The organism is Neoroseomonas soli (assembly GCF_018129065.1).
Lineage (GTDB): Bacteria > Pseudomonadota > Alphaproteobacteria > Acetobacterales > Acetobacteraceae > Neoroseomonas > Neoroseomonas soli.
The window spans coordinates 1-55,096 of the sequence record NZ_JAAEDM010000008.1 but is presented as its reverse complement, the minus strand read 5'-3'; the positions used below and the strand labels follow the sequence as shown (position 1 = coordinate 55,096).

General features: G+C 69.4%; 58 protein-coding genes (1 of these 58 cut by a window edge). 8 read left to right on the top strand and 50 right to left on the bottom strand.

What is annotated here, in order from left to right:
- The 16 genes from GXW76_RS05160 to GXW76_RS05085 form a co-directional block, all read right to left on the bottom strand.
- Positions 1–1,077 carry the start of a cytochrome c3 family protein gene (locus GXW76_RS05160; protein WP_211860921.1) on the bottom strand. The gene continues 1,257 nt to the left of window position 1, outside the view, so the window shows 1,077 of its 2,334 coding nt (coding positions 1–1,077); the start codon lies at positions 1,075–1,077; its stop codon lies beyond the left edge, outside the window.
- A 243-nt stretch (positions 1,078–1,320) separates the two neighbouring features.
- Positions 1,321–2,523: a hypothetical protein gene (locus GXW76_RS05155; RefSeq protein ID WP_211860920.1), complete on the bottom strand. Its 1,203-nt coding sequence runs from the start codon at positions 2,521–2,523 to the stop codon at positions 1,321–1,323.
- A gap of 311 nt (positions 2,524–2,834) precedes the next feature.
- Positions 2,835–5,279, bottom strand: coding sequence for an arylsulfatase (locus tag GXW76_RS05150; RefSeq protein ID WP_211860919.1), 2,445 nt, complete (start codon positions 5,277–5,279; stop codon positions 2,835–2,837).
- Positions 5,280–5,445: 166 nt separating this feature from the next.
- The gene (locus GXW76_RS05145) at positions 5,446–6,474 is read right to left on the bottom strand and encodes an AraC family transcriptional regulator (protein WP_211860918.1); all 1,029 of its coding nucleotides are present in this window, start codon (positions 6,472–6,474) and stop codon (positions 5,446–5,448) included.
- Between the two features lie 21 nt (positions 6,475–6,495).
- Entirely contained in the window at positions 6,496–7,929 is a 1,434-nt protein-coding gene (locus GXW76_RS05140) for a DUF2252 domain-containing protein (protein ID WP_246513933.1), read from the bottom strand.
- Between the two features lie 345 nt (positions 7,930–8,274).
- Positions 8,275–9,240 (bottom strand): hypothetical protein, encoded by a 966-nt coding sequence (locus GXW76_RS05135; protein WP_211860917.1) that lies wholly within the window; start codon positions 9,238–9,240, stop codon positions 8,275–8,277.
- Between the two features lie 41 nt (positions 9,241–9,281).
- Entirely contained in the window at positions 9,282–9,941 is a 660-nt protein-coding gene (locus tag GXW76_RS05130) for a type 2 periplasmic-binding domain-containing protein (protein WP_211860916.1), read from the bottom strand.
- Positions 9,941–10,516 (bottom strand): hypothetical protein, encoded by a 576-nt coding sequence (locus GXW76_RS05125; RefSeq protein ID WP_211860915.1) that lies wholly within the window; start codon positions 10,514–10,516, stop codon positions 9,941–9,943. Before GXW76_RS05125 ends, GXW76_RS05130 begins: the two co-directional genes overlap by 1 nt.
- A 560-nt stretch (positions 10,517–11,076) precedes the next feature.
- Positions 11,077–12,903 (bottom strand): glycosyl hydrolase family 28-related protein, encoded by a 1,827-nt coding sequence (locus tag GXW76_RS05120; protein WP_211860914.1) that lies wholly within the window; start codon positions 12,901–12,903, stop codon positions 11,077–11,079.
- Between the two features lie 11 nt (positions 12,904–12,914).
- Positions 12,915–14,921, bottom strand: a complete 2,007-nt coding sequence (locus GXW76_RS05115; RefSeq protein ID WP_211860913.1) for a phage tail protein — start codon at positions 14,919–14,921, stop codon at positions 12,915–12,917.
- 21 nt (positions 14,922–14,942) lie between these two features.
- Positions 14,943–15,296 carry a DUF6950 family protein gene (locus tag GXW76_RS05110; RefSeq protein ID WP_211860912.1) on the bottom strand — a complete coding sequence of 118 codons (354 nt, stop codon included), beginning with the start codon at positions 15,294–15,296 and terminating at the stop codon, positions 14,943–14,945.
- Entirely contained in the window at positions 15,296–15,874 is a 579-nt protein-coding gene (locus GXW76_RS05105; RefSeq protein ID WP_211860911.1) for a hypothetical protein, read from the bottom strand. The genes GXW76_RS05110 and GXW76_RS05105 overlap by 1 nt, the downstream gene beginning before the upstream one ends.
- Complete coding sequence (locus GXW76_RS05100; protein ID WP_211860910.1) at positions 15,871–16,560, bottom strand: hypothetical protein; 690 nt, start codon at positions 16,558–16,560, stop codon at positions 15,871–15,873. The genes GXW76_RS05105 and GXW76_RS05100 overlap by 4 nt, the downstream gene beginning before the upstream one ends.
- Before the next feature lie 19 nt (positions 16,561–16,579).
- Positions 16,580–18,754 (bottom strand): tape measure protein, encoded by a 2,175-nt coding sequence (locus tag GXW76_RS05095; protein WP_211860909.1) that lies wholly within the window; start codon positions 18,752–18,754, stop codon positions 16,580–16,582.
- Entirely contained in the window at positions 18,747–18,905 is a 159-nt protein-coding gene (locus GXW76_RS05090; RefSeq protein ID WP_211860908.1) for a hypothetical protein, read from the bottom strand. The genes GXW76_RS05095 and GXW76_RS05090 overlap by 8 nt, the downstream gene beginning before the upstream one ends.
- A 164-nt stretch (positions 18,906–19,069) precedes the next feature.
- A complete protein-coding gene (locus GXW76_RS05085) occupies positions 19,070–19,447 on the bottom strand; it encodes a hypothetical protein (protein WP_211860907.1) in 378 nt (125 codons plus the stop codon).
- A gap of 54 nt (positions 19,448–19,501) precedes the next feature.
- On the opposite strand from GXW76_RS05085, the gene GXW76_RS05080 reads away from it, so the two are divergent.
- Together GXW76_RS05080 and GXW76_RS05075 are read left to right on the top strand one after the other, a co-directional pair.
- On the top strand, positions 19,502–19,768 hold the full coding sequence (locus GXW76_RS05080; protein WP_198369754.1) for a type II toxin-antitoxin system Phd/YefM family antitoxin: 267 nt from the start codon (positions 19,502–19,504) through the stop codon (positions 19,766–19,768).
- Complete coding sequence (locus GXW76_RS05075; RefSeq protein WP_211860906.1) at positions 19,755–20,198, top strand: hypothetical protein; 444 nt, start codon at positions 19,755–19,757, stop codon at positions 20,196–20,198. The genes GXW76_RS05080 and GXW76_RS05075 overlap by 14 nt, the downstream gene beginning before the upstream one ends.
- Before the next feature lie 3 nt (positions 20,199–20,201).
- Here the strand turns inward: GXW76_RS05075 and GXW76_RS05070 are convergent, their stop codons facing one another.
- The 16 genes from GXW76_RS05070 to GXW76_RS04995 form a co-directional block, all read right to left on the bottom strand.
- On the bottom strand, positions 20,202–21,158 hold the full coding sequence (locus GXW76_RS05070; RefSeq protein WP_211860905.1) for a phage tail tube protein: 957 nt from the start codon (positions 21,156–21,158) through the stop codon (positions 20,202–20,204).
- Positions 21,159–21,192: 34 nt separating this feature from the next.
- The gene (locus tag GXW76_RS05065; RefSeq protein WP_211860904.1) at positions 21,193–21,639 is read right to left on the bottom strand and encodes a hypothetical protein; all 447 of its coding nucleotides are present in this window, start codon (positions 21,637–21,639) and stop codon (positions 21,193–21,195) included.
- Positions 21,636–22,364, bottom strand: coding sequence for a DUF6441 family protein (locus GXW76_RS05060; RefSeq protein WP_211860903.1), 729 nt, complete (start codon positions 22,362–22,364; stop codon positions 21,636–21,638). Before GXW76_RS05060 ends, GXW76_RS05065 begins: the two co-directional genes overlap by 4 nt.
- Positions 22,361–22,681: a phage holin family protein gene (locus tag GXW76_RS05055; RefSeq protein ID WP_211860902.1), complete on the bottom strand. Its 321-nt coding sequence runs from the start codon at positions 22,679–22,681 to the stop codon at positions 22,361–22,363. Before GXW76_RS05055 ends, GXW76_RS05060 begins: the two co-directional genes overlap by 4 nt.
- A gap of 12 nt (positions 22,682–22,693) precedes the next feature.
- Entirely contained in the window at positions 22,694–23,002 is a 309-nt protein-coding gene (locus GXW76_RS05050; protein WP_211860901.1) for a head-tail joining protein, read from the bottom strand.
- On the bottom strand, positions 22,999–23,190 hold the full coding sequence (locus tag GXW76_RS05045) for a hypothetical protein (RefSeq protein WP_211860965.1): 192 nt from the start codon (positions 23,188–23,190) through the stop codon (positions 22,999–23,001). Before GXW76_RS05045 ends, GXW76_RS05050 begins: the two co-directional genes overlap by 4 nt.
- Positions 23,153–23,386: a hypothetical protein gene (locus tag GXW76_RS05040; protein ID WP_211860900.1), complete on the bottom strand. Its 234-nt coding sequence runs from the start codon at positions 23,384–23,386 to the stop codon at positions 23,153–23,155. Before GXW76_RS05040 ends, GXW76_RS05045 begins: the two co-directional genes overlap by 38 nt.
- Positions 23,383–24,024, bottom strand: coding sequence for a structural protein (locus tag GXW76_RS05035; protein ID WP_211860899.1), 642 nt, complete (start codon positions 24,022–24,024; stop codon positions 23,383–23,385). The genes GXW76_RS05040 and GXW76_RS05035 overlap by 4 nt, the downstream gene beginning before the upstream one ends.
- Positions 24,021–24,371 carry a DUF2190 family protein gene (locus GXW76_RS05030; protein ID WP_211860898.1) on the bottom strand — a complete coding sequence of 117 codons (351 nt, stop codon included), beginning with the start codon at positions 24,369–24,371 and terminating at the stop codon, positions 24,021–24,023. Before GXW76_RS05030 ends, GXW76_RS05035 begins: the two co-directional genes overlap by 4 nt.
- 72 nt (positions 24,372–24,443) lie before the next feature.
- On the bottom strand, positions 24,444–26,531 hold the full coding sequence (locus tag GXW76_RS05025; RefSeq protein WP_211860897.1) for a prohead protease/major capsid protein fusion protein: 2,088 nt from the start codon (positions 26,529–26,531) through the stop codon (positions 24,444–24,446).
- A 49-nt stretch (positions 26,532–26,580) separates the two neighbouring features.
- Positions 26,581–28,065, bottom strand: a complete 1,485-nt coding sequence (locus GXW76_RS05020) for a phage portal protein (RefSeq protein WP_211860896.1) — start codon at positions 28,063–28,065, stop codon at positions 26,581–26,583.
- The gene (locus GXW76_RS05015) at positions 28,065–28,301 is read right to left on the bottom strand and encodes a phage head-tail joining protein (RefSeq protein WP_211860895.1); all 237 of its coding nucleotides are present in this window, start codon (positions 28,299–28,301) and stop codon (positions 28,065–28,067) included. Before GXW76_RS05015 ends, GXW76_RS05020 begins: the two co-directional genes overlap by 1 nt.
- Positions 28,301–28,912 carry a hypothetical protein gene (locus GXW76_RS05010; protein ID WP_211860894.1) on the bottom strand — a complete coding sequence of 204 codons (612 nt, stop codon included), beginning with the start codon at positions 28,910–28,912 and terminating at the stop codon, positions 28,301–28,303. The genes GXW76_RS05015 and GXW76_RS05010 overlap by 1 nt, the downstream gene beginning before the upstream one ends.
- On the bottom strand, positions 28,909–29,262 hold the full coding sequence (locus GXW76_RS05005; protein WP_211860893.1) for a hypothetical protein: 354 nt from the start codon (positions 29,260–29,262) through the stop codon (positions 28,909–28,911). Before GXW76_RS05005 ends, GXW76_RS05010 begins: the two co-directional genes overlap by 4 nt.
- A gap of 14 nt (positions 29,263–29,276) precedes the next feature.
- The gene (locus tag GXW76_RS05000; protein ID WP_211860892.1) at positions 29,277–31,211 is read right to left on the bottom strand and encodes a phage terminase large subunit family protein; all 1,935 of its coding nucleotides are present in this window, start codon (positions 31,209–31,211) and stop codon (positions 29,277–29,279) included.
- A gap of 25 nt (positions 31,212–31,236) precedes the next feature.
- On the bottom strand, positions 31,237–31,752 hold the full coding sequence (locus tag GXW76_RS04995; protein WP_211860891.1) for a hypothetical protein: 516 nt from the start codon (positions 31,750–31,752) through the stop codon (positions 31,237–31,239).
- Positions 31,753–31,929: 177 nt separating this feature from the next.
- Between GXW76_RS04995 and GXW76_RS04990 the strand changes: the two genes are divergently transcribed.
- Positions 31,930–32,196, top strand: coding sequence for a hypothetical protein (locus tag GXW76_RS04990; protein WP_211860890.1), 267 nt, complete (start codon positions 31,930–31,932; stop codon positions 32,194–32,196).
- A 17-nt stretch (positions 32,197–32,213) separates the two neighbouring features.
- Here the strand turns inward: GXW76_RS04990 and GXW76_RS25615 are convergent, their stop codons facing one another.
- From GXW76_RS25615 to GXW76_RS04970, 4 genes are all read right to left on the bottom strand, one after another.
- The gene (locus GXW76_RS25615; protein WP_246513932.1) at positions 32,214–33,074 is read right to left on the bottom strand and encodes a DUF3489 domain-containing protein; all 861 of its coding nucleotides are present in this window, start codon (positions 33,072–33,074) and stop codon (positions 32,214–32,216) included.
- Between the two features lie 95 nt (positions 33,075–33,169).
- Positions 33,170–33,406 (bottom strand): hypothetical protein, encoded by a 237-nt coding sequence (locus GXW76_RS04980; protein ID WP_211860889.1) that lies wholly within the window; start codon positions 33,404–33,406, stop codon positions 33,170–33,172.
- Positions 33,407–33,503: 97 nt separating this feature from the next.
- Complete coding sequence (locus GXW76_RS04975) at positions 33,504–34,772, bottom strand: site-specific DNA-methyltransferase (protein ID WP_211860888.1); 1,269 nt, start codon at positions 34,770–34,772, stop codon at positions 33,504–33,506.
- Positions 34,762–36,228, bottom strand: coding sequence for a site-specific DNA-methyltransferase (locus GXW76_RS04970; RefSeq protein ID WP_211860887.1), 1,467 nt, complete (start codon positions 36,226–36,228; stop codon positions 34,762–34,764). Before GXW76_RS04970 ends, GXW76_RS04975 begins: the two co-directional genes overlap by 11 nt.
- Positions 36,229–36,707: 479 nt before the next feature.
- Here GXW76_RS04970 and GXW76_RS04965 point away from each other — a divergent pair, with 479 nt between their 5' ends.
- A complete protein-coding gene (locus GXW76_RS04965) occupies positions 36,708–37,247 on the top strand; it encodes a hypothetical protein (RefSeq protein ID WP_211860886.1) in 540 nt (179 codons plus the stop codon).
- Between the two features lie 170 nt (positions 37,248–37,417).
- Here the strand turns inward: GXW76_RS04965 and GXW76_RS04960 are convergent, their stop codons facing one another.
- The 14 genes from GXW76_RS04960 to GXW76_RS04895 all read right to left on the bottom strand — a co-directional run bounded on the left by GXW76_RS04960 (position 37,418) and on the right by GXW76_RS04895 (position 49,525).
- A complete protein-coding gene (locus GXW76_RS04960; RefSeq protein ID WP_211860885.1) occupies positions 37,418–37,972 on the bottom strand; it encodes a hypothetical protein in 555 nt (184 codons plus the stop codon).
- A complete protein-coding gene (locus GXW76_RS04955; RefSeq protein WP_211860884.1) occupies positions 37,962–38,192 on the bottom strand; it encodes a hypothetical protein in 231 nt (76 codons plus the stop codon). Before GXW76_RS04955 ends, GXW76_RS04960 begins: the two co-directional genes overlap by 11 nt.
- The gene (locus tag GXW76_RS04950) at positions 38,189–38,737 is read right to left on the bottom strand and encodes a crossover junction endodeoxyribonuclease RuvC (RefSeq protein ID WP_211860883.1); all 549 of its coding nucleotides are present in this window, start codon (positions 38,735–38,737) and stop codon (positions 38,189–38,191) included. Before GXW76_RS04950 ends, GXW76_RS04955 begins: the two co-directional genes overlap by 4 nt.
- 308 nt (positions 38,738–39,045) lie before the next feature.
- A complete protein-coding gene (locus GXW76_RS04945; protein ID WP_211860882.1) occupies positions 39,046–41,418 on the bottom strand; it encodes an AAA family ATPase in 2,373 nt (790 codons plus the stop codon).
- Positions 41,415–42,182: a hypothetical protein gene (locus GXW76_RS04940; RefSeq protein WP_211860881.1), complete on the bottom strand. Its 768-nt coding sequence runs from the start codon at positions 42,180–42,182 to the stop codon at positions 41,415–41,417. The genes GXW76_RS04945 and GXW76_RS04940 overlap by 4 nt, the downstream gene beginning before the upstream one ends.
- A complete protein-coding gene (locus GXW76_RS25610; RefSeq protein ID WP_246513931.1) occupies positions 42,182–42,391 on the bottom strand; it encodes a DUF6511 domain-containing protein in 210 nt (69 codons plus the stop codon). Before GXW76_RS25610 ends, GXW76_RS04940 begins: the two co-directional genes overlap by 1 nt.
- Positions 42,392–42,556: 165 nt before the next feature.
- Positions 42,557–44,233: a DEAD/DEAH box helicase gene (locus tag GXW76_RS04930; RefSeq protein ID WP_211860879.1), complete on the bottom strand. Its 1,677-nt coding sequence runs from the start codon at positions 44,231–44,233 to the stop codon at positions 42,557–42,559.
- A gap of 17 nt (positions 44,234–44,250) precedes the next feature.
- Positions 44,251–44,883, bottom strand: coding sequence for a hypothetical protein (locus tag GXW76_RS04925; RefSeq protein ID WP_211860878.1), 633 nt, complete (start codon positions 44,881–44,883; stop codon positions 44,251–44,253).
- Positions 44,884–44,899: 16 nt separating this feature from the next.
- Positions 44,900–45,784, bottom strand: a complete 885-nt coding sequence (locus GXW76_RS04920; protein ID WP_211860877.1) for an ATP-binding protein — start codon at positions 45,782–45,784, stop codon at positions 44,900–44,902.
- Complete coding sequence (locus tag GXW76_RS04915) at positions 45,784–46,317, bottom strand: hypothetical protein (RefSeq protein WP_211860876.1); 534 nt, start codon at positions 46,315–46,317, stop codon at positions 45,784–45,786. Before GXW76_RS04915 ends, GXW76_RS04920 begins: the two co-directional genes overlap by 1 nt.
- Before the next feature lie 2 nt (positions 46,318–46,319).
- Positions 46,320–46,658: a hypothetical protein gene (locus GXW76_RS04910; protein ID WP_211860875.1), complete on the bottom strand. Its 339-nt coding sequence runs from the start codon at positions 46,656–46,658 to the stop codon at positions 46,320–46,322.
- 33 nt (positions 46,659–46,691) lie between these two features.
- Complete coding sequence (locus GXW76_RS04905; RefSeq protein ID WP_211860874.1) at positions 46,692–47,252, bottom strand: sigma-70 family RNA polymerase sigma factor; 561 nt, start codon at positions 47,250–47,252, stop codon at positions 46,692–46,694.
- A gap of 112 nt (positions 47,253–47,364) precedes the next feature.
- A complete protein-coding gene (locus GXW76_RS04900; protein WP_211860873.1) occupies positions 47,365–48,333 on the bottom strand; it encodes a winged helix-turn-helix domain-containing protein in 969 nt (322 codons plus the stop codon).
- Positions 48,293–49,525: a hypothetical protein gene (locus tag GXW76_RS04895; RefSeq protein WP_211860872.1), complete on the bottom strand. Its 1,233-nt coding sequence runs from the start codon at positions 49,523–49,525 to the stop codon at positions 48,293–48,295. Before GXW76_RS04895 ends, GXW76_RS04900 begins: the two co-directional genes overlap by 41 nt.
- A gap of 343 nt (positions 49,526–49,868) precedes the next feature.
- On the opposite strand from GXW76_RS04895, the gene GXW76_RS04890 reads away from it, so the two are divergent.
- The 4 genes from GXW76_RS04890 (at position 49,869) to GXW76_RS04875 (ending at position 55,008) form a co-directional block, all read left to right on the top strand.
- A complete protein-coding gene (locus GXW76_RS04890; protein WP_211860871.1) occupies positions 49,869–50,366 on the top strand; it encodes a DUF2924 domain-containing protein in 498 nt (165 codons plus the stop codon).
- The gene (locus GXW76_RS04885) at positions 50,363–51,715 is read left to right on the top strand and encodes a recombinase family protein (RefSeq protein WP_211860870.1); all 1,353 of its coding nucleotides are present in this window, start codon (positions 50,363–50,365) and stop codon (positions 51,713–51,715) included. The genes GXW76_RS04890 and GXW76_RS04885 overlap by 4 nt, the downstream gene beginning before the upstream one ends.
- Positions 51,712–52,101, top strand: coding sequence for a hypothetical protein (locus GXW76_RS04880; protein WP_211860869.1), 390 nt, complete (start codon positions 51,712–51,714; stop codon positions 52,099–52,101). The genes GXW76_RS04885 and GXW76_RS04880 overlap by 4 nt, the downstream gene beginning before the upstream one ends.
- A gap of 264 nt (positions 52,102–52,365) precedes the next feature.
- On the top strand, positions 52,366–55,008 hold the full coding sequence (locus tag GXW76_RS04875; RefSeq protein WP_211860868.1) for an N-6 DNA methylase: 2,643 nt from the start codon (positions 52,366–52,368) through the stop codon (positions 55,006–55,008).
- Positions 55,009–55,096 lie beyond the last annotated feature (88 nt).

The window sequence follows — 55,096 nt, the reverse complement described above, 5'->3', positions numbered from 1 at the left end:
GCAGACCGCGTTGCCTTCCGCGCGAAGCGTGCCGCGATGCGGGTCGTGGCAATCGGCGCAGACCACGCCCGCACGGCTCATGCGTGACTGCGCGAAGGATCCCCATTCGAAGACCTCACCCTGGATCTGGCCATCGGCGTGGTACTCGCCGCGCTCCAGCAGCAGCGGCGCGTGGGTGTCGAGGAAGCGCTGCCCGGGCGACGGGTCGGCGACCAGCGGGCGGGCGCGGGCATGGCAGGGCGCGCAGGTCTCGACCTGCGCGGCGCTCGATTGGCGCGGCGGGCCGTCCCAGCGCGCGATGCCGCGCGGGTCGTCGGCCGCGATGCGCCAGGCGCCGCCGGACCGGTCGCGGAGGTTCACGGTGAGGCCGCGATGCGGGTCCTCGCCGCGTGCGCCCGATTGCGCCCAGGCGACATGCGCGGCGCCGGGCCCGTGGCAGCTCTCGCAGCCGACGCTGATCTCGGTCCAGGTAGTGTCGTAGCGATCCGTCGCCGCGTCATAACCGCGCACCAGCCCCGTCGAGTGGCAGGAGGCGCACATGAAGTTCCAGGTCTGCTCGCGTTCGGTCCAATGCAGCGGGTCGGTCGCAGGCAGCGGGTCCTGCGCCATGAGGTGGAACCAGCGCTGCCCGCCCTCCTCGCGGGGCCGGCTGTCCCACGCCCAGGGCAAGGCCTGCCGGCGGCCATCGGGGAACAGGACCAGATACTGCTGCAGGGGATCGACGCCGAAGGTCTCGGTGATGGTGAAGTCTGCGACGGCGCCACCGGGCCCGTCGGTGCGGATCACGTAGCGATCGCCCTCGCGTCGGAAGGACGCGGTGTGTCGGCCATCGGTGGCGGTCACGCCGGAGAAATCACCAAGCACGTTGGCGGGTGTCGCCGCCGCCATGGCGCGCGCGTGGTCGCTATCGCGCCACGCGGCGGCTTCCGACGCGTGGCACGACGCGCAGGTGGTTGAGCCGACGAAGCCCTGGCGGGCGCGTTCCGCCGCGTGCGGCGCCGGGGGAGAGACCAGCAGGGCAGCAAGCACGAAAGGCAATGCAATCAGCGCAGCGAGCATGGTTGCGCGACGGAGCATCAGTGGCAGGTCAACCTTCATGGGCTACGGCACCGCAGGCGATCACGGGCCCGGATGTTTCCACGCGAAACCGTCCCGTGGCGAGCGCGGCGTCCATTCCGGACGGCGGGTCCGTGCGGATGGTGCCCGCATCGACGAACGAAGAGGCCGGGGCGCACGTGCCGCGGGGCGCACGGGCAGGCGATCCTCTCCCCCAGAATGACGGCGGCGATATTCCAACCGGCTCGAATGGACGCTGAACCGTCAGAACACGACCCCCAAGAGCCTGCGGATCAGTTCCTCCAGCGGCATCATGGTCAGAAGAAGCGGTGCGACCGGCGCGAGCGTCACGATCGCCAAGCGGACAACGTCATCCCGCGTGACAGGCACGATCCGCATGCCCTTCACGACTTCCAGGCTGTTGCCGAGGTCGGCAAGCGACTGGATGTCGCCGCTGCCGAGCAACTCTTCGCCCGGTGCGGCGCCGCCGCGCAGCCACTTGGTGTCGAACGCGCGCACGTAGCTCTCGGCCAGCGTGCCGTATTCGCGCGTTCCTACCCGCTTCGCCGCCGCGAGTTGCGGCGCGAACACCAGAAGCGGACCGAGCGCGAGGCACTGGACGAAGACGACCATCCCGCCGATCTCGAACATGAAATTCGTCAATGGCGCCCCGAGATGGAGGATGCGGTCCGCCAGGAAGGCGGACAGCAACGCGCCGAGCGCCGCGGCAAGCACGGTAAAGCCCTGGACTGCTAGCGACAGGAAGCCAAGGCCGCCGACCCTGTCCGGATGCGTCGGGATCAGCTTGAGTTGAATGCGCGACACCTGCCAGAGAAACCGCGCCCAGATGAAAATACGAAAATACCAACGGCAAATCAGAAACTGAAAGACCGGGAGGCTGAAATAGCCGAGCCAGATACCAGCAAGCGAAAGCTGCGTACCCTGGTCTGTCCGGGTGGAGTACCAGGTGGCGGCGTCCATCGCGACGTAATGCCGCCAGACCAACAGGACGCCGACGGCATAGACGGCGACGATGAGCAGCACCTCGGCGACAACGGAATTGCGCAAGCGATAGGCCGAAGCGACGGCGGCCTTGAAGCGCGGCATGTCGGCTTCGGGGATCAGATGCCTTTCGAGGAACATCCGCGGAACCGAGCCAATCCGATCCTGCACGAGCAACTCCGCGGCAATCAGCAGCGGTATCGCGACAAGGAACCGGACATGGACTTCCGCGTCGAAGAGAAACGGCACCGCGACCCCATGCAGCGCACGTCCTTCCAAGGTCGATAGCACGAGCAGCGGCAGCCAGGTGAACAAGGTGATTGCGATGACCCGCCTGCGCGCGAGTTGCAGTGCGTCATCGGTGAGGCGGGTCCGGCGCAATAGCTGGAACAGGGGGCCGCCGAGGAAAAGCGAGAAATCCTCCGCGTTCCTTTGCTGAAGACCGGCTTCTGCATCGGAGTTCATCGGGAGCCCTTTCGGAGCAGGCGAGCGGAACGAACAGCGAAAAGGGAAGGCTGCGGCGCAAGGCGGTAGGACCACCAACCCTTCGCTCGCCGGAAACGCATTCCCGGGCTGATGGGCGTGAGGTTCATCTGGGCTAAGGCACTGAAGGCAAATGACAGGTTGAACGACCGTGGCGCCTCGCACCGGCCAGGCGAGAAATCGTCACGCGCTCCGCCGCCACATCATGACGCCGTGGCAAACCGGACCTGCGCGGGATAGCGACCGCGGCCCCGCTCGTTTTCATGCAGGGCCGCGCCATGACGAGTGCCGCGTCAGTTCCGCGTCGCGGCCTGCGGGATGGTGCTGGCGCCGAGGTTGAACTGCACGCTGCGCAGCGTGCCGGTGAAGGCGAAAGGCACCTGGTAGTCCCGGTCATCGACCGGCGTGCCGGTATCCTGCCCGACATCGAAGGGCTCATCCCACTGCATATAGAAGGGGATGCTGCGCTCCATCCGGCGTTCCGCCACCTGCTGGCCGTTGACCGAGAGCGTGCCCACACCGCCGCGCCCAATCGGCGGGCCGGAGGCATCGGGCCGCCATTCGAAGACGATGCTGTGGCGGCCGGGCGGCAACGCCGCGGTTCCCTCCCACTTCACCCGCTCGATGTCGAGGAAGTTCCAGGTCCAGACAGGGCGACCCTCCCGCAGGTAGAAGCCATAGCCGCCGAAGCGGCCGCCCTGGGTGACCAGCATGCCGTTCGCGCCGCCCTGCGGCACCTCGATCTCCGCCGTCACGCGGTAGGCGCGGTTGAGGACCGGCGGGGAACTGTCCGAGGTCAGGCCGATGCCGGTGCCGCGATAGGTGAACTCCGTACGGCCGGCCGAGAAGCCAGGCCGCTGCACCAACAGGCGGGTCAGCACCGAATTGTCCATCGGCAGGACGCCGTAGCGCGTCGCCTCCACCAGGAACAGCTGCTGCAGGTCGCGCAGCCTTTCCGGGTGCTGCGCCGCGAGGTCGCGCGACTGCGTCGGGTCCTCCACCAGGTTGTAGAGTTCCCAGGCGTAGCCGTTCACCACGTCGGCCGGCGGCTGTGTGGCGCTGTCCCAGGGCGGGTTCGGCGGCGTCGTGTTGGCGTACCATCCATCGTGGTAGATGCCGCGGTGGCCGAACATCTCGAAATGCTGCGTGCGTCGACGCGTCGGCGCCTGCGCGTTCGCGCGGTCGAAGGTGTAGGCCATGCTGACGCCTTCGATCGGGCGCTGCGGCACGCCGTTCACCATCTGCGGTTCCGGGATGCCGATTGCGTCCAGGATGGTCGGCACCATGTCGATCACATGATGGAACTGGTGGCGGATGCCGCCGCGGTCGGCGATGCGCCGCGGCCAGGAAATCGCCATGCCGTTGCGCGTGCCGCCGAAATGCGACCCGACCTGCTTCACCCAGCGGTAGGGCGTGCTGAAGGCCCAGGCCCATCCGGCCGCCATGTGGTTGTAGGTGCGGTCGCTGCCCCAGGCGTCCATGAGTTCGAGCTGCCGGGCAACCGGCGTCTCGATGCCGTTGAAGTAGGCGACCTCGTTCGGCGTGCCGCGCAGCTGCCCCTCGCTCGAGGCCCCGTTGTCGCCGCTGATGTAGATGATCAGCGTGTTGTCGATCTGCCCGGCATCCTCGACCGCCTGGATGACGCGGCCGATCTCGTGGTCGGTGTACGCGAGGAAGGCGGCGTAGACCTCGACCTGGCGGATGAAGAGCCGGCGCTCATCGGTCGAGAGGCTGGCCCAGCGCGGCAGTTGTTCCGGCCAAGGCGTCAGCATCGCGTTGGGCGGCAGCACGCCCATGCGGCGCTGGTTCTCGAAGATGCGTTCGCGCAGCGCCTCCCAGCCCATGTCGAAGCGGCCGCGGAAGCGCTCGATCCATTCGGGAGGCGGCTGGTGCGGGGCATGCGTGCCGGCAGGCGCGTAATTGATGAACCAGGGCCGGCCGGGTGCTGCTTCCTGCTGGTTGCGGATGTAGGCGATCGCCTCGTCCGCCATGGCGGTGGAAAGGTTCCAGCCCGGCTGCCCGAGGAAGGGGTGGATGCGCGTCGTGTTGCGGAACAGGTTGCCGGGCTGCCACTGGCTCGTATCGCCGCCGACGAAGCCGTAGAAGTAGTCGAAGCCCATGCCCTGCGGCCAGCGGGTGAAGGGGCCGGCCGGGCTCGCCTCCCAGGGCGGCACGTTGTGGTTCTTGCCGAACCAGGAGGTGCCGTAGCCGTTCTGCCGCAGCGTCTCGGCGATCGTCGCGGTGTCGGCCGGGATGATGGCATTGTAGCCGGGGTAGCCGGTGGAGAGTTCCGAGATCACGCCGAAGCCGACCGAATGCGGGTTGCGGCCCGTGATGAGCGAGGCGCGGGTCGGCGAGCACAGCGCGGTGGTGTGGAACTGCGTGTAGCGCAGCCCGGCATTGGCCACGCGCTCCAGCGCCGGCGTCTCGATGATGCCGCCGAAGGTGGAGGGCGCGCCGTAGCCGACATCGTCGGTGAGGATCAGCAGGACGTTCGGCGCATTCTCGGGCGCGCCAAGCGTGGGCGGCCAGGCGGGCGTGCTGTCCCGCGCAGACGGCGCGATGCTGCCTTCGAAGCGGCCGGGCGGCACCGGCAGGACGCGGGAGTTGGGGAACTCAACCGCGTTCGGCGCCCCCGGCGTGCCGCGCAGTTGCTGCGCCGCGGCGGGGGACGTGGCGAGCCCGAAGACCAGCGTCGTGACCACGATCCCGGTTGCGAGTGCGCCAAGAACCCTCATCGACCTGCCTCCAGAAAGGAACCCACGTGGAACGCGCGCGCGCATACCGGCCCAAGCACGCCATTAAGCGCCAGAACAATCGCCGCGTCTCGTGGTCTCGCCGCAAGACGCTATCCAAAATCGGCATTCGCCCTGGGGAGCGCGGACAGGCTGGGTCCGCATCCCGTTACATGGCCGGCATGCCTCGGCTTAGCGGCCGGGCCTGGCCGCCGCCGCTCGTGGCGCGCCTCGCGAGTGTCTCCGACGGCAGCCTGCCGAACAGTGCCCTGTAGTCGCGCGCGAAGTGACCGAGATGCCAGAAGCCATGCGCGAGTGCGACCGACTTCACCAGGTCCGGGGTGTCCAGCTGGCCGAGCAATGCTCGGTGCACCAGCATCAGCCGGCGGGACTTGAGGTAGGCGTGCGGGCTCATGCCCAGCGCCGCCCGGAAGGCGTCGTGTAGCCGGCGGGCAGAGACGCCGAGTGCCGTGCAGAGTTCTTCCGTGTAGACCGGCCGTTCCACCTGCGCCTCCATGAAGGCCTCGGCCGCGGCGACGATGCGCAGTGCCTGGCCGACGGCACGCGGGCGTGGCCTGAACTCGGCCTCGGCAGTCAGGGCCGCAGCGACCTCTTCGCGCAGCGACATGGCCAGACTGCCAGCAGCGTCGGGACTATCCAGTAGCACCGACGGGTCGTCTGCAAGCTGGCGTGACGCCGACAGCGAGCCAGCCAGGCGCGCCGCCCGTTCAGGGAGCAGCGCCAGCAGGCTGACCGTGCCCCTGACACGCATCTGCGGCGGCGCGAGCTCGGCCAGTTCCTCGAGCTGCGGCAGCGGCAGCGCGAGCGCCGCCCAGTCAAGGCAACGCGGGTTGTTGGACGTGATCTCGGCACCGCCGAGCGCCAGGATCGCCTCCGCGGTGCCGACCTCGGCGCCATTAACCCGCGCCGGGCGCTGCGGTGCCTCCAGGTTCATCATCAGCACCGCGATGCCGGGGGCGATGCCGCCCCGCGTGACATGCGCCGCGGTTGTGGCCTGCTGCACGACCATTTCGCCGACGCGCAGTACCCGCAGCGTCGCCGCAAAGGGCTGCTGCCGCACCGGCAGGCAATCGAACTGGCCGCCCAGCAACGCGCTCGCGAAGGCGCCTGCCTCATTGAAGCGGCGTGTGAGGCCCATGGCCTGCGATGTGTCGGCTGGAGCGGCCATCACGGTCATGGTCAGGCGCCTCCTTCGTGCCTACGCTTCCAGGTGCACGGTGACCGCGCCGCGCCGCACCGCAGCCTTCAGCGCGGCATGGTCGCGTTCCGCCTGATCGGCATAGGCGAGGGCGAAGTCCCCAACGGCGTCATCGAAGGCGTCACCCGAACCGAGATAGCCCGCGATGCCGGCCACCTCCGAACTCTTGGCGTGGGCGCGCGCGAGCGACCAGCCGCAGATCCGCGCGTAGAGTTCCAGCATCTCGCCGTCGAAGGTCTCGATCAGCGGCTTGATCTTCGCGTCGCGGAGCTGGCGGACGTAGAACTGCTTGCCGTTCACGCCCGTGACCCAGCCCAGGAACAGGTCGGAGGCCGGCTGCATCAGCCGCTGCCCGACCACGACGCGCTGCCCGTGATGGGCATAGGCGCTGGCGCCCGCGAAGGGTTCGAGGACGGAGGCCACCGCCTCCTTGAACTGGAGAAACAGCGGATCGTTCGAGGCGGACATCATCAGGACGATCCAGCAGCGACGCCCGACACTGCCCACGCCCACCACCTTGATTGCCGCGTCGACCACGCGGTAGCGATCGAGCAGCACGCGCCGGTCGTCGCTCAGCGTCTCGCGATAGGCGGCGAAGATCTGGGTCAGGACCTCGTCGAACTCTTTCGATCGGGCGAAGTCGGGATGGAAGATCAGCGGCGGCGTGTCGCGGATCGCCGTGCGGCCGCCCACCACGCCGGCGAGCTTCGGGAAGTCGAGTTCCGACCCGCTGCCCGACAGCGCCTTGTCGATACGCGCCTTGAGAGCCGCCACGCGCGCCGCGGGCACCATGGTGAGGACGTCCTCGGCCGTGACGCGCGCGTACCAGACCTCGAGCGGATGCATCCCGGCGAATTCGCGAAGGCGCTTGCGATAGGCGCGCGCCGCGGAGACCGCCGCGTCCCGCCCCTTGCCGTCCGACAGGCCGATGGAGCGCGCGGCGAGCACGAAGGACGCGGCGAGCCGCTTCACATCCCATTCCCAGGGCGCCGGCAGTGTCTCGTCGAAATCGTTGATGTCGAAGATGATGTTGCGCTCCGGCGTGGCGAAGCCGCCAAAGTTCGCCAGGTGGCAATCGCCGCATGCCTGCACCCGGATGCCCGTGGCCGGCGTACCCACTAGGTCCGCGGCCATCACGGCGGCTGACCCGCGGAAGAAGGCGAAGGGCGAGGCCAGCATCCGCCCGTAACGGATCGGCACGAGCTCCGGCAGCCGCTCGGCATCCGATGCCTGCAGCAGCGCGACCGGATCCTGCCGCTGCGCCGTCCGTTTCCATTCGGCATGCGCGGCGCGGGGAACCCTTGTGCGCAGCGCCTTTCCGGCCTCCATGCGCTCGGCGACCGAGGGCCCGTGTGGATCGACGACTCTAGGAGACTGTTCGGCCGCCACCACCGGTTGGGGCTTCTGATCTGACTTCTTGCCGGTCTTCTTCATCGCCTGACCTTTTGTCGCCGCTTTGATACCATTGTCATGAGGGCATCAGACTGTCGTTTCGCGCGTTGATGTGCGTCAAGATTCTCCCGCGTCCATTGCGCGCGGGGCGTCTGACGCCTGCACCGCACGGCGAACGAGCGATGCACCCAGCAAGAACGGCAGCCGGCCTGAACGAGGCCTGCGATGCCGCGGGTGGCCCGTGCCGCCTGTGCGGCTGCAGCATTGTGTGTGCCGAATTTCAGGTGCAGCCCCGACATGCTGCTGCCCGACCAACAGCGGGACATGCTGCGCCTGGATCGCAGCAAACGACGGTCCGGCAGGTGGCGCAAGGTGTCGTGAGGCCAGTCAGAAACTGAAGCCAAGGCCGACCGACGTGCCGGTGATGTTGTTGTCGCCGATGAAGTACCGCGCGACCAGGCGCACCCGGGACAGGTTGAGCCCGAGGGCGCCGAACTCCTGGCGGCCCACGTCGATCTCGATGCCGCCACCGACCTTGGCCGACCAGGTGAACCCCATGATGTCGGCCTGGTCGCCGAGGTAGTAGCTGAACGACCCGTCGAGCACCCAGCGCACCGGCCGGCCGAAAGCCTCCCAGCCGGTCGGCCAGCGATACCGCGTCCAGAGGCTGGCGGTCTGCGCGGTGGACCTGCCCCGCGCCGCGCGGATCGTGTCGCCTAAGGTTTGCAGCTGGATCTGCGTGTAGCGCAGCTCGACATCGATGTCGCGCGCCGGGCGGTAGTCGTAGTAGGCGAGCATCAGCGACCCGCCGAGGCCCCCGACATTCACGTGCTGGTCGGTCAGCGCCGAGATGTCGCGGTCCGTGCGGTACTGGATGAACTGCCCGAACAGCGAGGCATCGGACGCCGCATAGCCGCCCGAGACATTCAGGATCGGCCGCAGCCAGAGATACTCCCCGATGCGGATGTCGTAGCCCACGCCCAGCGTCGCCGCGATGTTGTTCCACCGCAGGGGCGAGCGCCGAGTGCCGAGATTGGTGAACACCGCGCGCGGGTCGTAGCGCGCGGTGCCGACATAGGCCTCGGTGAACAGCGGGAAGCTCTCGCTCCAGGTGAAGCCGAAGCCGAACTGGCTGAGCGTGAAGGTCGAGGCGCCCTCGTCGGCGCTCACTGTGCTGCGATTAATCTGCAGCGCATTCGCCGAGCCATCGGGCGACATGTTGTAGCCCATGATGCCGAGCACGCCGCCAGGGCGTATCCGGATCTGGTCGCGGATGGCATCGATGCGATCGAGGATCGCCTCGACCCGCTCCCCGGTCGGCTGGGCCGCTGCGATCGCGGGCGGGCCCACCATCGCCGCGACGGCCAGAGCACGTGCGATCCGCCGCAAGCCGATCACGGCGCCGGCCCGGCCGCGGGGATGGATGGCCGCGGCAGGGCGAGCATGGCGCGGCGCAGGCGATCCTCCGCGGCGCGGACCAGTTCCACCACGTCCTGGTCGGTGATGTCGGAGGCGCGGACCCGGAGCAGCGCGTGATCCTCGCCGATGCGCACGATGATGGCCGAATACTGCGCGCGCGCCGTCGCGATGGCGGGGGGCTCGTTCGGATCGGCATTACGGCCGATTGCCGCCGTCAGCGCCTGCACCAGCGCCTGCACGGACGGATCGGTCTCGCCGATCGCGCCGCGCAGTTGCGGTGCGCGCCAGTTCTGCCTGGTCGCGCGCCGCAGGACGGCGCCGAGGGCTGCGACCGGCTGCTCGCCGCCAGTGCCCGCGCGCCCGGCCTGCGGGGCCAGTTCGACGAAGGGGTTCTCCGGATAGGGCAGCACGCCGTCATCGGCCATGCGCCCGAGCGCGGCGAGGTAGGTGGCCAGCGCCTCGCGCATCGCCAGCGCACCTTCCCGTACATCCTCCGAGACCGGCGGCGGCAGGCGCCCGGCGGGGAAATCGGCGGCGAGACTGGCGGTACGAGCCCAATCGCGCACCGGCGTATAGTCGGGCGCGCTGCAGGCGGCCGGCAGCGCCGCCAAGACGGCGAACACGAGGCGCCGCATCACGGCTGCACCACGGCGCCAACCATCCCGGCCGCGCCAGGCCGCAGCCCCACCGCGGGATCGGGCGCGAGGATCAGCATCAGGCGGCGCAGCCGGTCCTCCTGGGCATGGATCTCGCGCTCCACCTCGCGCTGCCGGATGTTGGACGCGCGTGCCTTCAGCAAGGCGTGGCCCTCCCCGATGGCCGCCAGCAGCTGGCGGTAGGTGTCCTGGTCCGATCCCGGCGCGCCGACCGTGGCGCGCGACAGCGTGCCGACCAGCACCTGCGCCGGCGGATCGGCGGCGCGGATCAGCGGCCGCAGGCGCAAATCCTCGATCACCGTCGACGACCCGGCGCTGCTCGCGCGCGCCCCGGGTGCAAGGTTGCCCGCCCGGGCGGCGTCCAACAGGCGGCCGATCTCGGCGACCGCAGGTCCCGCGGCGGGGTCGGCCGACGCGGCGCGCGGCACCAGCGGGGCAAAGGCCTCGGCGCGGAAGGTGAGCGTGCTCTCCTCCTGCGCGAGTACCGACAGCGCATAGAGGTAGATGGCGAGCGCTTCCTGCTGCGCGAGCAGCCCGTCGCGCTCGTCCGGCACAGGTGCTTGCGCGGCGCTCGGCTGGTCTGCGAGCACGCTGGCAAGGCGCGCCCAGTCCCGCAACGCAGTATTGGGCGGCAGTGAACAGCCGGCGAGCAGCACGCATGCGAAAAGAGTGATTGCCGACCGCAGAACGACTCGCCCTTCATGCTGATTGCGACGTCTCTTATCCTTACAGGGCACGCTGTCGTGAGGGCAACCAAGGCTGACGCCCTCGCGCTGGATGATTCCATTCCCTCGACAGATGCCAAGCGTTCGTCGTGATGATGTCGCTGGATGCCGCACCCCCTGCGTCGAGCGCTCCCTCTCATGGGGCCGATGGATCTTCTCAACGGACAATTTCGCTGCGATGTGCACTGGTCGGCGCTAGCGTTCATGGAGACGGGGACCCGGCCCCGAAAGCGCGGGGACCGCCGGAGACGCTGCACGGTGGGGCAGATCGAGGGCGGTGGTGGGGATGGCGGCGGACCCGCTGGTGCCCACCAGGCCGGCCGTCATAGGGCCGGCCGCATGGTTGGAGGCGGGTGCGGAGGCGATGGGTGCCGCACCCGCCATCCGGCTCACGGCAACCTTCGCTTCCTCACCTGCACAGACAGCGTCGCGGAGCCGAGATCGAAGGTGGCCGGTGAGATGTTCCTGGCCATGACGCGCACGGTGTTGCTGGACCAGGCCGCGGCGTCGAGCTCGATGAAACGCGTCGAGGATATCAGCGCCGCATGGGCAAGATCCCCCTGCCGCGCGCCGGTGACGGTGACGTCGAGCAGGCCGGTCGCCCCTGGCGCCAGGCTCGGCAGGTCCCACGCCACCTCCGCCGCAAACTCCCGCTGGCCCACCGGCAGGGCCGGCGCGCCACAGAGCAGCGCCGGCGCCGCCTCGGGCAGCCCGTACAGGCGCAGCGCCTCAACCTCGATCTGCCCGTCGAAGCCCACGATGCCGATCTGCGCGAAGGCGACCCCGGCGCCGAGCCGCACCGTCATGCGCTTGTTCAGCGAGGCGTCGGCCATGGCGGCACCGCCGGTCCACGCCTTGGACGGGACGTTCCACAGCAGCGTGGTGATCGACGCCAGCGCGTCGCCGGCGACGTTCTCGCGCACGTTCATCGCCGCATCGAAGCAGCGCACGAAGATCCGCCCGCCATCGGCACCGCCGACGAGGGAATGGACCAGCGCGAATTCCTTCGCCTGGGAGCACTCCACCACGAAGGCCAACCCCCGCTGCGCCGCGAGCAGCAGCCCGCGCGCGGTCGGCGTGATATCGTCCAGGCCATTGAAGGACAGCCCGGCCAGCGTCGTGGCCGAGGTCGTGGAGGTGGCGACCACCGCCAGCCCCTCGACACCGATCTCCGTCGCGCTGTGGCGGAAGGCCTGGGCCCGCACATTGGGCACGGATCCCAGCAGGCGTAGATGCCGCGACGCTGGCGCCCGATGCCGGTTGAGCACGGTGTTGCCGCAGCGGGTCGCGGTCGCGGTGTAGTCGACGCCGACCTGGTAGGTGTTGGACCAGGCGACCTCGTACTCGCAGTCCTGCGCCGCGGCGGTGTGCCGGGCGACGATCGGCGAGCAGGCCTCCATGCGCAGTGCCCGGCCGATGATCGCCGAGCCGCTGGTCTCGTTGAGGAACGGGATGGCGACGTTGGGATCGAGCTGGCGCAGCTCGAAGTTCGGCGCATCGAAGACGTGCCGGTTGTGGTTGGAATAGGCACCATCCGCCTTGGACAGCCGGATCCCAAAGCGGTCGATCGAGGGATTGATCCCCGTCGCCACCGCGAAGTGGCCGCCATAGTAGCGGACAGACGTGTTCCAGGCGGTCGCGGTGGCGCAGCGGATGTCGAGGCCGATGCGGTTGTTGAGGATGCGGCCGAGATGGAAGGTGCTGTCCTCGACGCCGCGGCCGTCGCCCAACGTGCGCAGGCCGATGGTGAAGCCCGAAACCAAGCGCAGCTCGACCACCGAGGCGTCGATGTTGCGCACCAGGATGCCGATGTCGGCCTCATCGAGCCAGTCGGACTGGGTCTGCCGGACGACCTGCAGCCCGGCATAGTGCTTCTCGCCGTTGCGGGTGGTGCCGCCGTCACCGAGCGTCAGCACGGTCGCCGGGGCGGTACCGGTGTAGCGGATGACGCCATGCATGATGAGGCCACGGGCGCCGCCGCCGAGGACCACACCGGCGGAGACGTTCCAGGTGCCGGGCGGGATGACCGCGAACTTCTGGTCGACCGCGGCGCGATCGAAGGCCGTCTGGATGGCGGCGCGGTCGTCGGCGACGCCATCGCCCAGCGCGCCGAAGTCGGAGGGCAGTACGGTCTCGCGGTCGCGCAGATACTTGGCGAGATCGGTCTTACTGACCGCGGTGTCGAGCACCAGCAGGTCGTCAATGCGAGCGGGCATGGGGCCTCCGATCAGAGGGCAGTGGCGGAGACCGGGCCGGCCAAGGCCGAGACGTTGCCCTCGGCCGAGACGGCGCGAAGCCAGTACCAGCGGGTGTCGCCGGCAGTGAGGCCGGTGCGGTCCCAGAAGAGGCTGGTCGGCTCGGTGGGCAGCTTCACGGCGGCGGCCAGGCTGTCGCTGCTGGCCTCGAACACCTGCAGCCGCACGGCCTCGGGCGGCAAGCCACCCGACAGCCGCACGCCGCCGGCAATCCCCGTCGCCGTCGGCGCCGCCACGGCGGCCGGGACGAGGGCCTGCCGCCAGCCCGACACGGCGCCGCTGCGCGCCACCGCGCGCACCCGGAAGCCGGTCGGCTCGGCGGTGGGGATGGCGGCCGCGGTAGCGCCCAACGAGCCGCCATAGCCCTGCCAGGCCGCCACCGAGGCCGGCAGGAACTCGACCTGGTAGCCGGCGAGATGGGAGGAGCCGACCGCCGCCCAGGACAGGGAGAGCACGGCGAAGGCCGTCGCCTGCGGCGTCTCCACCGCGATGCTGGCGGGGGCTGCGATGACGCCCGGGTTCGGCAGCACCACGGCGGGATTGCTCCCTGTCGCGCGCTCATCCACCGCCGGGTTCCAGTCCCACACCGCGGCGTCCTCCTCCTCCAGGGTGAGATCCACACCGCCCTCGGCGGCGAGCGACCAGGCGGTGACCCGCGCCGGGAAGGGCGTCAGCCGGTCGAGGGCGACCGTCGCTGCCTCCCAGGGCCTGAGCCGCAGCGCGGAGAGGTTGGCGGGGAAGGCCACGGTGCGCTGGCGGCGGTTGCGCTCCAGCTCGACCTTCATCAGCCGCTGCACCGTGCTGACCGAGGTGGTGAGCGGGAATTCGAGGTCGCGATAGATCATCTCGCCGCCATCCTGGGCGACGTAGTTGCTGGCGAGCAGCGGCGGCGCATCGGTCGGCTGCCAGTTGGCGGCCGGCTCGACATAGACCGCCCTCACCCCGTTGAAGAGATCCCGCCGCGGCCGCGCGCCCTGGATGGTGACGTCGCCGCGGAGGTCGTCGGAGGTCAGGGTGGCCGCCGGCAACGCCGGCGCCCCGGCGTGGATGAAGAACCGCCCCCCACTCACGACCAATGCCCCGGCCATGGCGGCGGCGAGCTTGCGGGTGATGGCGATCTTGCCCTCGGCGAGGGACAGCACGCCGTTGGCGGTGTAGCGGCGCTCGTAGATCCCGGCCCGGGTGCCGACCAGCTCGTCGCAGATGTTGGCCGCCGCCATCAGGGCGGGGATGTCGATATCGGCCCAGGCGGCCCGCCAGCCGAAGGGCGCGGTGAGGTACCAGGCAAGCAGCAGGGCCGGGTTGTCGGACCAGCCCACCACGCCGGTGCGCGGGTCCAGGATGGTGTCCGCGCCCTCAACGATGGCGGCGATGTTGGGCGGGCCGGCGGGGAAGGCCTCGGCGGTGAGTTTCAGCCGGACGGCGATATAGGCGCGGCCGCGGCCGCGATGCGCGCTGGTCCACTGGTCGCCGGTCTCGGCGATCAGGTTAGCGTTGGCCGTCTGGTCGGGGCCGCCGAGATGCCGATCGATGCGGACCAGGCCGGCGAGGGAGCCGTCGCTCTCCAGCTTGTCGCCGAGGAACACCTCGCCAATGGCGCGCACCCGGTGCGCGGCGAGCACCACCACCGAGTAGAAGTAGCCATCCACGCGGCCCTCATCGTCGGTCGCCGAGTGCAGGAAGACGATCGGCCCCGACACCTTGCAGCGGCCGAGGACGATCTGGTGCTCGGTGACCGGCTGGCGGAAGGCCTGGGTGCGGCCGGCGCCGGGCTGGCCGGCGTCGAAGCCGGCGATCGCAGCCGCCTGCGGGCTGAGGCTCGCCTGCCTTTTCTGCTTCTGCGGAAAGACTGACTGGCCGATGGCCGAGACGATGAAGGCGGCGCCGGCGCCGACCACCGCGCCGATGATGCCGCCGCCGACCGCGGCGGAGGCGATGCCGGCCGCGGCGACGGCGATGAGGGGGACAGCGGCAGGCATCGGGCGCGGTCCTCCGAGGCGTCAGTCGATGCGCCAGGCGATGGTGCAGGTGGTGAGCGGGGCACGGACCAGGCCGCGGGGGCCGACGAAGGCAGCACGGCCGCCATCCACCACCACGCCGAGGCGGGGCGGATCACCGGCGAGGACGACGTCCCCTGCGCGCGCGAAGACGGGTGGGATGCGCGGAAAGCCGGCGCTGTCGGCCGTAGCCTCCAGCGAGGGCAGGCTACGCCAGGCAGGAATCCGACCCGTGCTGGCGCGCACTGCGGCCAAGGCAAACCGCCCGCAGTTCCAGCGATGGGCCTCGAAGGGACGCGTCGCGGTCGCAGCCAGCAGCGCTGCCAGCCGCGCGTGCCAATCCGGCAGCCGGGCCATCAGTTGGCTGGCAGCCGGATCTCCGCCTCCTGCAGGGCGGGGACGAACTCGAAGAAGCGATCCCCCGGATACTCGGCCTGCTGGTCCGCGTCGGTGTAGCGCCGCACCTCGGCGCGCTCGAGGTCGACCAGCCGGCTTTCGCAGGTGAGCGAGATGCGTGGCTCGGCGCCGTCGACCACCTGCATGGTGTCCATCAGCCCGGCCCAGAGCGGAAACGGATCGGCGACGAAGGCGCCCTCGGCATCGAGCAGCGCGCCCCACAGCCGCGCCGGGCGCAGCCGGAAGGATTGCTCGGCGAGGGCGATGTCCACCACCTCCTGCGGCACCGGCGAGAGGGTGAGCGTGATGCGCACCGCCCTGAGTTCCGCGGTCTCCTCGATGTCGGAGACGGCGCCGATGGTGCCCATGCCCTCGTAGACTGTCCCGGCCCAATGGAGCGGCCCGAGCCCGGTCCAGGCGCGGATGGGGCCCGACGCGAAGTCGAGCTCGACCAGGACGACAGGGGTGGCGACCGGTGCGGTCGCCGCCGCCGCGGCCTGGGGCGACAGGCGCGGCGTGGCGGTGACGCCGTCGGTCATGGCAGCACCTCCTCCAGGCGGATGGTGATGGCGGTGAAGCGCCCCGGCCGGGTCGGGTTCATCCCCTCGTCATCGGAGGCGAGGCGCATGGCGACGGTCGGCGTGGTCAGCACCAGCGGCTCGGCGAGCGGGGCCGCGGCGCGCAGCGGCGGAGCGATCGGGATGGTGGCGGTGCCGGTGCCGGAGGCAGTGACCGTCTCGGTCGCCATGTAGAGCCGGCCGGCGAGGCCGATATGATCGCCGGCGCCGACCGCGATAGCGTTGGGCCACCAGCCCTGCGTCTGGATGGCCAGCGCCCCGCGGGTGGCGCCCGCGGCCAGTGACGGCGTGCCGCTGCCCACCACCAGCCCCGTCCCATCGGTGAAGATCGTCGCGTCCGAGAAGGAATACGGTCCGCTCGGGACCTCCCCCTGGCTCCGGGGATCGCCGGTGCGGTACTCGCGCCGCCAGTCCCAGATGCGGACGGTGTTGGCGGAGCCGGCGAGCGCGGCGAGCAGCCCCTCCAGCACGCCCGCCTGGGTGCGGTTGAGCGGATCGAAGCTGGCCTCGGCGATCCAGCGCGCGCCATCGCGCCGCAGCACCTGGGTGGCGCGGCTGACCGGCGAGACGAAGCGCAGCGTGTTGTGCTGCAGGTAGAAGCTCAGCCGCGACGGCCGCAGCGAGGCGGGCCAGGCGTATTCGGTCATGGCGCCCTTTTCCTCCCTGCTACCCGCGGACCGTGTCGTAGGCCGCGCCGCCGCGGCGGATCGCGTCCAGCGTCATCGCCGAGGCCTGGCGCGCGATCTGCCCCGCCAGCAGCCGCAGCCGCGCCTCGACGCCGGCATCGGCGCCGCGGGCGTCGATCGTGATGCTGGTGTGGATGGTCGGGCCGGCCCCGCCCGGAGCGATCCCATTCGGCAGCACGGTCCCGGCCTGGCGTGGGACGAACCATTCCGGCCCACGCTCGCCGACGATGTAGGGCTGGCCAGCAGCGACCGGTCCGCCCTCGGCGCGGAACAGCCCGCCGAGCCAGGAGCCGACATCGGTGAACAGGCTGTCGAAGGAGATGCCCGACAGACCCGCCGTGACGGCATTGCCCAGCGGCTCGGTGATGACCTTGCGGGCGAGGATGCGGGTGATGTCCTGCAGCAGCCCCTCCAACACCGAGGAGAACTTCTCGCCTTTGACGATGGCGTCCTCGAAAGCGCTGGAGAAGGTCAGCCCCAACTCGCGCACCACGTCCGAGGTGCGGGACGCCCCCTCCTCGACACGGCGCTCCGCCCGTTCCAGCTCCTCCATCGCCGCGACCGCCTCGCGCTGGATGGTCTCGTCGGGGACCGCCCGGCCGGCCCGTTCGGCGCGCTCCACCAGGCTGGACAAGGTGGCGAGGCGGCGCTGGTAGCGTTCATAGGCGGTCTCGTTCTGCTGGATCAGCCGCTCGCGCTCGCGCTGCAGCTCGTTCAGCTCCCGCTCGGCCTCGCGGGCCTCCCTGGCACCCTCGGTGCTGGCGCGGCGGACCGCGGCGACGCGGGGCTCAAGGCGCCGCAGCGCCTCGTCGCGCTCCTGAAGTGCGAGGGTCTCAAGGCGGGTGCGCTCGGCGGCGGTGACCCCGCCGGCCGCCTCGGCCTCCCGGAGCCGGCGGACGCGCTCCTCGTACTCCCGATTGATCCGGAAGCGGTCGTCGAGGTCGCGGGTGAGGTCCTGGACGTCCTGCGTGGCGCGGCGGCGCCGAGCCTCGGCCGCGGCATTGGCGGCGGTCTCCTGCTCCGTCCGCTGGCGCTCGCCGGCGGCCTGCTCGCCGCGGGTGATCTCGGCCTGGAGCTCCGTGTATTGCCGGCGCAACTCCTCCAGCCGGGCGGCACGGTCGACCCCGGCCTGCTGCTCGGCAGTGCCGACCAAGCCCGGGCGGATGCTGCCGCGGCGGACCGGCGCGGTGAGGCTGGGCCGGCCGTCATTCGCGCTCTCCAGCCGGGCGATCTGGGCGGCCAGCGCCTCGGCCTGGCGGCGCATGCCGGCGAAGCGTTCCTCCTCGCTGAGCATGCCGGCGCCCTGGCGGACGCCGTCCACCGCGCGGGCGGCAGCCGAGAGCGCACGGGCCAGGGCGTTGGACAGGCCGATGGCGCGGTCGAGCTGGCCCAGAAAATTCTCAGTCGCCGCCGTCAGCTGCCCGAAGGCCCGCCCAAGGGAGAGCGGGGCGCGGTCGAGCTCGGCACCGAGGCGCTCGGTGGCGCGCAGCAGCGCCGGAAAGACCCGCTCGGCGGTGAGCTTGCCCTCGGAGCCGAGCTTGCGGAGCTCGCCGATGGAGACGCCGAGTTCCTTGGCCAGCCCCTCGGCCAGCAGCGGCATGGCCTCGAGGATGGAGCGCAGCTCGTCGCCCTGCAGCACGCCGGAGGCCAGCGCCTGGGCGAGTTGCAGCGTGGCGGAGGAGATCTCCTGGGTCGACGCGCCGGAGACGATGGCGACGCGCTGCAGGCCGCCGACGAGGCGGACCACCTGATCGGAGGTGGCGCCGATCTCGCGCGCGGCGATCGAGAAGCGCTGGAAGGCGTCGACGCTCTCCGACACCGCGACGCCGGTGGAGAGCGCGTTGCGGTAGAGCGCCTCGTATACCTGGCCGGCGCGCTCGACCGAGCCTGTCGCGTTCTGCAGCCGGGACAGGCTCTGGGTGAGCGCGTCGCCGGCCTGGACCAGGGCGCGCGCGGCCACCGCCGCGCCGGCGATCTGGATCCCGCGGACGGCGACGTCCAGCAGGTCGAGGGAACGAGAGGCGCGTTCGGCGCCGCCCTTGATCTGGTCGAGGGAGCGCTGGCCGGTCTCGCCGACCTCGCGCAGCCCGGCCTTGACCCGGGCAGCATCGTCCAGCGAGAGGCGGACCGAGACGCGGCGGGTGGCATCAGCCATTCGGCTTTCCCTCCCCGTCTCGGTGAACGGCGGCGCCCTCGGCCATGCCGATGCGGATGGCGAGCAGCAACTCGGCGCTGGCCCAGCCTGCCGCGCCCATCTCGCGCGCGGCGGCGAGCGCGCCGGCGGTATCGAGCGTCAGGCCGGACATCGTCGCCTCGGCGCAGGCGATGCCGGCGGCCCAACAGGCGTGGCCTTCGAGGCTGGTGGGGGCGTGGGCTGCGTAGGGGCAGGCGTCGGCGCAGTCGCGCGCCAGGGCGGCGCAGCCGCGGCAGTAGTCGGGCCCGCGGCCGAAGTGCCAGGCGGCGCGGGCCCTCAGCCGTTTCCCTCGGCGGCCACCGCAGCGACGGGGGCGGTGGCGCGGTCCCAGAAGGCAGCGGCGATGTCGTCGAGGTCCATCAGGCGCTCGACCGCTTCGGGTGACAGCGGCAGCGGCTTGCCCGCACTGTCGCCGACGCCCTCCCAGGCGGTGACGGCGTGGCGGGCGAGCGCCTTGACCAGGAAGGCGAAGGACAGGCCGCGCGACATGTCGGGGTCGAGGTCCGGGTCGGCGATGCGAGTTGCGGCGACGCGACGCGCGGCGGCGGCCTGCGCGGCGGCCATGACCGCCGTGGTCACGGGCCGGATCTCGACGCGCACGCCGCGGGGGAGGTCGAGCCAGTACGGCTCGGCCGGCAGGTCGAGGGTGAGCATGGAAATTTACCCCTCCATGGGTTATGTATTTTGCAGAAACCAAGGAGCTCCCCGATGACCGAGCCCATGCTCAAGGTCCCGGCGGCCGAGGCGCAGCGGAACTTCGGCCTCTATCAGGACAAGGCTCTCACCCAGCCGGTCGCCATCACCCGGAACGGGCGGCCGCGCACCGTGCTGCTCTCCATCGAGGAATATGAGCGCCTCAAGCGCCGCGACCGCGAGGTGATGCGCAGCGAGGACATGCCGCAGGATCTGGCCGAGGCGATCCTGAAGGCCGAACCGCCGGAGGAGAGCAAGCGGTTCGATCATGAGGTCCGATAAGCCGACGCTGCCGGTTATCGGCGATGTGATCCGTTACGCGTATCTGTGGAGCCACGAGCACGCGGCCGGTCGCGAAGAGGGCAGCAAGGATCGGCCGGCGGCCGTGGTCGCCCTGCTGCGCGGCGAGAACGGTCGTGACGAAGTGGTGGTGTTCCCCATCACCTCGACGGCGCCCGTCGAGGACGGAGCCGGTGTCGAGATCCCAGCTGCCACCCGAGCGCGGCTCGGGCTGCAATCGGAGCCGTGCTGGGTGGTGGTGACAGAGGCGAACGTCTTTGCCTGGCCGGGGCCGGATCTCCGTCGCCCGGACACCGGCGAGAATGATTTCGTCTATGGTAGCCTGCCGCATGCGCTGATGGCGACGATCCGGCAGGCCTTTGCGGCGTGGCGCGCCCGGAAAGGTGCGCGAACGATCCGGCGCACGGAATAGCCGTCACGCGTATCCGGCTGCGGCCTGTTGGTTCTTGAGCACGGCCGTCATCATGCGCGTCGCCGTCGCATTGAAGGTCGCGCGGAACTCGAAGCTCGCCTCGACCCCTCCCGGCCCTTCGACCGGCGTCTTGGCGAGCGCCAGGTAGACCTCGTGCAGCGTGAAGGTCAGGCTGCGATTGGCGTCAATCGCATAGCTGAAGGCGAACTCCGCCGGCGCGTTGTCCTGCGCCTGGGTGAGCAGTGTGGTGTCCGCGAAGCGCGCGGTGATCTGGCCGGTGGCGCGCGCAATGCCGGGATCCACGCCCTCCACCTTTCGATCGGCGCGGATGGTGCGCACCATCTCCATGCCGTTGGCGTAGGTCAGCCGTGCGCCCGTCACCTGGGCGAGCGCGGAGCCGTTGCGGGTGACCGCCCCCTGCGCCTTGTTGAAGGCGGTGTAGGCGGCGCTGGTCGGCGTGCCGCCCGCGCTCGCGGCACCGCGCGTCGAGCCCTGCCCCATCAACCCGAAGGTCGCGGTGGCAGGGCCGGTGGGCGAGAAATCGATCTCCAGCGTGTCGGCCCGCACCCCGGTGCAGAGGTCGTAGTTCGGCACGTCGGGGTAGCCGATCTCGATGCTGTTGGACGGCAGTGCGGCGGCGCCCGAGCCAAAGCTGTGGATGAAGTTCGGGCTGGTGCCGGTGGTGGTCGGCGCACCGAGCAGCAGGCGCAGCCAGTGGCCGATGTTGTTGAGGTCGACCGGCACAACCGCCTGACCCTGCACGGTGACGGTGTCGAGGAAGGGGGCGGCCGGATCGCGGCTGCTGCCGACGCCGATGACGTCAGCATCGAGCAGTGGCTGCTCGGCGCCAAGGTCGCAGGACAGGAACGGCATGCGCAGCCAGTCCCCCGCGGGCGCGGTGCCGTAGGTCGCCTCGGGGATCATGAGCAGACGGCAATTGGCGCCGATGGCACGGGGCATCGGGGATCTCCGGGATCAGCGAGAGGAGGAAGCGTCAGGCCAGCGGTGAGCCGGCGACAGTGAAGAACAGCGTGACAGGGACCGAGGCAGCGCGGGCCGCGGCGCCACCCTCGAACTCGACGTCCTCGAAGCCGGGCGCACCGGGCTGCGCCCATTCCACCGCGCCGCCGAGGGTGCGGTCGGCGGTGATCGCGGCGGCGATCGCCACCAGCAGGGCGTCAAGCTGAGCGTTCCTTGCTGCTGGCGTCGCACCGGCGACGGTGACCTCGACCTCGGCGCGATGCTCGATCGCCCAGGCGAGCGGCGACAGGATCGCCGTCTCCTCGACCGTCTCGCCGTCGCGGATGACGACCAGCCCGCCCGGCGGCAGGCGCTGCGGCAAGGTCTCGCCGCGCAGGAGCAGCGGCGCTGGATTCCTGCCGGCCAAGGCTGTGGTGAGCTGGCCGTGCAGCGCCGCGATGGCAGCCTCCCGCACGCTCATGGCGCCGCCCTCCCGCTCTCGCGCTCCCAGGCCGCGACGAAGCGCCCCGGCAGCCGGCGCAGGCCGCGCTCCGCCGCACCCTTCACGTCCAGCCGCTTGGCGAGCTTCACCTGCGGCAGGAGCAGGAACATCGGCACCATGCCGCGGGCGAGCATGCCGCGCGCCCAGGCCTCGCGGCCCTTGCGATTGCCGGTGCCGATCTCGGTGAGGCCGCCGGCGACGAGGCGCGTCCGCCGACGCCGGCCGGCCTGCTCGCCCTGCCGCAGCGGTAGGCACCACAGGAAGCCCCGTCCCGACTGGAACGGCCGTAGGAATGCCTGGCCGGAGGCGACCATCTGCATCGGCGTCACCCGCAGGCCCTTCTCGCCGCGACCCCTGCGTCCCCGTGCCGCATTGAAGCCGGTCGGGATCGCCAGGAACTTTCGCCCGCCCTTGGCGCGGATCAGTGCGCCGCGCTCGAAGGCGTCGATGACGTTGGGCACCTTGGTCCAGACGAGCCCGGCGGGGCGGAGCGACTGCCCCGAGCGCGGAAACACCTGCGAGCGCCAGGCATGGGCGATCCCCCGCGCATTGCCGCCGAAGCTGCTGGTGACCTGCCGCCGCAGCTCCTGCTTGACCTGCTCGGTCTCGGCGCGGATCGCCGTCATCGCCGCGCGCTCGCCGGCACGGACCTCGGCCGCAAGGACCTGGCGCAGATCGCCGACGATGCGGGCGGCGAGCCTCACGGGGTGCCGCTGCCGGGCGGCAGGCCGGTGCGATGGCGGATGATCGCCACGGCCAGGTCATGCAGCGCAGCCTGACCGAGGTAGCCGAACACGAAGGCAAAGAGGAACCGGCCGTACTCATTGAACTCGAGGAAGCCGCCGAGGGCATAACCTGCGCTGCCGACCAGCGCGGCGGAGGGCACCTCCCAGGCGAGGCACCAGCCGAAGCGGCGGCGCTCCGGGTTGTTCCAGCGCACGAACCCGCCGGCGAGGCCGGCCGCGGCGCCGAGCAGCAGGTCGCGCAGGATCTCCAGCAGGGTGAGAGCATTCTGCGGCATGGGGTGGGGCTCCTATCGCTGGCAGAGCACGCGCCAGGCGGTGCCGGAGGCGTCGCGCTCGGCGTGGCTGACGGTGAGCAGATCCGGGCCAAGGCCGAAGCTGTCGCCGGCGGCGACGTCGGGCAGGGCGGCGATGGCGACTGAAAGGATGTCAGTCGCGGCAAGGATCTCGGTACCGAAGGCGTCGGCGACACGGTCGGGCGAGGAGCGCAGGACGCGGATACTGACTGGCGCTCCCGTGCCGCCCTGCTGATAGACGGCGTCGACCCCAAGGTTCGCATCGGCGACCAGCGCCCCCATCGCGTCGGCGAAGGCGCTCATCGCCCGCAGGCTCCGCGGATGCGGGCGCGCAGATCGCCATAGTCGTCGATCATGCGCGCCAGGACCGATCCAGTGGGCAGCGCCGTCAGTTCCTCCGCGGCCTGAACCTGCACAGCAGGGGAATACGGCACCAGCGCGAAGCAGGCCGGCTCAGAACCGACCGGAGCGCAGGCGGTCAGCAGCGCCATCAGCGCGATACTCGGCAGATGCCGCATCGGCTCTCTCCCTTGCCTGCAGGGCATCGCGTGCTGCCTGCTGTTCCGCCTCGGCGCGACCCCGCCGTCGGCCGACGGCCAGCAGGGCGAGCACCGCGCCGGCGCCCGCGAGGGCGGCCGCGACCCAGCCGCCCATGCGGGACCACAGGGCGGCGAACAGCGCGGTCATGCGGGCTGCCGCAGGCGCCAGAGCAGAACGCCGAGGATGGCGGCGAGGATCACCGCGATGGCGACCATCGGCGCCAGGCCGCCGAGCGCCTGGATGGCGGGTGCCGCCTGGGCGGCGACGGTCGCCATGCCGGCCACACCGACGGCCATGGCTCCACGGCCGGTGCCGGTGGTGGTGGCGACCTGCCGCAGCGTCGCCGGAGCGGGCGGCGGCACGCCAGCCAGGGTCAGGGCGCGGTCGATGACGCCGGCCGGATAGGCGAGCCCGGCGCATTCATGGGCGATGATGGCCTCGACCATGGGGCGGAGCTGGTCGTGCCGGTGCAGGTCGACCGGATCGTCGGCGCCGACCCCCACGCGCCCCGCCACCACCGCGACATAGGCGCCGGTGTCGTTCTCCCGGGGTGGTGCCCAACGGTCGATGATCCGCCGTACCGTGCGCAGGCCATGGCGGTCGTGGTAGGTGGTGAGCAGGGCGGCCAGGGCGCGGATGCCATGCTCGTGGCTGACGAACCGGCAGAAGCGCCCGTCCGAGGGCGGTTCGGCGAGCCCCTGCCATTTGTTGGCAGGGACATGCTCGATATTGCCGGGGTTGCGGTTGCGATAGCCCCGTGTGGCCTTGGGATCGATGCGGCTCATGCGCCGCTCGCCGGAACGCGGGCCAGCATCACCCGCACCGTGGCATCGGCCGCCAGTGCGGCGACGGTGCAGAGCCCGACCTGGAAGTTGCCGGTCGCGGTGGTGGTGATGCGGCGGTTGGTATTGTCCCAGAACACCCGCACACCCTGGCTGATGGCGAGCGCGGGCTCCTTGGTCAGCTCGAACTCGCCGCGGGTCTCGCACTCGACGCTGGCGTTCTGCGCGGCGTCGGAGGCCGCGACGCCGAAGAAGGCGCCGACCAGCATGCCCTGGCCGGAGAAGATCCCGCCGGCATAGGGCACCACCATCGGGATGGAGCGCGCGTCGGGGCGGATGCAGTTGCGCATGAGAGGGTCTCCTGAAACGCCGAAGGCGCCCCGCAGGGCGCCCTCGACGGAGCTGCTGCGTGGTGGGAAGGATCAGGTGCCCGGGTTGAACCAGGCGCCGCGCCAGTCGATGGCGCCGACGCCGAAGTCGAAGATCACGCTGACCTCGACGCCGTCCGCGCCCTGTACCGGGCCGGTGGTCACCTGCGGCCCCTCCGCCCCATTGAGATAGCCGTAGACATAGACCGGTGCAGCGACCGGGTCGGAGAACAGGTACCAGCGGTTCGCCTGGATCAGCGGCTCGAGGATCGGCTGCACAAAGCCGGCAAAGACGTTCGCTTTGCCGATTTCGCTCGCCTGCACCACCACCGTCGCCTGGCGGGCGGCGAGTTCGAGGTTCGGCCCGACCAGCAGCCGCATGGTCTGGCCCATGGAGATCGGCAGGCCATCCAGCGTGCGCTGCTTCATGATGGCGGTGCGACCAGCGCCGATGGTCGAGGTGTCGAGCACCGTGCCGGTGCTGGCCTTGTTGGCGCGTGCCACACCGGTGGCGAACACGGGCGCGCTGCCGGTGGTCAGCGTCGGGCCGTCGCCATTGGCGCTGTTCACCAGCTGGTAGGCCGTGGCGTTCTCGAACTCGGCGACGCGCCGGCCGATGGCGGCGGCGAAGTCCGTGAACGCGCCGAGGTCGTCGTTGACCAGCATCGGCCGCGTGACGCGGATACGCCGCGCGAAGGTCTGCAGCAGGACGATCTCCTGGCTCTCGGACATGGTGCCGACCTGGATCTCGCCGTTCTCGGCGAGGGGCAGCAGGGTCGGGAAGTCGCCGATGCGCAGGTGCCGGTGCGGCTTGAAGTCGCGGAAGTCGCGGCGCAGGAAGATCTGGCGATAGGTCGGCTGCGCCGGCTGGTAGGCGGCGAGCAGCATCTTGTTGGCCGCCGCCGCGAGTAGCAGCGGGAAGTCCGAGCTGGTGTGGAAGGCGCGCTCGGCCAGGAGCGTCGGGTTGCGGGGCACGGCCCGCTCGCCGCGAGCCCGCAGCAGTTCGCCGATCATGTCGGAGGGGCGCCAGCCCATGAACTCGGCGTGGCGGCCCGAACGACCATTCTCCCCTTGGGGCTGGTAGCCCGGCATGGCGCGGGCGGCGAGTGCCTCGGCCATGGCGTCGAGGATCTGCGCCGGGTCGTCGTGGCCCGGGCCGGTTTCGGGGCGGGCGGGGATGGAAGGACGCGGGCCCTGCGTCACCAAGGCGTCGAACAGGGCGCGACGGGCCTGGTCGCCGGTCCAGCCCTGGGCGATGGCCTCGGCACGGATTGGGGTGATGCGCTCGGCCGGCAGCAGCGCGCGGGCCGCCTCGACCGCGGCATCGATGCCGGCGATGCGCTCGCGCTCCGCGCGCTGGGCTTCCGCGCGCACGGCATCGAGATCGGGCGCGGCGCGGGTGGGCTCGGGCGTGGTAGTCACGGTGGGCGGCTCCTGGGGCGGGGTGGCGGGCGGCGCGGACGGCGCCGGCGCGGCCGGGGTCTCCGGCGTCGTCTCGGGCATGGTGGTGTCCTCGTCAGGCAGGGCGGGTTCGATTGCGATGGCGGGCGCGCCCTGCGGCGCCTCACCACGCACCGCCGCATCGCGGTCCACCGGGACCGGCACGACGGAGATCTCGAAGGGCTCCCAATCCACCGCGCGATGGACGGTCTCGCCGGTGGCGGCATCGGGCCGCGGCTCGTAGCGGTGGACGCGATAGCCGACGCTCACCGCCCGCAGCGTGCCATCGGCGATGCGCTGCCAGATCGGCTCGACGTCGGCGGCGGCCGAGAACTGCAGCGTGGCATAGCCGCGGCCGCGCTCGAGGCGGGCGGCGACCACCCGCCCCAGCACATCCCTGGCACCGCCGCGGCGATGCGTGTCGAGCACCGGGGCGCGGCCGGAGCGGAGCGCATCCATCCGCACCGCGTTCGGCGACATCTCCAGCTCCTCGGTGATCAGGCCGAGAGCGGGCACGAAGTTGCGGGCGCGCGCGCCGGTGCTCCACACCACCTCGACGGTGCGCGCGGCGCGATCGACGGTGGCCGGCGTGGTGATGGCGCGCTGGGCGACGATCGACTGCCCAGCGGTGGGAAGTCGATCCGGCGCAGCAGCGTGCTCCGGCGCGGCATCGCTGCCGCCCGGTTCGATAACCTCAGTCATGTGGATATCCCTGGGGAAAAGGTCGGGATGATCTGTGGATGAGCGGCGCTCAGCCCCGCGCCGCCTGGCTCACGGGTGCCTCCCGCAGTGGAGCTGCCGCGCCTGTCGCTGCGATCTCGATCGCGGCCAGCTGCGCCGCGTCCTGCGCCGCGCCGGACTTCGCAACCCGGCGCGGATCGGTGTCGAGGGAAATGCCTGCCTCGTCGAGCAGGGCGTTGGCCTCGCGGATCATCTCCACCGCCGCGCGGAAGTCGTAGCCGAAGGCCCCCGCCGCCTCCGGCTGCGGCACGAAGCCGGCGCGGACCTGGGCGATCAGGGCGGTGGTGTCCTTCAGCGGGTCGATCATCTCGTGCGCCGGCGGGACGTGGCTGACGCCGTCCAGCATGTCGGCACCCCACAGCCCGAGCAGCGCGCCCTGCTGGTGGAAGCGCTCCGCGATGGGCCGCACCAGCATCGGGATGAGCATGCCGTACTGCACCTGCTCGCAGAGCCGGCGGAACTCGATCTTGCCGGCGCGGAGCGAGGAGTAGTTCGCCTGGGTGAGATCGCCCGAGACCTGGTCGTAGGTCAGGCCCGCGCCCACAGCCGCCGCCTCGAGCGCACGGCGGGCGAAGGCGGTGTGCGATCCTCCCCCACTCGGGTTCACCACCTCCACCGAGCCCATGCCGCGACGATAGAGGATCATCCCCGGCTCGAAGCTCTCCACCGCGCGACCCTGCGCGTCGCGGAGCAGGCCGGCGGCGGCGCCGGTCAGCGCCTCGTCGCCTTCCTCGGTGACGACCGCGGCAAGGCACGCCTCGATCTTCGCCTTCATCAGCAGCGCAGCCTCGTAGTCGCCGAGGTCGCGCAGGCGGAGCAGCACTGGGGCGAGCCAGGAGACGTCGCGCAACTGGCCGGGCCTGCGCTTGCGATAGACGTGGAGCACCTCTGACGCGGGGATCCGCTCGCTGCTCTGCCAGGTGGCGCCCGGCAGGATCCAGGCGGCGCCGGGGTGCACGCGGTGCAGCCAATAGCCGATCGGCTCGCCGGCCTCGCCGAGGGCGATGCCCTGGATGGTCACGGCGCCGTCGACCATGCCGTTCCGTGCCGCGTCTAGGTGGTCGCTCTCCAGCACCTGCAGCCGCAGCCCGATCGGGTTCGCCGGTGAGGGCTGCACCATGTGGAAGCGGACGAAGCATTCGCCGCTCTCGACAACGGCACGCATGGCCAGCGCCTGCAGGCCGTAGAGATCCAGCCGCCCCTCGGCATCACAGGCGGTGCTCTCCGCCCAGCGCTGCCACGCCCGGCCGTGCGCATCGTCGGGCCAGCGGGTGGTGATGCCGGCACCGACGGCGTTGCCGGTCCACAGGTCGACGATGCGGCTGGCATAGGGATCGTTGCGGACGGCATCGCGGGCCCGCCGCGCGACGGTCGCCGCGGCCATGCCGACCTCGGCGTTGGCGCTGCCACCGGAGGGCGCCCAGGCCGAGGCGCGGTGGTCCTGCGCGGCGGCGTAGCCACGCAGGACATTCCATGCATCACGGAGACGGCCCATCACCTGCTTCCCTCGCGCGAGAAGCTGGCGAAGGTGACGCTGGGGCGGCGCACGGCGCTGTTCTCCGCCGCGTGCAGCACCGCCAGCGCCCGCCCGATTTCATCCAGCGAGCGGTATTCGACTGTGCGGCCGTCGAAGGCGACGCGCGTGGTGCCACCCGTATACGCCGCGGCCAGCACTGCCGCGCGGCTGCCGGCCGGCTGCGCCAGCGCCCAGGCGAGAACGGCCGGGTCCATCACGCGGCCCTGAGCGTCGGCAGGGGTGCCGCGGCGTTCACCAGATAGGACAGCCCGCCCGGCGGGTTCGGCATGATCGGCAGACCGGCCTGGTGGCTCAGCGACGCGAAGAACCCGTTCTCGCTGCCGGTGGTGCCGCCTCCGGCGCCACCATCCGCCGCGGCCGAGCCGAGCAGCAGCGCGTTGCCACCGCTGAAGGCCTGGGTGGAGGTACCGCGCACCGAGGGCGCCCCGGAAAAACACAGCAGCAGCCACCAGATGCCGGCCGGGATCCAGCGCGGCTGCGCGAAGGGGCAGAGTGCGTTGCCGGCCGCAGTCGTATCGGCGTCCGCTGTCGGCTCTTCGATGAGGCGCCCGGGACGCCCCGTTCCATCGTCGACAGCCAAGGCCATGCGCAGAAGGCCCGCTGCGCCGGTCGTCACGCTGATCGCCATGGCCGAGAACAGCCCCGGCCGCGCCAGCACGTAGGGCACGCAGTAGAGCCGGCTCGCGGCCATGGCGACGGCGCCGCCGACCGCGCGCGCATGCTGCGAGGCGTAGAACCGCCCCGACACGTAGGGCAGCATCGCCGGCGCCGGCGGCAGCAGGTAGTGCTGGAACAGAGCGGTCATGCGAGGGGCCGGATGCCGAGGGTGATCAGGCGTTCCGCCGCCTGGTTCACTGGCGCGGCGGTAAGGCCCGAGCGCAGGCGCAGCCAGCGCCAGCCGAGCAGCAGCGTCGGCGCAAGGGTTAGCGCGCGACCGGCAGCGACCGTCAGCACCACCTCATTGCCGAGATGGTCGTAGAGATCCGTCCAGGCCGCAGGCTCGCCCTCGTCGAGCGAGCCCTGCAGGGTGAGCGGGGCATCGGTCCAGGCGGCGGGCAGCAGCAGCAGGCAGACGCCGTAGCCGACGCTGGCGACGGGCCCGCTCAGCGCCTGGCCGGCGGCGATGCTGGTGCGCACCGGGACGATGACGGTCATGGAGATCTCCAGGTTCAGCGCAGCCAGCCGGCGCGCGGGGCGAGCCAACCACGCGGGCGATGGGCGCTGGGTGGTGTTGCGGGCGTCGTCAGTTCGGCCCGCGGCGGCGACGGCGGAGCGACGTTCCCAGCGGTGGGAAGCTCGCTCGGCCGCAGCGGGGCATCGGCGATCTGGTCCCGCAGCTGCTGCCAGAAGCGCTCGCCGTAGCGGTCGGCGCCGAGCAGCCAGAGGGCGGCGCGGGCGAGCACGGCGCAGTCCAGCGCTTCATTGCGTTCCCTGAGCTTTGCCCATTCCTGCCGCGCGAATCCGCGGCGATCCTTGGTGGTGCGCAGCTGCTCGGCGACCAGTTGCTTGACCCACTCCGCCTCGATGCCCCGGGGCAGATGCACCCAGCCGGGCGGCACCTCCTCCGCGTCGCCGCGGCCGAGCCACAGCCGGCGGTATAGATCGGCCTTCCAGGTGGAGACGGAGACGGTCCAGAGCTTCAGGCCGCGCCGGAGCTTCCGGCCGTCGACCAGCGCATCCACCGGCGTCGGGCCCTGGACGGGCTGCGCCCGGTTCCAGCCATCGACGCCCTTGGTCGGTGCGATGCGCGGATCGCGCAGCCGACGCAGATGGCCATAGACGGCGGCGGTGTCGCGGCCGCCGGTGTCGACGCAGAGGCGGGCGATGCGCATGGCACCGCCGCTACCTTTGTCGTCCCTTTGGCGCGGCCAGTCGCGCGCGAGCAGCTTCGCCAGTTCGTCCCAGGTCTCGCGGTCGCGCGGGCTGCCCGGGATCACCATGTGGTCAACGAGCCAGGAGGAGAACCCCTCCGCCCAGCCCCAGACGTCACACTCCAGGCGGTCGTCCTGGACGTCGACGCCGGCGGTGAGGACGAGGGCGCCCGTAGGCACCACGCCCATGGCAAAATCTTCGCGGCGCTCGACCAGGCGTTCCCAATCCGGCGCCTCGCCCTGCTCCTGCCAGGTCTCGCCGAGCACCGTGTTCTTGAAGGTCTTGATGTCCTCGGGCTTGCCCTGGGCCGCCTCCCAATCCCGGGCGATCTGCGCCCAGGACAGCCAGCCCACCGGCGAGTACAGCGCCGAGATGTGGAAGCCGATCGTGTGCGGATCCTGGCCCTCAGCCGTCGCGCGCCATTCCCCGCCGCCGAGCATCGCGGTCTTGTCGTGCTCCTGCATCGGGTGGTCGCAGGCGGTGCAGTGATACCGCGCTGTCTCGGGCGCCCCCTTGTCCCAGAGCAGGCGCTCGAAGCGCAGCCACTGCATCTCCCCGCAGGCGGGGCACGGCACGAAGAACCGGCGCTGGTCGGAGGCTAGGTACTCCCGCTCGATCCGGCTGCGGCCGGCGATGGTGGGCGTCGAGACCAGGAAGGCCTTGCGCCGCCAACCAAAGGTCCGGGCGCGGGCCTCGGCGAGTGCGATCGGATCACCTTCGCCGGCGACGTCGCCGGGATAGGCATCGACCTCGTCGAGGAACAGGAACCGCGCCGTCATCGACCGCAGCCCGACCGCGCTGTTGGCCCCGGTCAGCACCAGGATGCCGCCGGGGAATTCCTTCGACAGCATGGTGTTGCCGCTGTCGCGAGCCCGCGCCGGGGCAACCCGCTCCCGCAGCGCGGGCGTTTCCTCCAGCAGCGGGTCGATGCGCTGGCGCGAGAAGCGCTTGGCCAGTTCCACGGTCGGCTGCACCGCCAGTGCCGGTGCTGGCACATGGTGCATGATGTAGCCGAGCCAGTTGTTGCCGCTTTCCGTGGCGCCAACCTGGGCGCCCTTCATGAAGACGACGCGCCGGGCGGGATGCACCGCCGACAGCGCGTCCATCACGTCCTTCAGATACGGCGTGCGGCCGGTCCGCCAGGGGCCGGGTTCGGCCGAGGCGCGGCTGCCGAGCATGCGGTGTCGTTCGGCCCATTCCGAGACGGTGAGCTGCGGCGGCGGGCGCAGCATGGCGCCGACGCGCCGGCGCACATGCTCACGGCTGCGGAGACCGATCCCCTCCGAGGCCTGCTGGATCGAAGCGATCGGCCGCCTCCGTCAGCAGGTCGTTGATGTGGCTCTGCAGGATGGTCTGCAGCAGATGCGGGTCGACGCCGAGCTCGGCGGCGATCAGGCCGGAGATGCGCGCCGGCCAGTTCAGCAGCGCGTCGCGCATCGTGCTGCCGATCTCATCGAGCGCGGCGTTGGCCTCGGTGACATCGACCAGGCGGCGCTTGGTCTCATCCAGCGAGAGGCGCTGCGCTTCGACCTTCAGGGCGAGCTGCGCGACCTTCAGCCGGGCGAAGGGCGTGCCCTCGGCCCCAGCACCGCTGGCCAGGGGCGAGCGCGCGGGGTCGGCGGTCTCCACCAGGCGACGGCGGGTCTTGTCGATGTCCCACTGGCCATCCGGCTCGCGCGCGATGCGGCTGGTCTGCTCGGCCTTGCGCAGCGCAGTTTCGGTGACGCCGATGCGGCGCGCAGCCTCGCGCGTGGAGGGGGTCAACTCGGGCATGGCGGCGGACCTCCCGCCGCGCGCGTGGTCGGATAGGTCAGCGCGCCGCGCGCGCTGTCAGCATTCGCGCTGCGGTGCGCACAACCGAGGTGAATGACGAGCATTCGGGCGCGGATTTCTGTGGGCAATCCGCGTCGCGCTGTGCGACATCACCTCGACCATCGAGGGCCGACGAAGATGCTGCAGCCAAGCGCACCGAAGGACATCGAGAAGATGGTCGAAGCGACGGCGAAGGCGATGGCGCTCGCCGAACATCGCTGCGGCACACCGCGCATGGTGAAGCTCTACCTCGACGATGCCAGGAAGGTGCTGCTGGACGTCGCCAAATCGGCGAAGCGCCAGAAATGGACAATCGAGGAGCTGATCCTTGCCCTTGATCCGCCGAAGCCCAAGCCGAAGCCCTGGGAGAAGTACGCGGACCCGCCGCGGCGCGGCGGGCCCTGATCGCGGCGCCGGCGGCGTCAGTCGGCGATGCGATAGATGCTGTAGCTGCCGCGGGCGCCCTCCTTGTTCGGGCCGACCTGGCGGATGCGCTCCAGCACCTGCACCTCGATCCCCTGCCGCTTCTTCAGGCCAGCGAAGAACCCGCGGACCGTGTGCTGCTGCCAGCCGGTGGCCTCGCAGATCTGCGCGATGGTCGCGCCCTCCTCGCGGCGGAGCATCGCCAGCACCGTCTCCTGCTTGGTGCCCTCGCGCGGCTTGCGCGGCGCGCCGGGCTCACGCTGCGTGCGGGCGGGCTTGCCGGCGAGCAGGGTGCGCAGGGCTTCCATCGGTGCGTCGAGGGCGCCGATCATGTCGCCGTCGCGGTTCGCTTCGTCATCCCAGGCCGCGAGCACCGTCGCGGCGGCGTCGCGCAGGCCGGTCCGCGGCGTGGCGGTGCGTGCCGCCAGGGCCTGGTCCAGCAGGGCCGCCTCCGCCGGCAGGGCGGGGTAGAGGGCGGCCTCCGGGTTCGCCGCGGGGGTGTCCTGCGGCGTGGCGTCGGGCGCCACCGTGGGCGCCGTGTCGGGCACGCTGCCCTCGATGCCCGAGCAGTCGGGCTCGCCGGCCGCCGCGTCGCCCTCGTTCGGGTCGATGCCGATGGCGCCCAGCCCCTCGTCGGTGATGCGCGCCACGATCCAGGTGCCGTCCTCATCCTGCCGCCAGCCGAGCCCGACATGCTCCCGCGGGGCGTTGATCTCGGTCAGCAGGTTGTTCTTGATCAGGCTGCGGAACACCGCGTTGCGTGCCGCGGCCGGCAGGGTCTTCGGCGCGCGGGCGAGGCCCATCTCGTGCTGCGCGGCGGCGCTCAGGATCACGCGCTGGCTGTCGGAAAGCTTGGTCATCGTGGTGGTCTCCGGTTCCGGGCGCCGACCATCGGCCCCTACTGCCGGGAGCCCCGCCGGCTCTGCCGGTCGGGGCGGTGCGGGAGTGATCCGCTTCAGCAGGCGTATTCGCCGCGGCGGAAATGCTGGTCCGCGATGTCCTTCAGCTTCGCGGTGGCGTCGGAAAGCCAGGCGGCTTCGCCCCAGAGCACCGTCTCGGGATCCGCGCCGAAATGGTCCGCGCTGGCCTGCTGGAGTTCGGCGAGGAGGGCGTCGAATTCGGCCTTCTTCGCCAGGAAGGCGGCCAAGCTGCTTTCCTGGTTGCGGGCGGCGCGGGCTTCGCGGTCGGTCATGCTGGTCTCCGTCGTGGTGCAGGGCATCCCCTGCGTGTGACGGACCATTCGCGCTGTGCCGCGCACGAGCCAAGCAAGATGGAGCGGCGCGGAATTGCTATGATTCGGCGGTGTGGATCACATCATGATCGATGATGCCGCGAGCTGCAGCGACGTCGGCAAAGATGCGATCATCGCCCTCCAGCACGGCGGCCTCGCCGGTGGTCTCCTGCCAGCGCCGGACGATCACGTCGGCATAGGCTGGATCGATCTCCAGCAGCACGGCGCGCCGCCCGGTGCGCTCGGCTGCGATCATGGTCGTGCCCGAACCGCCGAAGCAGTCCAGCACCGTGTCGCGCGGCTTGCTGCTGTTGCGGATGGCGCGCTCAACCAGCGCCACCGGCTTCATGGTGGGGTGCAGGTCGTTCCGCGCCGGCTTGTCGAAGTGCCAGACATTCCCCTGGTCGCGCGCGCCGCACCAGTAATGCTGCGCGCCAGCCTTCCAGCCGTAGAGCATCGCCTCGAACTGCTGGTGGTAGTCGGCGCGGCCGAGCGCGAAGGTGTTCTTCGCCCAGATGATGGTGCTCGACCATTTTCCGCCTGCCTCCTGCCAGACGCGATGCAGCGTTGGCCATTCCGAGGAGGACATGCAGACGTAGCAGGCGCCCTTGGTGACCGAGAGCAGGTTGGCCAGCGCGGGGCGGAGGAACTCCGGGAAGCCGCCGCCGAGTGCGTCGTTGGCGATGGTCATGCGCGCAGCCGTGCCGCCCTCGTAAGCGACATTATAGGGTGGATCGACGAAGCCCATGTCGGCCAGGTGGCCGGCGCCGAGCGCGCGCTGCACGTCCTCAGCTTTCGTGGCGTCGCCGCACAGCAACCGGTGGACGCCGCAGCGCCAGAGGTCGCCGGTCCGGGTGATCGGCACCACGGGCGGCGGCGGAGCGTCGTCGGCGTCGTCGCCGAGGCCGGCATCAGCCGCGGCCAGCAGTCGGTCGAGCTCCATGCCGGAGAAGCCGAGCACATCGAGGTCAACCACCGCCTCGTCGCGGATGCGGGCGATCTCGGCGGCGAGCAGCGCCTCGTCCCAGCCGGAGTTCAGCGCGATTTGGTTGTCGGCGAGACGCAGCGCCCGCGCCTGCGCCTCGGTGAGGTGCGCGAGGCGGATCGCCGGCACCGCCGCCATCCCAAGGCGCTTCGCGGCCATGACGCGACCGTGGCCCGCAACCAGCACGCCGGCGGCGTCCACCAGCACGGGGTTCACGAAGCCGAACTCGACGATGGAGGCGGCGATCTGCGCCACCTGGTCATCGGAGTGCGTCCGCGCGTTCTCCGCGTAGGGGACCAGCGCCGCGACGGGGACGGTCGTCACCTGAAGCTCAGGCTGCATCGGACAGCGCCTCCGCCCGCTCTGCAGCCACGGCGTCGTAACCTCGGCCGTCGCCATCCAGCGTGACGTTCAGCTCGGGGAACAGCATGCGGTAGCGCGCGATGGCGAGGTCGACATAGGCCGGCGCGAGCTCGATCGCCCGCACCTTCCGGCCCGTCCGCTGCCCGGCCAGGATCGTCGTGCCGGAACCGGCGAAGGGCTCGAACACCGCATCGCCGAGATTGGCGTAGGCCTGCAGAAGCAGTTCCGGCAATGCCACGGGGAACACCGCGGGGTGCTCGGTTTCGATCCCCCGCCCTTTGTGGCGCGTGATGCGCAGCACGCTGTCGGGAATGCGCATCTCCTGCACCGGCAGGCCGATATGGGTGTAGGCTTTCACCTCGCCGTCGGCGGCGCGCAGGCCGCTGCCCTTGTTCGGCGTGCCGGCCCATTTGCAGGGTACAATCTTGTTCGGTGCGCGGGCCTCGCGGTTGAAGTGGAAGACCAACTCGAAGGCCGGTGCGAGGCGGCCGTTCCAATCCCCCGGCAGGCCGGGCCCCTGGTCCCAGGCGTAGAGCCCGAAGCGGCGCCAGCCCTGTGTCCGCATCCAGTCGAGCCAGCCCTGCCAATACGGCTGCCATTCTCCGTCGCGGTGGATCAGGCCGAGGTTCACCAGCACCTGGCCGTCGCCGCGCAACGCGCCGGAGGCAACAGCGAAGACGCCGCGCATCAGCGCATCCCAGTCCAAGACGCCGCCCGTGGTGTAGGCGCGCTGGTTGCCGTAGGGCGGGGAGGTGAAGAGCAGCGCCGCGCGGTCCCCGCCCATGGCGCGGGCGACCGACGCCGCATCGGTGCTGTCGCCGCAAAGCAGGCGGTGCTCGCCGAGCAGCCAGAGATCGCCCGGCCGGGTGACGGCCTGGCGCGGCGGAGCCAGTTCGGCGTCGGCCGGATCATCTTCCGCCTGCGCTTCCGTCTCCGCCGCGCCATCCCCGCCCCCCTGGATCGCGGGTGCCGACAGGGCCTCGGGCGCATCGCCATCGGACACGGCCTCTCCAGCCGCCGCGAGGATGTCGTCGAGCTCCGCGGCCGAGAAGCCGAGTGCCGCGAGGTCGAGGTCAGGCGCGGCCTGCACCGCGGCGAGCGCGTCGCGCAGCAGCGCCTGGTCCCAGGTCGCGTTCTCCGCGATGCGATTGTCGGCGAGCCGAAGCGCCTCCTTCTGCGCGGCAGACAGATGCCGCAGCACGATCGTCGGCACCTTCTCGATGCCGAGCGCGACGGCGGCCTCAAGCCGGCCATGGCCGGCGATCAGCACGCCAGCATCGTCCACCAGCAGCGGATTGGTGAAGCCGAAGGCCAGCATGCTGGCCTTGATCTGCTCGATCTGCGCGGCGCCGTGCACGCGCGCATTGCCGGGATGCGCACGCAGCTCCGCCACCGGGCGTAGCAGGATCTTCGCTGCCATCCAGGGGAGCGTCATCGGGCCATCCGGAATCAGGGTGGGTGCGAACCGTGCGAACCGCGGCTGCGAACCGACGCAGCCATGGTTCGCAGCTAAGCGATTGAGATCAGGGCCGAAGGGTGCGAACTGCGAACCATGTTTCGGAGCAGGCGCTAGCGATGTTGCGCGCTTCCGCCCCCCGCATACAGCGAGGCCAGGAAGGACCCTGCGGCTCGAGAGCCACAGTGGCTGATCAGAGGGCGAGTGGCTCGGGAGCCGCGGTGCTCGACGCACCTTCTCGACGTGTCACCATCATAGCCAACTCGATTTGTGCGCCGCCATGGGATGTATTGTAACAGCGGCTTTGAGCACATCGAGATGTCGTAAACCGAATTGCCTGCCGCTTCCGCTTCCGAGGCCGCGTGGATTGGCACTGTTTGCGGCGCGTGCTCAGGTCCTCACATCCGCAACGCAACCGCCTTCGCCAAGACGCCTATCTTGCGCCGTCAGGAGAGCACATGACTGAGAATGCCCCGGTACCCCAGACTGACGACGTTCTAGACGACCCGCTGGCGACGATCTTGGCGATTGTCGAGTTCCAAAGGCGGATTCAATCTGACCCCGATTCTGTGACTGACGAAGAAATCCTGAAAGAGTACGGTGAGGAAGTCGACGCGAAGACCGTCCGAGATCTAGCCAGACATTCTACGTTCAACCGGACGGCGAAAAACACGCGTGCTAGCGCTCGTGAGAAACTACGGCGGCGACTGACTTGGCTCAGCGCTGCGCTTGATGATGTCGACGGGGCAATTGATGCGGTCCTCAATGCTCCTGGGCGGACGAATAGGCAGGCGGATCTCGAGGAGATCAAGAAGGCAATCGTCACCTTTCGCGCGAGCTCGCACCTTATCAGCCACCAAGAAGTCGATTCAGCTCAAGACCTAGAAAGCCTGTTTGAGCGGATATTCTCGAAGCCTCCTCTGGACTGGTCCGAGCTTGAAAAGACCGACGCTGCCAAGGACGTCGAGCACCGCACCGCTCCCGAAGCTGATCAGTAACCCGGGCGCCCGGTCGCGCGTCTCGGCGAGCGCTGGGTCGAGCCGGGTACTCCGGTCAGTCTTCGTGTTCCGACTCAGACAGCTGCAGCCTCCCGCTCCAAGCCGACGCTAGCCGTGAGCGAAGACCTGGCTCGAGACCACCGTTGTTGCAGATCTCGCCCAGAATTGTTTCACGCTGCTTGCTCCCGCGGCATCAGTCCGAAGTGCATCGCGAGAATGCCAAGCGCCGCGATCAGGATGCCGCCCGCGATGGGCTGCGGCACTGGTTTGCCGCTCCAGCCTCGACGCGCAGCCCATTCACGAACCGACATCTCGAGCCCGACGACGAACCACGCGCAGGAGCCGGCCGGGCTGTCATGCCCACCCAGCGCATCCATCGCCGCAAGCACACGGCGGCGCGCGTCGAGCTGGCGGTTGGACAGCCGGTCTGCCGCCGAGGCTGGCAGACGGATCAGCTGCGACGTGGACATGCTGTCGATCGCGGCGCTGCGGAACAGCGTGCGGAAGATGCAGCCCGCCTCGTGCATCTGCGGCGTGATGTTGCCGTTGGCCAGCATCAGCCCGAGCGTGTCCACGGCACGCCGATGCTGCACAGGCGTGCCTGTCTCGGGGTCCGCCTCCCGGATCGGATCCGAGAAGCAACCATGCTGCAGCCGCCACTTCGACGGCTTCGCCAGATCGGCGAGCTGCGGCTTCGCCACCTTGGACTTGCGCTTACCGGCCATGGTGGTTCTCCCCGTTGCGACGCCCCCAGCGCCGGTTGGCTTCGTTGGTGATGGCCTGACGGAGCCAGTCGTCCGTGATGTCGGCGACAGGCAGCGCGGCCACGCCGTGCTGATGCCAAGCGGCGGCGCGCATGGCGTTCACCTCGCTGTCGTTGGTCGGGCTACGCGTCCCGCGGTCGAGACAGGACCGGGGCGGCAGTGGTGCGCCGTACATGCTCATGCGCGGCCTCCCGTGGGGTCGGTGGCCCAAAGCAGCAGTGCGATGGCATCGGCCTCGTTGTCGTCGGCCGGCGCGAAGCCGCGTGCCTGGATGGCGGCGACCATCTTCGCCTTGTCGGCATTGCCCTTGCCGGTGGCGTAGCGCTTGATCGTGCCGACCGGGACGCCCTCGTACGGGACCTCGTGCTCCTCGCACCAGGCGGTCAGCGTGCCGAGGAAGCCGCCGTAGACGTGCGCCGCGTCGGTGCCTGCATGGGCGCGGACTTCCTCGAACACCACCCGCGCCACGCCGCCGGACAGGGTGGCGACCTCGGCCAGCCATCCCCGGAAGCGCAGAAAGCGCATCCCGCCGCCCTCGAAGCGGGTTGGCCTGAACGTCATGGTGCCGGAGGTGATGCCGCCGTCACGCGACCGCAGGGCCCATCCGGTGCCGGTGCCGAGATCAAGGGCGAGCACGGCGTGGTGCGCCAGGCCGATCGCAGGCGGGAGGGCGATGGGCGGGCCGCTTGCATGGACGGCGGGCATGGTGAGAGTCGCAACTGCCATGGTGGTCTCCGAGAGGGGATGATCCTGGTGAGGGCGGCGACGGCGCGGTTCTTGGCGGAGCTCGCCGTCGCTGCCCGGCATCGGGTGGGGTGGTCCCAGCGGGGGAGGCCCACGCGCCCAACCCGGTCGCGCGAGGTGTGGTGTGCGCGCGCCGTTGAGGCGCGCATGCACACCCCCGTAGGGGGTGGGAGCAACACCTAACTCCTCCACCGGGTACAACCTATTGATATGGAATGGAAAAAGAGGAGTTAGGTGCGAAGCGGGAGGAGTTAGGGACCTAACTCCTCTGTCCTCCCAAGCCATTGATTTCATGGCGTTGTCCGCGGGGAGGAGTGAGGAGTTAGGCCTAACTCCTCAGGAGTGAGGTCGTCCAAGACGCCTTCCGGGTAGACCCACACCTCCGGATTTTCGACGTCCAGGCAGTTGCCGGATTGGGGGCATTTGAAGTGGCTGGGCAGGACGCGGCGGGCGCTGGTGGTCACCTCACCGGTATGCGGATCAACAGTTTCGACCTCGGGGCCGAAGGTCATGCCCTCCACGCAGAGGTACCCGAACCGCGACCGGACGACGCCAAGGCCGAACTCGGTGCCGTCTCGGCGGAACTTCACGAAGCCCTTGGTGGCGAGCACGCTCAACCGCTCGCGGATCGTGTGCTTGCTGCCGAGCCCGACCTTGTTTTCGAATTTCTCGGCCAGTTGCATGGTCGAATAGAGCCGGCCTTCAGCTGCCTCATCGAGCAGGATGCCGAGAATCACATCCTGCTTGCGCAGCCGTTCGGCATCGAGTTTGCGTCCGATGTCCTGCCTGACCAGGCGCTCGCCGCGCCGGTCGAATTCCACCCAGCGGCCCGCGATTTTGTCGACCAGCATCGGCTCGAGGCCAGGGCCATTGCGGAGTTCGACATGCAGCTCGCGTTCGGTCTGCTCCTCGTCGGGCCGGAAGAGGATCATGCCGGAGGTGTAGAAGCCGCGCAGCGCGCTGGCGCCCGAGAGCGACAGGAAGGGATCGTCCTTGACCTGCTGCTTGCTGAGCTTCTTCGTGTGGTGGGCGAAGATAATGCCGGCCTCGGGGGCGACCTGGTCGCGCAGCGCCTCCACGCGGCTCTGCAGGAAGAACATCATCGCCGCGTTGTCGTTCTCACCTTCGCCCGCGGGCCCGCCGTCGAAGAGGTTGCGGATGGGGTCGATGCAGATGATGTCCGGCGGCGCATCCGGGAACGCAGCGCGGATGGCAGCCGCGACGAGGGGCACGCCCTGGTCGTCGAGCAGCATGCGCAGCTTGGGGGTGACGACGAGGGTGTCGCGCGCGCGGGCGACGATCGAAGGATCGAGCCGGAGTTGCTGCAGGCGCTCGCGGAGGTAGTGGTACTGGATCTCGGCCTGGAGATAGAACACGCGCAGCGGGCGTGGTGCCGTGAAGCGCAGGAAGGGCGCGCCGGCGGCGGCGTGCACGAGCAGGCTGATCAGAAAGTCGGATTTGCCGACCTTCGGCGCGCCGCCGAGGACGAGCATCCCACCCGGGGTCAGCAGGCGAGGTCCGATCAGGTCGTCGGGCATGGGCGAGGTGTCGTCGAGCAGCGCGCCCAGAGTGTGTGCGGGGATGGCGCTGGGTGAGGCCGCGGCGGCACGAAGAAGGGGCGGCCCGTTCCGATCGACATGGAGGGCCCAGATCGCATCGGCCTCGACCTTGAGGCGGTCCAGCGGCCATTCCGGCCGAAGGCACGCGGCGTTGTACTGGCAGATGGCCTCCCAGCCCTCGTCGCCGGTCATGCGCCCCTCGTGGACCATCCGGACGAAGTGGCCGATGGCCGCGCTGGCGCCCTGGAAGCGGGTCCAGGCGTCCTGAGAGCCTTCCCGCACTGGCGTGGTCAGGACGGCATCGAGGCTGGGGCGGGTGGCACCTGCGGTGGCGGTGGGCGCCTCCAGGCCCGGCATGGTGGGCATGGCTGCCACCGCTGCGGCGAAGTCGGGGAGCTCCACCTCGACCCTAGGGCGGTGCTCCCGGATCGAGACGCGCCGCTGCACGCCATGCTTCTGGTGGACCGTGCCGGGCACGCGGATCGGCTGGTGCGCGGAGCGGAAGTGAAGGTCGCCGCCAACCTTCTCCGCGATTTCGCCGCGCAGCGCGCAGAGGCGGGCCAGATCCTCGCCCTCGGCCGGCTCCGTCAGCCGCCACCAGGCATGGAGCTTGGCGGCACCCTCGGCGGTGCGGCCGCCGCTTTCGACCAGGAGGGTGGGCGCGCCCAGGTGGTGGACCAGATGCGCCAGCTTGGCGGTGATGGCGCCGGCGTCGAGATCGACCACCACCGTCTGCATCTGCAGCACATGTTCGGCGCGGGCCTGGCCCTGCTCGACGACAGTGCCGGGGATGACATAGACGGCGCTGCCTTCGCGCGCGGCCCAGGTGGCATAGGCGCTGAGGGATACGGCGGCGTGCCGATCGGCCGGCACCCAGATGTTGTGCGGCTTGGTGTCGCGCCCCTGGCCCTGATCGACGAAGCCGCGGACCGGGATCAGCCCGTCGCAATAGCCGAACACCACGTCGAGGAAGGCGGCGATCTGCTCGATGTCCGGCGCGATGGGCCCATCGGCCGCCGACATCGACTGCCCAGCGCCGGGAAGCTCGCTCGCGCCATCCTCCGGCAGCGGCGCGGCATCGTTGAAGTCGCCCCATTCCGTCATGCAGGCTGCGCCCAACAGCGCTTGGCCCAGGGGCAGAACCGGCACTCGAAGTGATCGGCCTGAGCGGCAACGCGGGGCAGCAATTCGCCAGCATCGGTCGCGGCCAGGATGCGCACCGCCCGGTCCGACATGCGTTGCGCCAGCTCCGCATTGAACGGCACCAGCTCATGGTGCAGCTCCGCCGTGTCCTTGTTAATGGCGGTGAAAAGCGCCGGATTGTCCGCCACGCCCGGCATCGCGACGTCCATGTAGGCCTGGTAGACGGCGATCTGCGCCGCGTAGATCGGCTTGGCCACGGCGACGCCCTTGCTCGACGTCTCGCGCCAGGCCTTGGCGTTCATGGTTTTGCATTCCCATAGCGCCGGGAACGCCATGCCAGGGATGGTCGGGCCGCCGGCGAAGACGCCGTCCACATGGCCGCGGATGCGACCGCCGGCGACCGAGAAGCCGAACTGCTCGCCATGGTCGCCACCGCCGCGGCGGGTGTAGAGATCGAAGCCGGCACCCCGAAGCCAGGCGACGGCGACGTGCTCCAGCGCGTGGCCGATCCCGAAGATGCGCAGCAGCCGTCCGTCGAAGTCGGCGCCCTCGTCCTTCGGGGCCTTCACGAACTCGAACTGCAGCGCGCGCTCGCAGGCATGGCCGAGGCGCGAGCCGCCCAGGTAGCTGCGCGGCGGCGTCGCCTGATTGGCCGCGACCAGCGCCGCGTCGATGGCGGCATTCACATGCGCGGAGGTCTGGCTGCGGCTGTTGAAGTCGAGCATCAGAAGGGCACCTCCGCCGCCGCGTCCTGCCGCGCGATCGCCTGCATCCCCTCCTGGAAGCCGCCGACGGCGACCTCGATCAGCGTCAGCACCTGCGCCTCGCTCAGCTCCTGGAAGCGGGTTCCCCAGCCGATCTCGGCCATCGTCTCCGCGACGCGGCGCATGGCGGCGCGCATCGCGGCCTTCTCCTGCTCGGTGAGGTCAACCATGGCGGACGACCTCCCAGCCAAGCGCGACCAGAAGCCCTGGCAGGCGATGCAGCAGAAGGAGACCGACGGCCGCGGCTTCTTCCGCGGCGCCGGGTCGAACCAACCAAAGCCACGCGCCGGGCGGGAGCAAACGGCGCAGGGCGGTTCGGGGGAGCGGGCCATCGATCATGCGGCCTGCCCGAGCGCCGCGGGCTGGGCGCTGCGGATGAGGTGCTGGATGGCCTGGCGGTTGAACTTGAAGGTCAGCAGCGCCGAGGCCTGGTAGCGGGTCATGCCGAGATCGGCCCGGACTGCCGGGGGCAGGTGGATCAGCTGCCGTTCCGTCGGCGGCTCGCGCAGCCAACGCCGGCTCTTGTGGGCGCTCTCGTCGGTCTCGTAGGTGTTCAGCCAGTCATCCGCCGCGGCCAGCGCCACCAGCCGCTCCCCGATGGAGAGCAGGCGCGGCCGCTCCTCCTTCGCGCCGCCGACCGCGTGCCAGGCGCCGTTCAGGAAGAAGATGCCGGCCCAGCCGTTGAACCCGTTGGCCAGCAATGCCGCGTCATCACCGAATAGGTCGCACCACTGGAAGGCGGACCGCCGCAGAAGGTCGATCTCCGTCATGATGAAGTCGCTGAGCGGCGCCGTCTCGCGCCCGCGGGGCTCGAAGGCGTGGCCGCAGATCGGGCACTCCATCACCGCGATCGGCACCTCCGCTTCGCAGGAGGGGCAGGTCTTGGTGGGCGGATCACCTTCGCCGGGCTGGCTGTCGAGATCTACATCCTGCTCCAGGCACCCGTGGATCTGCGAGGATGTGCCGAAGTCGAGCACGATGCAGTCGCGCTTGACGATGCCGGGATGCTCGGTGGGGTCGACGATGCGCAGCCCGCGGCCCACCATCTGGATCATCGTGCACTTGAACGAGCTGGGCCGCAGCAGCACGACGCAGGAGGTGGGCGGGTGGTCCCAGCCCTCCGTCAGCACCGCGACATTCACCACGATACGCGCCTCGCTCCTTGCATAGGCGGCCAGGACGGAGCGCCGCTCGCCCTCCGGCATGTCGCCGGTCACCACGACGGTGGGGGCGCCGGCCGCATTGAAGGCGGCGGCGACGTGTTCGGCATGGGCGATGGTGGAGCAGAAGGCCACGGTCTGGCGGCCGCCGGCCTTCTCCTGCCAGTGCTTTACGACGGTATCGGTGACCGGCACCGTGTCCATGACGCGAGCGACCTCGCCCATGTCGAAATCGTCGCCGCTGCGGCGCACAGCGAGGAGTTCATCCTGCACGCCGACATCGATGATGAAGGTCCGAGGCGGCACCAGGTGACCGGAGGCTATCAGTTCGCCGAGCCGGATCTGGTCGGCGACGTTCGAGAAGACCTGGCGCAGCCCGACCTTGTCGCCGCGGTTCGGCGTGGCGGTGACGCCGTAGATCCGGCAGTCGGCGTTGCGGTCGAGCGCCCGATCGATGATCCGGCGATAGCTGTCGGCGACGGCGTGGTGCGCCTCGTCGATCACCAGCAGGTCCAGCGCCGGCATCGCCTCGAGGTTCGCCTCGCGCGTCAGGGTCGGCACCATGGCGAAGGTGACCTGGCCGCCCCAGGATTTCTGGCCGGCATCCACCACCGAAGTGGTCACGCCCGGATTCACGCGACGGAACTTCGCCAGGTTCTGCGCCGTCAGCTCATCCCGATGCGCGAGGACCGCGGCCTTGGCGGCGCTGCTGCCAATATGCTCGCCCACCGCCGCCGACAGCATGATCGTCTTGCCGGCGCCGGTCGGGGCGACGCCGAGGGTGTTGCCGCGCTCGCCGAGCGCACGAAGGCTGCGCTCGACGAAGAGTTTCTGGCGGGGGCGGAGCATCATGCTGGTGCGGCCCTCCCTCAGCGCGCCCAGGCGGGACGCGGGTCGGCGCCGGCGGCGGCGGGCTGGGCGGCCGGGAAGGCGCCCTGGGGGATGGCCGGCGTCGCGGGCGGCGCGTAGGCCTGGGCTGGCGGTGCATAACCCGCCGGCGCCACCTGCCGCCCCATCACCTGGGCGTAGTCGCGATGGTCCGGCGTCACCGCCATGCGGATTTCGTTCTTCGTCTCGCCGCCGGCGTCGGTGCCGTGTTCGATCTTCGCCACGAATTCGAGGCCATCGAGATCCGCGAAGCCGCCGATGCGACGCGCGGCCTGCGCCTGGGGCGAGACATCCTTGTCGGAGATGCCGCGCGCGGAGTTCAGCATCCCCCGCAGGAAGCTGCGGCCCATCCCCGCCCACTCCGGCCCCTTCGGGCTGTGGAGGCCGATCAGCGTGAAGATCTTCCGCTTGGCGTGGGGTCCCTCCAGCACCGTGAACTCGCCATTGAGATAGACGGCGCCGGTGCTGCCGCGCGTCGCGTAGCCGCCGGTCCAGCCCTGGCTCGGATCGTCGAAGCCGCCGGGGCGGATGGTGAGGCGGACCTTCGCGAGCGTCCCCTTGGGGATCAGGTTCGGGTTGGACTGGGCGTCGTTGTAGTCGTTCCAGGCAGCCATGGTGCTTCTGCTCCGATCAGGTGTTGGGGGTGGCGGCGACCAGCGCGATCGACGGCGCGCCGTGCGCGCCGTGCGCGTCGATCGGCGGCGATGGGCTGCGGATTTTCTGGAAGAGCTGCCCGAGATGCGGCGGCTCCAGCATGTCGAGCCGGCCGCTGCGATCCTTCGCGGGATAGCCCCAGGGATTCAGCGTCTGGCAGACCAGGCCGCGGAAGGATGCGACAGCAGGCTGGCCAGGAGCGGCGTCCGGCTTGATCTCGGCCAGCGTCATGACCTGATCGACGATGCCGGGCAGCTCGAGCCCGGTCTTGCTGCCGTCGATCTGCGGCACGAAGACGCGGCGATTGAAGTCGTCGAGCTTCTCGTCGAGGATTCCGACGAAGATCACGTTGCGGTCACGCGCATGTTGGAGATGGGTTAGCCAGGCGATCATCTCGCGGCCATGCAGGCCGTAGGCGCCGCGAATGTCGGGCTTGCCGGTCTTCTCGGAATGCGCCTCCGGCTGGCCCCGGCACCACTGGAAGCAGAGCCGGCCGGCGACCGTGATGCTGTCCACGAAGATCGTGGCGAAGCCGTCCATGCGCGCCGGATCGCCATAGGTCTGCAGGACGCGGGCATACTGCGCGGCGGAATAGGGCTGGTCGTCACGAAGCGCGGGGTTGGGGCCGGCGAGGAACAGCGCCAGGTCGCGGCATTCCTCCCAGGTACGCGGCCGGATGGATGCGCCGCGCCAGTGCTGCACGGCGAGATCGCCGGCCTCCAGGTCGATGAAGAGCGTCGCGCCTTCGTCGAGCGTCAGCAGGAGATAGGTCTTGCCGATGCCGCTCTTGCCGAAGATCACGGCCTTGATGCCGCGTGCCTCGGCCTGCCGTTCATCGGCTGTGATGATGCGCAGCGCCATCAGCCGATCCCCCCGGTGAAGGGGGTAGCGACGCCGCCGTCCCGCAGCTCGCGCTCGGTGCAGATGGTCAGGCGGTAGGTGGGCTTGCCCGTGCGCACGGTCCGTGCCGGCTCGAAGGCATTGCGGATACGTTCGGGCCAGGCAGCATAGGCCCGCTCCGGCACCTTGAAGCTGACCTCGACATACTCACCGGGGTCTTCGCCACCTGCACGGATCTGTTCGGTGAGCGCGGCCAGGCGACGCTGGTCCCATTCCACCTTCTTGGGGAGGTCGGCGGCTATCTCGACCGCGCCGTCCATGAAGCGCACCGTGCCGGTGTCCTTTTCGGCGGCAGCACGGGCGCCGATGGCGCGTTGCTCGTAGCGCAGCCTGATCGCGGCCTCGATCCAGTCCTGCATGCGTTTGGCGGCGTCCAGCGCCTCACGCGCATCGGTCTGCAGCAGCGCCAGGTGCTCGGCGGGGAGCGCAATCACGTCGCTCACCGGCATGTGGCGCAGCGCATCGAGCGTCGGGCGGTTGGGAAGTGCGGCCATGATCAGGCAGCCTCCGCCAGGATCTGCGGTAGCAGGCTCGGCGAGACGCGCCGCGGCCGGCGGCGGGCGACGAGGAGATACTCGAAATCCTCGAAGCCCCGGCGCCGCTGCACCAGATCGGCGAGCCCGTCCTCCGCCAGCTTCCAGGCGCGCGTTGCGAGCCGCGCGAGATTGACCCGCTCGTCCTGCGAGATCAGCGCGAGCTGAGGACACAGCGAGCGCGCCAGCGCGCCGCGGAAGTAGGTGATGGCGTCGCCGGGGGCGGCGGCGCCGAGCCAGCGGCACAGGGCCGCTTCGGTGAGGGGCGCCTGCGAGGCGCGGGAGATGTCCGTGATGTCCATGACCATGATTACCGAGGCTGGTGGCAATGTGTTTCAGGCTGCCGAGGTCAGGCCGGCGGCCAGCAGATGCAGCCTCAGTTCGCGAACGCGCCGGAAGCCGGTGGTGCGTGACAGACCGGCGTGACGCGCGGGATCACGGTCGCCGCGGGCGAGGGCGGCGCAGAGCGGCACGTATTCCGCCGTCAAAGCCGGGGCAGCGCGCTCCAGATCGATGCGGCGCTCGACGGCGGCAAAAACATCGGCGGGCTGGCCCACCCACGCGCCGTAGCCGTCCGCCTCCGACAGCACGGCGCCGACCGTGGCGCCGCCCGGCAGAGGATCATCGAGGGAGGTAGGGTGGTGGATTGCCCGGTGCCGCTGGGTGCGATGCGCCAGCAGCGCGGCATGGTGTCGGAAGCAGGTGAGCGCGAAGGCGCCCAGTTCGCCATGCTCCGGGTTGAAGCTAGGCAGGCGGGCGAGGAGGTCGGTCAGAAGGTCCTGGGCGAAGTCTTCGGCGTCATGCGCGGGCAGCCCGAGGCGACGGCACAGGCCGCGCGACATGCGCACGGCCATGCGGTGCAGGGGTTCGAATTCGGCGAAGGTGAGCGAGGGCATCGGCGGCTCCGGCTGGTCGGTGATGACCAGCCGAACCTGCCGGGACTGCTTTCCCACAGGGGTGGGACAGGTGTGGGAGGGCTGTGGGAACGGCCCTCCCTAGGCCCGTCGCCTATCCCACCACGGAGACGGTGAGCGGTGGGAGGTTGATGGCGTAGCCGGCAGTTGTGTGGGTCGTGATCAACTGCGCGACCTCCTCGGCATCACCGAAGGCTCGCTTCAGCTGGCGGCGGGTCTCGGACACCAGATCGCGGACCGCGGCTTCGGCTGTGCTTGGGGTGAAGATCTCGTCCAGGAGAGCATGCCGGCTCACGACCGGCTTTCCTCGTCGGTGCTGGCGCGCGAGGATGTGGAGGATCTGGAATGGCCGCGGGGGCAGTGTCGCGGCTTTCCCGCCGATATGGACCGTCCGCGTTTCAACGGTGAGAATGAGGCTATACCGGCCGGCGCGCCCATCCGGCAGTCGAGCGACGTCCAGAGCCAGGGGAAGATCGCCCATCAGCGGCAATACGGCGTGGATCGGCTGAACATGATGGATGTTTTGTTCGGCCAGGTTGCCGCGCATCAGCGCGGGCAGTTCTGGCCCGACCAGGATGATCGTGCCTTCCCTGTGCGCGAGGCGGACCGCGCCGACCAACCCAGGCTGCCGAATACCGGCGCGGGTGGGTGCGGCCACGATGATCCGCTCGTCCGCCAGCATGCCGAGGCTCCACAGCCCTGGCGCGATCAGGTCCGGACGGCCGAATCCCATGGCCGCAGCGACGCCTTCCATGAAGGCGGGCAGGACCACGGTGAAACTGCGCACATCGTCGGCGCGCAGGCGCTCATCCCTTCGGTGATCGGCAGCGCATTTCGCGGTGGCGATATCCCCGTCCCATGCGATTGCACGCTCCGCAGCGCCGCAGTCGCAGTCGTGGCAGACATCCCAGGATGCCTCGCGCCCGCGATGCACGAGGATGCCGAGCTGGAGGAGACGCTCGAAGGCGGCCTCCTCCTCCGCACCATGCTGCCGGCCGAGCATGACGACCGGCTCGCCGGCCTCACTCAGCCGCCAGAGCTGGTACGATAGGCTGTCGGTCATTCGTCAGCGCGTTCAGCTTGAGCAGTGCCATGACCAGCTTCTTGTGCCGGACCCTCGGAAAGCTGACCGATCCGGGCGGCTTGATCGTGACGCTGATCGTCGGCGCACGGCCGCTTGGCGTCTTCAGGACGATGCGTGCGATGATGTGGTCGAGGCGCCACGCATTGTCGCCATAGCTGATTTCGGTCCGGCTCTCATGAAGACGGCGCAGCGCGCTGCCCTCCGAATCCTTCACCCGCACCGAGAAGAGGGTCTTCTCGCGGCCGGTTCGGACATTGGTGGCGACCCGGTTGGCCTGCGCTTCCGTGATCTCGACCCGGTCGATCTGATCCAGGTCACCGAGGCGGAAAGCGAAGGTGCCGTGCGACTTCTCGACCGGAGCCAGTGTGTAGAGGTTCTGCGAGCTGGCCGCCTTGAACACGCCAGGGCGCCCGAGGATCTCGGTGGCAAATGCCTCCGCCAGGTCGCCGCGGCGCTTCTTCGCGCAGCCCCACACGGTAAGTCGGCCCGTCGCTTCGACGAAGGAGATGACCGCGGTGTCGATCTCCTGGAAGCCGATGACCTCGTCCTCCTCGCCGCGAATGACCTCCGTCGAAACCGGCGGAGCACCGTGGCGGACGGCAATGCAAAGCTCGCCATCATCGACGTAGTCGCGGACGCGGCAGAACTTCCCGCGGAGATCGGCGGCGAAAATTCCGGACGCGCGGACGCGGAGCGCCTCGAGCGCCTCCTTGGTCACGCTCGCCGCAATCCCGTCCTCACCCGCATCGAACTCGGTCACGCTCGGTGGAGCGATGAAGACGGACGTATGCTCCGCCTCTTTGAACACGTCCGGGAACTCGACAAAGGCGACGAGGGCGTAGTCGCGCGGGGTCGCCGTCGGGCACTCGGTCGGATCGATGATCACAACCCCCTGCCGCTCCGCCTCCTCCTGGAGCAAACGCATCCCGGTCGGGCTGTCGAGGCGAACGATGCGGTGAAGGTCCTGGATCAGGCCCTCCGGGTAGGAATCCTTCGAGCCCAGCAGGTACTCGGTGATCCGCTTCCGCCCCTCGATCTGGTCAGCAAGCAGGACGTCCAGGTCGAGGCCTTTGAGGCCGACCCGGTGCGCCGTGAGCAGCTTGCCCAGGACTTCCCAGTTCACGGTCTTGAGGAACCGCTGGTTGGCGAACTTGGTGAAGTCCTTCTGCACGTAGCGCGGTCCTGTCGGGGGGATGGGGGGGGAGAACGAAGCGGGTACATCATCAGGTATCCGGCTGTCGAATCCAATCTGCGGTTGGGTGCTGAAACACTCCGACCGCAGCCCAGGTAATCATGGGGATGGCGAATCCATCCTACCGGCCCAGCGGCGCCCATCTCGCGCCCCACCTCCGCGAGGTCTGCGACATCCTGGCGCGCGGCCTGCTGCGGCTGCGCAGCCGCGCTGCCGAGGATCTCGCGCGCGACGCCGAAGAGGCCCGCGAGTCGGGAGAGGTTCGCCTACACTCTACCGCCCGGCAGCGCCTGCATGCGAACCCCAACAGGAAGGGACTCGCATGACCAGACGATCCACCGCCGCGCCCGCGCCGGCACCGGCCATTCCGAAGATCCCGCCGACGCAGGTGCTGAGCCGGCTCACCGCGCTACAGGCGGCGCCGACTGCCACGCTGAAGCAGCAGTGGCGCGAATTGTTCGGCAAGGAACCGCCACCCTGGAACCGCGCCTACATCCAGAGCCGGCTGGCGTATCGGATCCAGGAGCTCGCGTATGGCGGCCTGAAGCCCGAGACCGTCGACCGGCTGGTAGCGCTCGGTGAGCAACTGGATGGTGGCAACGTCGTCCTGCGCCGCATTCGCGCCGACAGTCGCCCACTGGCTGGCACACGCCTGATCCGCGAATGGCAGGGCGTGCAGCACGTGGTCACCGTGCGCGTCAACGATTTCGAATTCGAGGGGCGGCCCTACCAGTCGCTGTCCGCCATCGCGCGCCACATCACCGGCACGCGGTGGAACGGCTGGACGTTCTTCGGACTGCGTGCGCGGGGTGAGGCATGACGCGCCGCGCCCGCGTCGAGCCGGCCATGCCGGCCACGACGAAGAAGCTGCGCTGCGCGGTCTACACGCGGAAGTCCACCGACGAGGGGCTGGAGAAGGAGTTCAACACCCTCGACGCGCAGCGCGACGCCTGCGAGGCCTATATCACCAGCCAGCGCGCCGAGGGGTGGGTGCTGGTGCGCGACCGCTACGACGACGGCGGGTTCTCCGGTGGCACGCTGGAGCGGCCCGCGCTTCAGCGCCTGCTGCGTGACATCCAGGCCGACCTAGTCGACGTCATCGTGGTCTACAAGATCGACAGGCTCAGCCGCTCGCTGATGGATTTCGCCAAGCTGGTGGAGGTGATGGACGCGCATGGCGTGACCTTCGTGTCCGTCACGCAGTCCTTCAACACCACGACCAGCATGGGCCGGCTGACGCTGAACATACTGCTGAGCTTTGCCCAGTTCGAGCGGGAGGTGATCGGCGAGCGCATCCGGGACAAATTCGCCGCCTCCCGCGCCCGCGGCATGTGGATGGGGGGCAAGGTGCCGCTCGGCTACGACGTCGCCAACCGCAAGCTGGTGGTGAATGAAGCCGAGGCCGCGCGGGTCCGGCGCGTGTTCGAGCTCTTCGTCGAGACCGGCTCCGGCGTGGAGACGGTGCGCCGCCTGCAGGCGGAGGGCGTCACAGCGAGGTCGGGCCGGTCACTCGATAAGGGCGATGTCTACAAGATCTTGAACCTGCGGACCTACGTCGGCGAGGTCGCGCACAAGGGCAATGTATACCGCGGTGAGCACCATGCGATCGTGCCGCGGGAGCTGTGGGTTCGGGCGCACGCCATCCTGCAGGTCAGCCCGCGCGCCAGGGCGGCGCAAAACCGGCAGCATGCGCCGGCGCTGCTGAAGGGGCTGATCTTTGGGGTGGACGGGCGGGCGCTGTCGCCGACGTACTGCGTGAAGAAGGGGCGACAGTATCGGTACTACGTCGCGCAGGCGGTGCTGCGCAACGCCGATACCCAGGGCTCCGAGATCGTGCGGCGCGTGTCGGCCGCGGAGATCGAGGAGGCGGTGGTGGACCAGGTGCGCGCCTTGCTGCGCCAGCCCGAGGTGGTGGTCGGCACCTGGCTTGCGGCGCGGGAGGAGGCACCGGACCTGAAGGAGGGCGAAGTCCGCGAGGCCCTGGCCCGGCTCGACCCGCTGTGGGGTGAATTGTTCCCGGCGGAGCAGGCGCGAATCGTCCGCGCTCTGGTGGAGCGGGTGGTGGTCGGACCCGCGGGAGCCGACATCTGCCTCCGCGTAGAGGGGCTGGCCGGCCTCGTCCGAGACCTCACGGCAATCGCACCCGAGGCGCTGAAGGTGGCGGCGTGACGGTGGCGACCAGCATCACGGTCCGGGTGCCGCTAAAGATCCGGCGGCGGCCGGGGCGGAAGACGGTTGTCACGCCGCTGCGGGACGGCGGCGAGGCGCCCCTCCCGACGCACGCCGATCCGGCGCTGGTGAAGGCATTGGCGCGGGCGTTCCGCTACCAGCGGCTGCTGGACGAGGGGCGGTACGCCTCCATCAGCGAGATGGCGGCGGCAGAGCGGATCGAACGCGGCTACCTCGGCACGCTGCTGCGGCTGACGCTGCTTGCGCCGGATATCGTGGAGGCATTGCTGGATGGCCGGAACACGTCGAACCTGGACCTCGCCCGCCTTTTCGCAGGCATCGGTGCGGCCTGGGAGAAGCAGCGCGCCACCCTCCGTGCTGCCTAGCTTACCGGGCCCCAACCTGACGTAGTCACCAGAAGGCGGCGGGGGACGCGGTGTCACGACCAAGGGAGACTATCCGGAAATCTGCGTAGGAACCGCATTGATCAGGTGATGGCGAAGCGGCCTTCGAACGAGGATGGCGAACTGCACCTTGGCTTGCCTATCGAACTGAATGCGTCACGACGGGCGGTTTAACCCCGCGATCACCGTGCGTCAGCGCACGATGACACCTTGCGCGCACAGCTTCCGCGCGAGACTTTGCTGGGTATGAGCGCATCTGCGAATCCCCGGGGTCGTTCCCGCCGTAAGCCTACTGGTCAGGCAGCACGCCAGCCAGACCTCATCTGCAACCTTAGAGATCTCACGAACGAGGCTAGTGTTGAAGCGTTGTTTGTAAACAGACTTATTTTCAATCGACTTGGGTACGCAGATAGCGATGTGCAGCTAAAGCAAAGCATTGACAGTCGTGAAGTCAGGGTAGGTCGGAAAAAGGTCCAATATAAGCCAGACTATATCGTCAACACGGACGGTCGGCCTCGTTGGCTTGTTGATGCCAAGGCGCCCGACGAGAATTTAGATGATTATGTGGCTCAGTGTGCAAGCTACTCAATACTTGTGAACGGAGGGTTTGACGAAGAAAACCCTTTGCAGTATTTTGTTCTTACAAACGGCGCGCTTACACGCGTCTATAGGTGGGACAACCATTCTCCGATTTTGGAAATGAGTATCAACGACTTCGATCCATCTTCCCCAAGGTACGCAGACTTCGCCCAGCTTCTCTCGGCTAGCGCGATCAAGCGCCAATTGAATGTGGCCAGAACCAAGCAACGTGCCACTTTGACTATGCGAAATGCACCAGTCGAGGAAATCAAAGATAAATTCTCTTGGTGCCATCAATATATTTACAATAAGGGCAATATCAGTCAGGCGGCGGGCTTTGAAGAATTTGTTAAGGTCGTCTTTCTTAAACTGCTTTCCGATAAGCGCATTCGTCAGCTTCATCCCAATCTTGTCACTGCAGAGCGCTTTGACATCCCCCTAGAGGACATTCGTTTCAGCCGACGCTGGATCGATGACCGAAATGATACTGTTAACCCAATTTCTTCCATTCAATATAAAGAGTTTCTAACAGAATTTGAGGTTGAGATTGAGCGACGCAGAAAGAAGCGTATTTTTCGATCTGACGACACTATACGTCTGTCGCCCGAGATAATATACAAAGTTGTCGAGACTCTAGAGCGATACTATCTACTTGCGCTCGATGTAGATATCAACGGCCGCCTATTCGAGACTTTCCTTGGCGCTACCATGCGCGGCAAGGATCTGGGACAATTTTTTACCCCGGAGAGCGTAGTTAAGCTCGGAACGGCGCTGGCCAACTTCAAAGTCGGCCGAGACCACTGTGACACAGTGCTGGACCCGTGCTGCGGTACTGGTGGCTTCCTTATTACCGCGCTTGCCGATCTGTGGAAAAAGATCGATGAAAATCGGCTACTCAGTGCGCGAGAGAAGCAGGACCTCCGTAGCATTGTTGCAAACCGCCACGTGGTCGGCATCGACATCGGTCGTGACCCGAACATGGCGCGCATTGCGCGCATGAACATGTATCTCCACGGGGACGGAGGGTCCCGCATCTACGAGGCTGATGCGCTCGACAAAGCGCTGGTCGAGGATCCTGCCGACCCGGTCAACCTGCGGACTGATTTATCCGAACTGCGGACGCTCCTCCATGAGGAGCAGTTTGACGTGATCCTTACCAATCCCCCTTTCGCAAAGACCTACGACCTGCACACAGATCGTGAAGCTGCCATTCTGAAGGAGTATGCGATTGCTGCTTTCAGGCCGAAGCGGGGGCAGTTCAGAGCGAAAGCGCTCTCGTCGAGCATTATGTTTCTCGAGCGCTACCACGATCTCTTGAAGCCGGGTGGGCGCGTTATAGCCGTGATCGATGATGGCGTGCTCGGAGGCGACAGCGATGCGCCGGTACGCGAGTTCATCCGAAGCCGTTTCATCGTAAAGGCCGTTGTGTCGCTGCCAGGCGATGCCTTTCAGAGATCGCAGGCGCGTGTAAAGACGTCGATCATCGTGCTCGAAAAGGCCGATATCTGCGAACCGCAAGGCTACCTGGACCGACAGGGTCCGGTCTTCATGTACGCCTGTCGTTACGTCGGCATCGATGATCCTGCGCGAAAGCGAACGTTGCCAGTTGATCGGCTGAACAGGCAGCGTGCGCGGGAAGAGATTGCCGAGTGTGCGCATCTCTTCCGTCTCTTTGAAGCCGGTGATCCTGCTGTGGCTGATCACACGGTCGAGCCGGAGAAGATCGCGGACCGAATGGATGTAAAGAGCTGTTCGCAGCGTCCGGCTAAGCTGGTGCCCCTTTGGGAGGCGAACGGCTTGGAGGTTTATCCGCTCTCGGCACTGCTCGAGTTGGTAGACCCGGCGGATGAGGACATTATAGACCGTGACGGTGACGCAGAGCCGGTCACCTACCTGCGGATACGCTACGATGGCTTTGCCGAGCGGGGCGACGAGATCGTTTCATCCGATAGTAAGTCGCCCGTGTTGGTTCGCGTTCACGCAGGTGATGTCGTTATCAGCAACATCAACGCTATCCACGGGGCGGTGTGTGTCGTTCCTAAGGAGTGCGACGGCTGCGTTGTAACCAGCGAGTTCACCGTCTGCCGCGCAAAGGAAAGTGTCGACCCGAAGGTGCTCTGGCTGCTTCTCAGATCGCCGGAGGCTCGCGCTGATCTTCTCCTCCTTGCAACAGGCATCGGGCGCACCCGAGTGCGGTGGGGGAACGCTGCCGATCTGCGCCTGCCAACGCCCCCTGACGATCTAATCGCCGCAGCGCGTCGTTCGTTAAATGCGGCTGACAGGTTCGAGCGTATGTGGAGCGGCCCCTAATTCGACCGGACAGGCGGCGCAACCGTGAGGGCCTGGGCGTAAGCCTAGGCGTGCGTCTATGTCGAAGCCCATCGAGCGCGTGGAAATC

Coding starts and splice junctions, on each gene's coding strand:
- GXW76_RS04875 (WP_211860868.1), top strand. CDS start 52,366: ATGAGCGCATCTGCGAATCCCCGGGGTCGTTCCCGCCGTAAGCCTACT.
- GXW76_RS04905 (WP_211860874.1), bottom strand. CDS start 47,252: ATGCCCTCGCTCACCTTCGCCGAATTCGAACCCCTGCACCGCATGGCC.
- GXW76_RS04900 (WP_211860873.1), bottom strand. CDS start 48,333: ATGACCGACAGCCTATCGTACCAGCTCTGGCGGCTGAGTGAGGCCGGC.
- GXW76_RS05000 (WP_211860892.1), bottom strand. CDS start 31,211: ATGCTGCGCCCGCCGCCGCAGCTCACCGTCTCGGAATGGGCCGAACGA.
- GXW76_RS04945 (WP_211860882.1), bottom strand. CDS start 41,418: ATGACGGAATGGGGCGACTTCAACGATGCCGCGCCGCTGCCGGAGGAT.
- GXW76_RS04995 (WP_211860891.1), bottom strand. CDS start 31,752: ATGCCCGAGTTGACCCCCTCCACGCGCGAGGCTGCGCGCCGCATCGGC.
- GXW76_RS05020 (WP_211860896.1), bottom strand. CDS start 28,065: ATGGGCCGTCTCCGTGATGCATGGAATGTCCTGCGTGGCTACGCCGCC.
- GXW76_RS05080 (WP_198369754.1), top strand. CDS start 19,502: ATGACCGAGCCCATGCTCAAGGTCCCGGCGGCCGAGGCGCAGCGGAAC.
- GXW76_RS05035 (WP_211860899.1), bottom strand. CDS start 24,024: ATGAGCCGCATCGATCCCAAGGCCACACGGGGCTATCGCAACCGCAAC.
- GXW76_RS05130 (WP_211860916.1), bottom strand. CDS start 9,941: ATGCGGCGCCTCGTGTTCGCCGTCTTGGCGGCGCTGCCGGCCGCCTGC.
- GXW76_RS04950 (WP_211860883.1), bottom strand. CDS start 38,737: ATGGCAGTTGCGACTCTCACCATGCCCGCCGTCCATGCAAGCGGCCCG.
- GXW76_RS05085 (WP_211860907.1), bottom strand. CDS start 19,447: ATGCTCACCCTCGACCTGCCGGCCGAGCCGTACTGGCTCGACCTCCCC.
- GXW76_RS05140 (WP_246513933.1), bottom strand. CDS start 7,929: ATGAAGAAGACCGGCAAGAAGTCAGATCAGAAGCCCCAACCGGTGGTG.
- GXW76_RS04990 (WP_211860890.1), top strand. CDS start 31,930: ATGCTGCAGCCAAGCGCACCGAAGGACATCGAGAAGATGGTCGAAGCG.
- GXW76_RS05040 (WP_211860900.1), bottom strand. CDS start 23,386: ATGACCGCGCTGTTCGCCGCCCTGTGGTCCCGCATGGGCGGCTGGGTC.
- GXW76_RS05120 (WP_211860914.1), bottom strand. CDS start 12,903: ATGCCCGCTCGCATTGACGACCTGCTGGTGCTCGACACCGCGGTCAGT.
- GXW76_RS05005 (WP_211860893.1), bottom strand. CDS start 29,262: ATGACCGTCATCGTCCCGGTGCGCACCAGCATCGCCGCCGGCCAGGCG.
- GXW76_RS04940 (WP_211860881.1), bottom strand. CDS start 42,182: ATGCTCGACTTCAACAGCCGCAGCCAGACCTCCGCGCATGTGAATGCC.
- GXW76_RS05055 (WP_211860902.1), bottom strand. CDS start 22,681: ATGCCGCAGAATGCTCTCACCCTGCTGGAGATCCTGCGCGACCTGCTG.
- GXW76_RS04975 (WP_211860888.1), bottom strand. CDS start 34,772: ATGCAGCCTGAGCTTCAGGTGACGACCGTCCCCGTCGCGGCGCTGGTC.
- GXW76_RS05095 (WP_211860909.1), bottom strand. CDS start 18,754: ATGGCTGATGCCACCCGCCGCGTCTCGGTCCGCCTCTCGCTGGACGAT.
- GXW76_RS04915 (WP_211860876.1), bottom strand. CDS start 46,317: ATGGCCGCACTTCCCAACCGCCCGACGCTCGATGCGCTGCGCCACATG.
- GXW76_RS05065 (WP_211860904.1), bottom strand. CDS start 21,639: ATGAGCGTGCGGGAGGCTGCCATCGCGGCGCTGCACGGCCAGCTCACC.
- GXW76_RS04960 (WP_211860885.1), bottom strand. CDS start 37,972: ATGGCCGGTAAGCGCAAGTCCAAGGTGGCGAAGCCGCAGCTCGCCGAT.
- GXW76_RS04920 (WP_211860877.1), bottom strand. CDS start 45,784: ATGGCGCTGCGCATCATCACAGCCGATGAACGGCAGGCCGAGGCACGC.
- GXW76_RS04970 (WP_211860887.1), bottom strand. CDS start 36,228: ATGACGCTCCCCTGGATGGCAGCGAAGATCCTGCTACGCCCGGTGGCG.
- GXW76_RS04955 (WP_211860884.1), bottom strand. CDS start 38,192: ATGAGCATGTACGGCGCACCACTGCCGCCCCGGTCCTGTCTCGACCGC.
- GXW76_RS05015 (WP_211860895.1), bottom strand. CDS start 28,301: ATGGACCCGGCCGTTCTCGCCTGGGCGCTGGCGCAGCCGGCCGGCAGC.
- GXW76_RS05155 (WP_211860920.1), bottom strand. CDS start 2,523: ATGAACTCCGATGCAGAAGCCGGTCTTCAGCAAAGGAACGCGGAGGAT.
- GXW76_RS04980 (WP_211860889.1), bottom strand. CDS start 33,406: ATGACCGACCGCGAAGCCCGCGCCGCCCGCAACCAGGAAAGCAGCTTG.
- GXW76_RS05075 (WP_211860906.1), top strand. CDS start 19,755: ATGAGGTCCGATAAGCCGACGCTGCCGGTTATCGGCGATGTGATCCGT.
- GXW76_RS05030 (WP_211860898.1), bottom strand. CDS start 24,371: ATGCGCAACTGCATCCGCCCCGACGCGCGCTCCATCCCGATGGTGGTG.
- GXW76_RS05150 (WP_211860919.1), bottom strand. CDS start 5,279: ATGAGGGTTCTTGGCGCACTCGCAACCGGGATCGTGGTCACGACGCTG.
- GXW76_RS05050 (WP_211860901.1), bottom strand. CDS start 23,002: ATGAGCGCCTTCGCCGACGCGATGGGGGCGCTGGTCGCCGATGCGAAC.
- GXW76_RS05090 (WP_211860908.1), bottom strand. CDS start 18,905: ATGTCCGGCCTGACGCTCGATACCGCCGGCGCGCTCGCCGCCGCGCGC.
- GXW76_RS05135 (WP_211860917.1), bottom strand. CDS start 9,240: ATGGTGGGCCCGCCCGCGATCGCAGCGGCCCAGCCGACCGGGGAGCGG.
- GXW76_RS05025 (WP_211860897.1), bottom strand. CDS start 26,531: ATGACTGAGGTTATCGAACCGGGCGGCAGCGATGCCGCGCCGGAGCAC.
- GXW76_RS04885 (WP_211860870.1), top strand. CDS start 50,363: ATGACGCGCCGCGCCCGCGTCGAGCCGGCCATGCCGGCCACGACGAAG.
- GXW76_RS04890 (WP_211860871.1), top strand. CDS start 49,869: ATGACCAGACGATCCACCGCCGCGCCCGCGCCGGCACCGGCCATTCCG.
- GXW76_RS04930 (WP_211860879.1), bottom strand. CDS start 44,233: ATGATGCTCCGCCCCCGCCAGAAACTCTTCGTCGAGCGCAGCCTTCGT.
- GXW76_RS05100 (WP_211860910.1), bottom strand. CDS start 16,560: ATGACCGAATACGCCTGGCCCGCCTCGCTGCGGCCGTCGCGGCTGAGC.
- GXW76_RS25610 (WP_246513931.1), bottom strand. CDS start 42,391: ATGGTTGACCTCACCGAGCAGGAGAAGGCCGCGATGCGCGCCGCCATG.
- GXW76_RS05010 (WP_211860894.1), bottom strand. CDS start 28,912: ATGACCGCTCTGTTCCAGCACTACCTGCTGCCGCCGGCGCCGGCGATG.
- GXW76_RS25615 (WP_246513932.1), bottom strand. CDS start 33,074: ATGACCAAGCTTTCCGACAGCCAGCGCGTGATCCTGAGCGCCGCCGCG.
- GXW76_RS04965 (WP_211860886.1), top strand. CDS start 36,708: ATGACTGAGAATGCCCCGGTACCCCAGACTGACGACGTTCTAGACGAC.
- GXW76_RS05110 (WP_211860912.1), bottom strand. CDS start 15,296: ATGGCCCGGCTGCCGGATTGGCACGCGCGGCTGGCAGCGCTGCTGGCT.
- GXW76_RS04925 (WP_211860878.1), bottom strand. CDS start 44,883: ATGGCTGCCTGGAACGACTACAACGACGCCCAGTCCAACCCGAACCTG.
- GXW76_RS05045 (WP_211860965.1), bottom strand. CDS start 23,190: ATGGCGCTGCTGACCGCCTGCGCTCCGGTCGGTTCTGAGCCGGCCTGC.
- GXW76_RS05145 (WP_211860918.1), bottom strand. CDS start 6,474: ATGACCGTGATGGCCGCTCCAGCCGACACATCGCAGGCCATGGGCCTC.
- GXW76_RS05105 (WP_211860911.1), bottom strand. CDS start 15,874: ATGACCGACGGCGTCACCGCCACGCCGCGCCTGTCGCCCCAGGCCGCG.
- GXW76_RS05115 (WP_211860913.1), bottom strand. CDS start 14,921: ATGCCTGCCGCTGTCCCCCTCATCGCCGTCGCCGCGGCCGGCATCGCC.
- GXW76_RS05070 (WP_211860905.1), bottom strand. CDS start 21,158: ATGCCCCGTGCCATCGGCGCCAATTGCCGTCTGCTCATGATCCCCGAG.
- GXW76_RS04910 (WP_211860875.1), bottom strand. CDS start 46,658: ATGGACATCACGGACATCTCCCGCGCCTCGCAGGCGCCCCTCACCGAA.